This window comes from Desulfobacterales bacterium, from assembly GCA_034003325.1.
In the GTDB taxonomy this organism is placed as follows: domain Bacteria; phylum Desulfobacterota; class Desulfobacteria; order Desulfobacterales; family JAFDDL01; genus JAVEYW01.
The window spans coordinates 57,672-115,342 of record JAVEYW010000010.1 but is presented as its reverse complement, the minus strand read 5'-3'; the positions used below and the strand labels follow the sequence as shown (position 1 = coordinate 115,342).

The window sequence follows — 57,671 nt, the reverse complement described above, 5'->3', positions numbered from 1 at the left end:
CATGGCCGGCAGAACCGGCCAATTTGAAGACGGCCGCTTTCAGAATCTCATTTACCTGGAAAGCACGGCGGAAAACGGGTTTGTGCCGAAGCTGCCCGATACCCCCGTGGATCTGATCTACCTATGTTTTCCCAACAACCCCACGGGCGCCACGATCAGCCGGGCGGCATTAACGGAATGGGTGGATTATGCGCGGCAACACGAGGCGCTCATCCTTTTTGATGCGGCGTATGAGGCGTTCATCAAAGATGATACCCTGCCGCGCTCCATTTATGAAATTGAAGGGGCGGGGGAGGTGGCCGTGGAGTTTCGAAGCTTCTCCAAAACCGCCGGCTTTACGGGCACCCGGTGCGCCTACACCGTGGTTCCCAAAGCATGCATGGCCTATGATGCAACCGGCGGAAAACACGCGCTTCATGCCATGTGGAACCGCAGGCACAGCACCAAGTTCAACGGTGTCTCCTACCCGGTGCAGCGCGCGGCCGAAGCGGTTTACAGCGAGGAGGGAAAGACGCAAGTAAAGGCGTTGATTCAGTATTATATGAAAAATGCGGCCCTGATTCGCGAAGAGATCGGCGCGCTGGGCTATGATTGCGCCGGTGGCGAAAATTCCCCCTATATCTGGATTGACGGCAAAAGGGATTCCTGGGAATTTTTTGATCTTCTGTTAAACACGGCGGGTGTCGTTTGCACGCCCGGCGTCGGCTTCGGCAAATGTGGACAGGGGTATATCCGCATCAGCGCGTTTAACAGCTTTGAAAATGTTCAGCAGGCCATGGCCCGGATCAAAAGCGCGCTGAAAGGAGAATAATTTTCATGCCCATGTCCAACTCGTTTCAGGACCGTTTGTTCCCCTTGCTGCCGCGGATTGTCTCGCATTTTAAGACACCGTTTCATATCTATGATGAAGCCGGTATTCTGGAGACCGGTGAAAGGCTTCGAAAAGCGTTTTCAGGTGTTGCCGGTTTCCGGGAGTATTATGCCGTCAAAGCGCTGCCGAATCCGAAAATTCTTGACTTGATGAAGCAAATCGGATTCGGGTTTGATTGCAGTTCGATTGCTGAATTGCTGCTCAGTCGAAATACCGGCGCGGTCGGCGAAGATATCATGTTTACTTCCAATAATACCGCCCTGAATGAGTTCGAGGCGGCGGCGGCCGACGGCGGCAGTATCTTGAACTTAGATGATATCAGCCTGGTGCCCAAAGTGCCGAACATGCCGAAGCTGATTTGTTTTCGGTACAATCCCGGGGACCGCCGGACCGGCAATTCCATTATCGGAAATCCCACGGAGGCCAAATACGGGGTCAGCCATGCGCAATTGGTGGATGCCTATCGAGCGGCCCGGGAAAGAGGGGGCGAACGGTTCGGTCTTCACACCATGCTGGCCTCAAACGAACTGAACCACACCTATATGGTTCAGACCGCGCAAATGCTGCTCGAAGAAGTGGAACGCATATCCGCTGCCCTTGGTATTCGGTTCGAGTTCATCAATATCGGTGGCGGACTCGGCATTCCCTATCGGCCGGAGCAAACGCCATTGAATTTAACGGCCATGGGAGCGGAAATCACGGCTTGTTTTCAGGATTTTAAACGTCGCAACGGGTATGCGCCCGCGCTCTATATGGAAAGCGGGCGGTACATGACCGGCCCTCATGGCGCGCTGGTGGTAACAGCCATTAACCGGAAGGAAATTTATCGCACCTATATCGGCGTGGATGCCTGCATGTCCGCCCTGATGAGACCCGCCCTTTATGATGCGTATCACCACATCAGCGTGCTTGGCAAAGAACAGATGCCCAAAACACTCACGGCCGATGTGGTGGGCTCTCTTTGCGAGAATAATGACAAATTCGCCGTGCAAAGAGAGCTTCCCGCGATTGATGACGGAGACATTCTGATCCTTCATGACACCGGCGCCCATGGGCACGCGATGGGATTTAATTACAACGGCCGGCTGCGGCCCAAGGAGTTATTGCTCAGAAAAGACGGATCTGTTGAGCTCATCCGCCGGGCCGAAACGGTTGCGGATCATTTCGCAACGCTTAATTTCGAGCCGAATGTGTTTAATCCGGTTGAAAGTTAACCAACGATCCGCCGAATGGCGCTATCGCTGTTATGCACAAATAATTTGCCATTAGGTATAAACCCCCGGCCGTGCCGGGGGACTCACCAGCGTTTGACATTTACGGGAGCAAATTCAAGACTCCGGCTTTGCCGGAGGTGATTTGACTTTCGGCCCGGGTGTGTTTTATTGCCGTTTTCTTTTCACGATAACATGACAGGTTTGTTGTCCGCAACAAATCGCGCCGTCCATTATCATATTGGAAAGCGGAATCTCCGCAGCCAGCCCGGCTCTTTTGCAAAGTCCATAAAGCCAAGCCGTATGTACATCTCTCCAGTTTTGGCAGACATAATCGTTTTCGATGACATCAAATAACCCCTTATACGATTCATACGGACACGCCAAAATATGAAACTCCAATGCGTCCGCATCATCCTGAATGATGTCGAGCGGCACCAGATAAGCCCGATAAATGCCCTTGATCACTTTCTTTACTTGTACCCACGTATCTTTTTCAGGCGGTAATTTGAGCAACATCTGTACCAGGGGATAGGAATATTCCCCGATAATTTCCCAAAATTTCAATGCGAGCTCATCCATTTTCTGTTTTCCGAACTCTTCCTTCAACACCCGCTGCCAGATGGCATCCATCAAAATACCGGCGGCCATGCCGAAAATGGCTTGCTCCGTCATATTGATATCCGGGAATTGCTCATGCTGACTCATTCGCACGATGTGGTCTTTTTCAGCGGTGTAGTTCTCAAGTGTTAATCTTTCCTTCATTTCTTACTCCTTTCAATGTTAATGAATTTGATTGCCCTGACCCAACAGGTTGTTTTGTGGTTCGGATTTCATTTGTTTGATTCGATCACTTGGTTATGGTTTAATATACAAAAGACGTGCCAACATCGCTTATAAATGCTTAACCTGATAGAAATGCAGTAAATTTATATGTTGTGCGGGTTAGCAGGCCCCCGTTGAAGAAAGCCGCATGTGACCGTTATCCGCCATATGAATGTTCATTACCCAACGCAATGATTTCTAAAATTCGATTTGTATTACGAACAATTCTCGGGTAGGCTTGAATCGGTATGCGGGGGGCTTAAGGGTTTACAGGGGCCGTACCGCTTTGTTTATATGCATTAAATGTCGGCATACCAACAGACATTGTCTTCTTTTTCGAAAAAGCGAAGGTGTTATGATGAATTCCGTACTTCCCGGGTTCTCTCAGGCGCAATGGAAATTCTTGGCTACCGTGGAAGCATTGGGGGGGATAGCGCCAATCGATGCCGTGGTGGAAATGGCCCCTTTGATGCCCAGCGAGCTGCTGGATCTTATTCGCCGTGCGGAACACAACGGCCTTCTTCAAAAAACGGCGAATGATTATTTCGGGCTTGCCCCGGACATTCCCTCCGATGTGCTGTCGAAGCTGCAATCTTTCAATTCACCGGACCGGGTTTCTGAGATATTCGTCCATCTCAAAGACACCGGCTGGCTCTCCCGGTTGAGCCAGCCAGCGATAATCCCCCTGCTGATGAAGGCAAATCGATTCGAAGAGGTTGTCACTATTCGACTGAATTTGACAAAAACCGCGATAGACCATCTGAATATGGAAGACGCCATCGCCAACCTGTCCCAGGTCATCAAATTCCATCTTAAGCACCCCGGCCATTCAGAAATTGAAAAGCGACTGATCGACCATGCGCTCACCGCTTCCAACCTTAGTGCCGCCATGGGGAAAGGGTTTACAGCGGTACAGCCGCTTTTAAGAAAACTGCTTCTGGTTTCCGAATCCTCTGGAGACCGGCGGTCTCACGCAATGATCCTGCTTCACCTGGGAAGACTTTATTATTTATCCTTTATGAATACGGAGTTCTTAAAAGCGTTTTCAGCCGGAAAGCAGATCGTCGATGAGTTGGGCGATGAAGATATTTTGTTCCAATCGGCAGAATTTGTAGGTCTTTATTATTTTGTGCAGGGCGACTTCAAACAAGCCATGATCCACTACGAAAGAGCTTCGGAATGGTCCCGATATACGGAAAACAAAATCATCAACCCATTTGCGCCTGTATTCTTCTGCCTGACCACCATGGCGCTGGGTCAATTTGCTCGTGCGTTCAATCTGATGGACATTTTTCATCGCATCGCCGTGCAAAAAAATCTACCGAGTGTGGCAACCACGCTGAGAGCCGTTCTGGGATATATGCTGCTGACCTTTCATAAGAACGAGGAAGCGTTGCACCATCTCACCATTGCGGAGACCGAAGGTACGCAGCAACATAACGAACTCGGGCTTTTTGCGGTCCGGCTTTTCAAGTCCTACTATCATTATTTAAAGGGGGATCTGCCGGAAGCCAGGGATTTACTCCTGAGCGCGTTAAGGGGGGCGGCGGTTGCCAGGATTATCAGTCCTTACGCCGTATTCCCCTGGGTTCTTGAAATGCTCTTTGAATTCGATAAACACCATATCGAAATTCCGGCTGAATATGGTTTTGATGGTTCCGTTCAACGGGTGAAGCAGGACCTCAATATTTGTCTTAAAGGGGTTCTGATGCGGCTGTTGGCAAAACGCGCGGCCGCAAATGGGGAATCAACTGAACAAATTAAAGGTTATCTGGAAAAAAGTCTGCATTTCCTGGTCCGTTCCGGCCCTGTCGTGCAATTGGCAAGGACGCAACTGGCGCTGGCCCGTTTTGAACTGACCTACGGGAATCGGGAAACTGCGTCGATGTATGCCCGGCAGGCATGGGACACCCTGCCCATCAACACCAAGCGGTTGTTTCCCGATGATCTTCAACACCTGATTGAAAATATCTCCAAGGGTCCGTTTTTAAAAAGTTTTCTATCACCTGAAATTATCTCAAATCGCTTTTCCGGCGCGATCGAAAAATTGATACCCGCCTTGGATCTGAAGGTGATTCTCCATCGACTCGTTTCAACCACCAACCGTTTTTTCAGCGCTGAACGGGGCGCTTTTTTCCTCTGGCACAAAAATGGGAAAATGGTGAATCTGGAGCTTGCGGCTGCGGTTAACTTGACGGAATTGGAAGTCAGATCCAGTAATTTTAATCCGAATATCAAAAAACTAACCAGTGCCATTCGCAGCGGTGAGCCCCTTATTACCGACTTGGTGTCCTTCCCCTCCAAAAAGAAAAGCTCCGCTGTGAACACGGCCGTTCTCTGCCTGCCGATTGACCTGGGAAATGACCTTAAAGGTGTTTTATACCACGACAACTCTTTTTTAAAGGACAGTTTTGATTATCTGGATTCCCACACACTGGCGCTCCTTAAAACCCACCTTCAAACCCTATCCCGTCAACTCTGGGACTTTTACAGCTCGGCCCAAAAAAAAATCCATCAGGCATCGGAAAAAGAAATCGAAACGGAATATACCCTGAAAGAACGAATCATTGGGGAAAGCCCGGAGATTCGGGACTTGCTGGAAAAGGCCAAGCGGATTGCCGATACGGATTCCCCCATCCTGATTCAGGGGGAAACCGGTGCGGGAAAGGAAATTCTGGCACGCTGGGCTCATATGCACAGCCCGCGACAGGGTGGCCCCTATGTCATTATTGATGCGACCACTATCTCTGAAAACCTGCTGGAAAGCGAGCTTTTCGGACACGAAAAAGGAGCCTTCACCGGCGCCGTGCATCAAAAAGCCGGGCGGGTTGAACTTGCCCACGGCGGCACGTTGTTTTTGGATGAGGTGGGAGAATTGCCGCTTTCAATGCAGGCAAAACTGCTTCGGGTGTTGGAGGAAAAGACCTTTGTCCGCGTCGGCGGAAGCCGCGTTCACCGGTGCGATTTCCGGTTGATCGCCGCCACCAACCGAGATCTTGAAAAGGAGGTACACGCCGGTCGATTTCGGGAAGATCTTTTTTACCGCTTGAACGTCCTTCCCATCCAAATTCCGCCGCTTCGGGAAAGAGGAGAAGATATTATTCTGTTGGCACGGCATTTTCTGAAGATGTATTGCAAACAGTTGAAACGGCCCCCGCTGAATATCGCACCTGAAAAGGTGGTGGCCTTGCGCGCCTATTCCTGGCCCGGGAACGTTCGGGAGCTGAAAAATGTAATCGAAAGGGGCACGCTGCTTTCAACGGGCAATCAGCTTGAATTGCAATTATCATCATTGCCTGCGGACCGGCAATCCTTTTCGGTCGGCGGCAAGCCCTCAATGGATGAATTACAGCGACGTTATATCCGCTATATTTTGAAAACCACCGATGGCCGAATCGGCGGCCCGGGCGGTGCGGCCGACATTCTTGAAATGAACAGAACCACCCTCTATTACCGAATGAAGCGGTTGGGCATGCCACTCACTCTGACACCCGGCGGTTAGAAAAGCCGTGTGGTTGAGAGTTTCGTATAATCAGAGAAGATGTCGGGAGGCCAAGCAGGTCGCTTAGTTGGCCATTTCACGAATGACCTCCTCCACGATGCTCAGGCATGTGTCAATTTCCTCGCTTGAGGCGGTCAGCGGCGGGCTGAAGCGAATGCTGTTGGCGCCGCAACCGAGCAGCAGCAGGCCTTTTTGAAATGCGGCCTGAATGATGTCCGCGCGCAATTGATTTGCCGGGGTTTTGGCTTGCCGGTCCTTGACGAGTTCAATGGCCGCCATCAGGCCCTTCCCCCGAACATCGCCGATACATTCATATTGATTCTGAAGCGTCCGCAGTCCGTTTATCAGTTGTTTGCCACGGGTTGCCGCGTTCTGAATGAGTTCTCTTTTCAGCAAATCAATGGTTACCATGGCCGCCGCGCAGGAAACCGGATTACCGCCGAAGGTGGAGGCATGGGAGCCCGTCTCCCAGTTCATGATGTCCGCGTGGGCCACCATGGCGCCCAGCGGCATGCCGGAAGCGATCCCCTTGGCCAGTGCGATAATATCCGGCACGACGCCGAAATGTGCCATGGCGAACATTTTTCCGGTTCGTCCCATGCCGCTTTGCACCTCATCGGCGACATAAAGAATGTCATATTTATCCGCAATTTTTTTCAATTCCTGGTGAAATTCGGGCGGCGGAACGATGTAACCGCCCTCGCCCTGAATCGGTTCAAGAAAGATGGCCGCGACCTCTTCCGGCGGAATGGTGGTTCTGAAAAGGGTGTCTTCGATCCATTGAACGCAGTAAATTCCGCAGCCCGGATAGCTCAGCCGGTAAGGGCAACGGTAGCAATACGCATACGGAATATGCGTGATACCGGGCACCAGGGGGTTGTAATTTTTTTTCTGAATGGTTTTGCTGGCGGTCAATGACAGCGCCCCCATGGTTCGGCCGTGAAAGGCGCCGTAAAAGGCGATATTCAGATTGCGCCGGGTATGCCATCTGGCAAGCTTGAAGGCCGCCTCCACGGCCTCGGCTCCGGAGTTGCCGAAATAAACCTTTTTAGGGCCTTTTCCCGGGACGAGCTTGGACAATCGTTCGGCCAACTGAATCTGGGGCGTATAATAAAAATCCGTCCCGGACATGTGCAACAGGTTATCGGCCTGGGCCTTAATGGCACTGACAACCTCGGGGTGGCAATGCCCGGTGGCGCAGACGGCGATACCGGCGGTAAAATCCAGGAACTCGTTGCCGTCCACATCGGTAATCCAGAGGCCTTTGGCCTGTTTGGCGACCAGCGGGTACATGCGGGTGTAAGAGGGGGAGACCACCGTGCGGTCTAATCGGATCCATTTTTCAGCGTTCGGGCCGGGTAAGCGAGTATGAATGGCCGGCTTTTTCATATTTTCTCCTGCGAGTGGAGGATGGCGGTTTTCCTGCGGGCTCTTTTTGTTTACTAAACGCGAATGAGCGGCAAGGTCAACGGGATTTAAAAGGACTCTTGCGCCTATGCTTGCGGATACACCATCTTGCCGCTGAGTTTGGTGTCGTAGCCATTATATTTCAGGGAAAGGTTCGCCAAATCCTTTTCATGGAGCAACCCGATAAAAAGCTGCACTCCCTGATCAAAGAACCTGTCCTTGGCGATCAGTAAATCATAGCGTTCCCATCGCAGCGGAATAAAATCCAGATTTAAAATGGATGCGACCGGACGAATAGCGGGGCCGGCGTCGATGCGCCCGGAAAGAATTTCAAGACCCACATCCATGTGACGGTGGCTGATGTTCTGATATCCTTTGACGGTATCCGTGTCGATACCGATTTTCTTAAATTCGTTGTCGATGAGCAATCGCGTGCCGGTGCCAAGGGGACGATTGATCATGGTCACATCGGGCCGTGCCAGATCCGCGACCCCCTCTATTTTTTTTGGATTCCCCTTTTGAACGAGAATCCCTTGCTCACGAAGACAAAAATTGACCACGGCCGGCATCTGTTCAAAGGTTTTGCCGGCAAAATCAAAATTATACTCTTTTTCGTTGTCCTGCATGAGATGGCTTGTGGCGATGTGGCAGCGGTTCTGCTTAAGCGCCATTAATCCGCCCATGCTGCCGATATTGCCGAATACAGCGAGGTGTTCCGGGTTTCGGCTGTTGAAATGGGAAATAAAGGCTTCAAGCAGCGGGTCATTGCTGCCGGCGATGATCAAGAGCCCATGATAAGGCGGCAGTTGTGGGGTCGGCTCCGGGTAATTGATGGTATTGGCTTCGATCCATTGTTCAACCAGATGTTTGGGGAAAAGCCATTTTCCCGTGATTTTGGTTGCGGGCAGCTTTTTATCGGAAATCAAAGTGTAAATCATTTTCTCATTTACATCCAGAAACTGTGCCGCTTCACGGGTGGACATAAGTTCTTTCATGAGGGATACCTCCGGTTATTACGCATGGTCGTTTGGTTTTTTTTAACAGAAATGCTCGAAGACCGCATTCCCGTACACTTTTTAAGGAATTCCTGCTTTTGCCAGAAAGCCGAGAAGGTCGCGGCGGAATTGCATTTCGTCCGGCGGGCAGTTGTTGTGGTTGCAACGATAGGTAATCAGGGTGCCTTGCTTTGCCGCGCCGGCAAGCCGGGTTGCGTGAGCATAGGGAATCATTTCGTCCTGATCGCCATGGACAATCAATACCGGCCGGTTGTATCTCGAAATCGCGGCCAGATTGTCAAAGGCATCGCGAATCAGAAAGGCGGGAACCAGATAGTTTGCGGCAAACGCCCGCGCACTTGTAAAGCCCGAAAGGATAACCATCGCTGCGGAAGGACGTTTACCCGAAAGATCACACACCGGCCCGCTTCCCAGGCTTCGGCCGAACAGCACAATTTTTTCCGGGTTGATATCCGGCCGTTGAACCAGCTTATCATAAGCGGCAAGAAAGGTGTCCGTAATGCTTTGCTGTGAGGGGGCGCCTTCCGAGCGGCCGTAACCCGGATATTCTACGAGCAGAAGGCCGATACCTTTACCGCTGAGCCAACCGAACTCATAGAGCAACCCGTCGATAAGCTCCGCATTTCCGTGCGCCATAACGATCGCGGGCGCCGTAGAACTCACGGTTCCGGCATCCGGGGGAATATACCAGGCTTCCATCGACCCGTGCCGGGTGGCGATTTGTATTTTTTCGATCTTCGATTCGAGTTCGGAATTGATTGCGATGGGTTGTACCAGCCCCCTGGGGTACATCACGCGGCGCTGAAAAAGAAAGAGTAACCCGCAATAAAGGACGTAAATAACAACGGCCCAGATAACCACGCGAACAATCGTCGGCATTCGGGTCTCCTCCTGGAATACGGGCTTATCGTGCTTTCATGCGTTTCGTTGTATCAAGAGTTCGAATATATGAAAAGCCTCAGTTAATAAATCCCATTTGTCGGAGTTTTGTATTGATTTTTAATTGGGACTGCCCTTAAATAAATTCAAGCCATAAAGACAGCATATCGTGGTGAATGCTTTAAACGAAGGCAACAAGGATTGAATCGGCAATGAGCAAAAACGACCACAACGCGCTTTTCACTCCCGAAACATTGGCATCCCTTTTTCCCGATGAAAAATCAGACCGGTTTTTTGATGCGCTTTTCGGCGATGCGTCCGAGGGCGCCTATGATATTCGCCTTTCTTTTATTGAGCATAATTGCAACAGCTTGCATTTTGAATTGCAACTCATTCAACGGCCCGGAAAGTGCCTCGGATGCCATTTGACCTATGGACTGCCCCAGGTTTTTTCCCGCCATCCGGTGATTGACATTAAAGGTCTTGTGGACGATATCGGAAAACTCGTCGAAGGCCGGTGTCAAATCGAAAAATGGCAGCTTGGCGCCACCCGGGAGCTTTCCCGCGAACTGCATGTTATTCCCCTGACGATCTATTTGACGGATTAGGGTTTGCACCCTAGCCAGCTTCAACGTATTCAACAACGATTCATCGTGTTTTTTTCACCTGCGGGCATGCCTTTGTGCAAATTTCATGAAACCAGCACAAAACGGCGGCATCTGAAACGTTGGCGCTTAACAAGGGCCGGTTCGAACGGCTTCGAAACCTTATCGGCTCTTATAACCTTTTGCCGGCCCCGTTGGTTTCTATAAATTTCGCCAAAACCTCGTAAGGTTTCGCCCCCACCAGTTTTTCCCCGTTTGCCACAAAGGTCGGCACCACCTGAATCTCTTTTTCCCGCGCAAGAGCCCAGTCCCGGTCCACAGCCGCCTTGAATGTTCTGTCCTCAAGAACTTGCGTGGCGGCTTCGACAGGAAGATTCACGGAAGCAGCCAAGTCCAGCAGCACCGGTATGTTTCCAATATTTTTTCCATCGACGAAATAGGCCCTGAAGGCGGCCGAGTGGAATTCCTCCCCTTTGTTTTGGGTTCCTGCCCAAAGCCCCAGCTCCTGAGCCAGGCGGCTGTTAAAGGTTTTGACCAAATCGCCAAAGGGCAGGCCGAGTTCCTCGGCCGTTTTGTGCAATTTTTGCATCATGTTGGGAATGTTGACCGGGCGACCGGCAAAAAGCTCGGTAATCAAGCTTCCCTCTTCGGGCGTTTCCGGATGAAGTGGAAAGGCCCGCCATTGCAAGGTGATATCGTATTCTTTGTGAAGCTTTTCGGTACTCACGGTAGCGAAATAGCACCACGCTCAGGTGTAATCGGAAAATATTTCAAGTAGTAATGGTGTCGCCATGTTTTGATCCTTATGGTGGTTGATGATGCTCACAGTCTATAACGAAGACACCTTGAAATGTCAAAAGTTCGATTCACGTCACGCGGCATATGAGACCTTTTAAATAGCTTGCTTCCGGAAAGTTGAGCGCGGTCGGGTGATCGCTTGCCTGATTCAGATATCGAAGAATTTGCGCTTCGCGGCCCGCATCCAGGGCGGCCCAGGCGATTGTTTTTATAAACAGATCAGGAGTCATGAGCCCGGAGCAGGAAAAGGTTATTAGAAAGCCTTCGGGCCGAAGCAGTTTAAAGGCCAGGAGATTAATGTCCTTATACCCTCGGGCGGCCTTTTCCAGGTGTTGCCGGGAGTCTGCGAATTTGGGCGGATCCAGAATGATGAGATCAAACAATCGGTTTTCTTCCCGAAAGGCGCGCAGCACGGTAAAGACATCGCCTTCGAGATAGGTTACGCCGGTTGCATCGGGCGAATTGAGGTTGATGTTTTTACGGGCCAAAGCCAGCGCGTCGCTTGATGAATCCACATTGACGACACGGATTGCCCCGGCGTTAAGGGCCGCCACGGCAAATCCACCGGTATACGAAAAACAGTTCAGAACCTCGGCTCCTTTGGCGTAGGGCGCGACAGCGGCCCGGTTGTCCCGCTGGTCAAGATAAAACCCGGTTTTGTGACCTTGCCGAATATCCACGAGAAATCGATATGCCCCCTCCCTGATTTCAACCAAGTCCGGCGGTTTTTGACCTGAAAGCAGTCCGATTTGCTTGGGCAGCCCCTCTTTTAATCGCACATCCGTATCGGATCGCTCAAAAATGCCGCGGTTGGGCACTAACCTATTTAAAGCGGAAACTATCGTGGTTTTCCAATATTCCGCGCCGGTCGTTAAAAACTGCCCGACGAGATAGTCGCCGCACCGGTCGATCATCACGCCCGGCAGCCCGTCCGACTCCGCATTGACGAGGCGATAGCCGGTATGCCCTTCTCGCACCAGGGTGGCACGGGCCCGAAGCGCCCTTTCCAGGCGACGGCTGAAAAACAGGGGAGTAATTTCTTCATCGGCCTCAAAGGTCCAGACCCGGACCCGTATTTTCGAAGTGGGAGAAAAGGCGCCTTTTCCGAGAAAAGCGCCGTCGGCAGCCCGAATATCCACTGTTTCACCCGCGGACGGGGGGTTGCCTCGGATATGTGCGATCGCGCCCGAAAATACCCACGGATGCCGTCGCAGCAGCGATTTTTCCCGCTTGGCCGCGAGGATGATCTCAGCCATGTTCAAACCTTTCGGATGATGTTTACGGTTATTTTTTTCGACCCTTAAAGGTTTTTTTGAAGAATAGCAACCGGCAAGGTATTCTCGGACAGGGCAATTGCATGTAACCCATAGCCCGCTTCAGCCTTGAGAAAAATCGGATTCCAGCTGCGGCAAACTCACGCGGAACGCGTTCAGACAGTGCCGCAGCTTCCATCCGATCCCCCTCAAGGCTTTCGCTCCCGGCAGTCCATTTGAATCCCATGGCGGCCTCATTTGATTCTATGATTGAATTTAACATTTCCGGGTGGTAACAATTCATGCACAAAAATGGTGAGTCGCTGCACGGCTCTCGGAATATAACGACGCAGGATGCCCATTCATCATGATCGATATCAGCGGCATAGCACCGGATCAGCCGGTCCGGATTATCATCGGGGCGGGAGATCAGCGCTGGCCCGGCTGGGTGGCCACTCACCGGGAGGAACTGGATTTGCTGAACCCGTCGGACTGGGTAAAGAGTTTTTATCTTCGCCGGGCAAATGCGTTCCTGTGTGAACATGTATGGGAACACCTGACGGAAGCGCAAGGCCGATTGGCCGCAAAAACCTGCTTTCGATGGTTGGCCCCCGGCGGCTACCTGCGATGCGCGGTGCCGGACGGCAACTTTCCCGATCCGGCGTACCGGCAAATAGCAAGACCGGGCGGCCCCGGCCCAAAGGAGCATCCGGCGGCGGATCATCAACTACTGTATGACTATGTTCTGTTTTCCGATGTCTTTGCGCAGGCCGGGTTTGACGTGGACCTGCTGGAGTACTGCGATGAGCAGGGCCGTTTTCATTACAACCAATGGTCGATCAAGGACGGGCCGATTTACCGGTCCTTGTTGATGGATCATCGGAATTCGGGCGGCAGCATCAACAATGTGTCTCTGATCGTCGATGCGAGAAAACCAATGTTATCGGATTGTTGTTCACTACTTAACTTTTCTTAACCTATGAGGAGGAAACGATTATGGCAAAAATGACCGAACGCATGATGGAAGTGTTTAACAAAGTTCCCACGGCGGTTCTTGCCACCGCCGCCGCGGACGGCACCCCCAATGCCGTGCCCGTGGGCGCGAAAAAAATTCTGAATGATGAAACCATTCTGATTTCCGATCAGTTTTTCGGCAAAACCCTCGCCAACATGAAAGCCAATCCCAACGTGGCCCTGACTTACTGGGAGGGGCATGAAGGCTACCAGATCAAGGGCACCGTCACCATCGAGACATCGGGAAAACGATTTGAGGAAACCGCCGCATGGATTGCAGACCTGGGCAACCGGGCCGGGTTTCCCTTAACATCAAAGGGTGCGGTGATATTAAATATCTCTGAAATCTACGGTGTTGCGCCCGGACCTGGGGCCGGGAAAAAATTGGCTTAGCAGCCCGGAAAGATGGTTTGAATGGCTTTCAGGAGAGCGGCGATGGAGGGGTAGCCTGCCTGGGGGCGAGCCGGGCGTCGAATCACCACCACCCGGCACTTGGATGTTTGAGCGGCGATGATTTTGGTCCGAACCCCGCCGGCGTCGCCGCTATCCTTGGTTACCAAAACGCCGATATGATGCCTCATGATCAGTGAGGCATTCTCCGTTACGGAAAAAGGGCCGTTGGCGCAGACGATCTCTTCCGTGGTCAGGCCTGCGCGGCGGCATTCGGCCAGGGAGGACGGATGATTCAACACGCGGGCCACAAGCGGTATTCCCTGTTGCCGGGCGGCTGAAACGTAGGGGGAAAGGTTGCGAACCCCGATGGTCAACAGCACGGGGTGCCTGAACGAGCAGGCCAGAGCCGCCGCTTCCGCGTGATTTTCCGCCCGGAAAATGCCGTCGAATGACGCCCCGATGGTGCTTGGGCGATCAAAGGCCACATAGGGAATTCCCGTTTGTCGGCAGGCATGCCAGGCATTGACGCTTGTCGCGGCGGCATAGGGATGTGTCGCATCGACCACGGCGCAAATTCCCCGCGTGCAAATCAATTCCGCAAGTCCTTCCGCATTCAGCATCCCGGTTCGCCGCAACAAGCGGGCCGGCAGCCTGCCGCGGGGAGGCATTTCAGTCGCCGTCGAGAGCAGCACGTTAAAGCCCACTTTCAAAAGCGCGCGAGCGATGGGAACGGCCTCGGTGGTTCCTCCTATCAGCAATATCACAGCGTGTACCCCCGGGGTGTCACAAACCAGCCGTCAATGTGTTGTGAATGGGTGTTGCCGATAATCACCATACTTCGCATGGTGATTTCGAGCGACAAGAGGTTTTCCAGGGTGGTGATTTCGATACGTGCTTCCGGCAGGCCAACGGCCGTTCCAACGCCAGCGGGTGTCGTGGCCGGTCGATTGCGAAGAAAAATCGCCACGGCTTCTTCTATCTGGTGGATTCGTTTATTGGAACGCGGGTTATAAAGCGCCGTCACCAGATCGGCGGCGGCGACGGCTTCCAAACGATGCCGAATCATGTCCCAGGGCACCAATAAATCGCTGAGGCTGATCACCGCATAATCGAGCATGAGTGGTGCGCCCATGGCGGCGGCTGCGGCGTTGGCAGCAGAAACACCGGGAATAATTTCGATCGTCAGCCCGGGTGCGATGCGATGCGCCATTTCGATGGATAGCCCTGCCATGCCGTATACACCCGAATCACCCGAAGAAATCAGGGCCACGATTTCCCCATCATAAGCGCGCTCAATGGCGGCCCGGCACCGCGCTTCTTCCCGGGTCATGCCGGTAGCGATCCGTTCCTTGCCGTCAATCAGGTCTGCGATGTTGGAAAGGTAAGGGGAATACCCCACCACCACGCGGCTTTGGGCGATCGCGGTTTCGGCGCGGTGCGTGCGATCGGCCGCGTCTCCTGGACCGATGCCGACTACAAAGAGTTTTCCCGGGCAAGGGCCACGGTCACCCCGTTTCGTATCATTTTGGGTAGTATTAATGCCGTCCTCCTTCCTGCCAGCAGTGCCGAGGGTTCGGCCACTGCAGGTAAATTGACTTTTTTTTTCGCAAGGGGCGTGGGTGTAAATTCCAGCCGGCAGGCTCGAATCTGCGCTGATGGAATCAGCCGAAGCGGAATGCCGAGATCCAGGGCCGCCTGAATCAATCCGGGCTCCTGAGCCTTGATATCGGCGGTGGCGAGAAAGCGCACCTCTTTTTCCGTTGCCCCTGCTTCATGGAGCGCCCAACGAACCGCTTCGGTAATGGCTCGGGCGGCGCAATGCCTGCGGCACCCGATGCCGACAATGATGGTTCGGGCCGCTTCAGAGGTCGTGGTGATCACCGGTTCGGCGCCGAGAATATTGGCTATTCTCACGCAAAGGTCGTTGGCGCCGCCTTCATGACCGCTTAGAAGACTGACGGCGTATCTTGCGAGCACATCCACCACGACCACCGGCGGATCCGAAAACTTGCTCTGAAGATGCGGCCCCACGGCCCTTACCATCACGCCGCAGGGCCCGATAAAAACCATTCCGTCGGTCGTTGAAAAAAGTGCGCAGACAAGTTCCGCAACGCGCGTAAAGGATGCGGCAGGTCGCACCTCCGCAACCGTTTCATGAAAATGCAGTCTGCTCGCCGGCATACTTGCCGCGAGGGTGCGCGCCACCTCGGCGCCGATGGGTGAAAGGGTGATGATATCCGGCATGTTACTTTCCATCCCCGCGATAGCCGTGAGCAAAATCGGGCGCGTAGAGACGCGACCTGGCTCCCTGCGGCTCCCGCCGAACCATAAAGAGCGCTGTTTTGGTGATGCCGGCTGCGGTCACTTTCTCCGCGATGTCGGCAAGCGTGCCCCGGACAATTTGCTCATCCGGCCACGAGGCGTGATAGACCACCGCGGCCGGGCAATTTTTACCGTAATACCCGGTGAGCATTTTCGCAAACCGCTCAATATCATGGATGGACAGAAAGAGGCATAGTGTGGCGCCGGTTTCGGCGAATCGCTCGAGGGTTTCCGAGGCCGGCACGGGCGTCCGCCCTGGCGTTCGGGTGAGCACGATGCTTTGTGTCATTTCCGGAATGGTCAGCTCCCAGCAAAGGGCGGCTGCGGCCGCCTGAAAGGCGCTTATCCCCGGAACCACCTCGCAGGCGATGCCGTGACGTTGCAAGTCGCTTATCTGCTCGCCGATGGCGCTATAGAGGGTGGGGTCACCCGTGTGAAGCCGCACGACATCCATCTCTCTTTGCTGGGCTTCTCGCATCAAGTCGATCACCTGCGCGTGGGTGAGTCCCGCGGAATCATGCATTTCGGCCGACGGCGGCAAAAGGCCGATAATCGCCGGACTGACCAGGGAGCCCGCGTAGATGCAAATTCGGGACGTTCGCAAGAGCCGTTCGGCTTTCCGGGTCAACAGGTCGGGGTCTCCCGGTCCGGCGCCGACAAAATAAACTTTCATTCAGAATCCTCCATTCCCGGTTTGGTCAGAATGATGGAAAGGTAACCGGTTTGCGCGTTGCGTCCCCGCAGCTTTCGAAGGTCCGTTTCCACATGTTCTTCCGGCATGCCGACATGGGCGGCAAACACACCTGTTTCTAACGCGTTATGCGCTTCGAGCAGATCGAGCACCGCATCGAGCCGACGGCCGACCTTCATGATGACCACTGTGCCGCTTCGGTTCAGCGCATGTTTAAGGTCCGTCAAATCGTCTGCGGCCGGAATGATGGTGACGGGCTGCTTGCCTTCGCCCACCGCAAATTCGGTGGCGGCGGCTGCGGCGCTGAACGCGGCAACACCGGGAATGGTCACGATGCGCGCTTCGGGCGCGATAGTTCGCAACGATCGGACAAGATAGATGTAGGTGGAATAAAGGAAGGTGTCGCCCAGCGTCGGGAAACAGACATCTTCTCCCTGGGCCAGTAACGATGCGACACAGGCGGCGGACTCTCCCCACCGGGCTTGAAGCGTCTCCTGGTGCGTCACCATGGGAAAGACCCTTTCATGAATTATAGCAGCTGGGTGAAGATGCTTTTGAATAATGCGAAGCGCCACACTGTCGGCGGATTGTGATGCCTTGGGTACCACGACATGGCGGCATCGGGAAAGCAGCGCTGCCCCCTTAACCGTAATCAGGTCCGGATCTCCCGGGCCGATGCCAATGCCGTAAAGTGTTCCTGTTGTCATATGTCCATATCCTTTTTCAGAAGCAGCACGATGGTTCGGGTGGAGATCTCGAGCCGGCGGAACGCCGCGGCCGGAACCCGGTAAATCTTTTCACTTTGAAGGGTCAAGTCCTCGCACACGACCAGGGTGCGCGTGTTCCCAAAGGCCTCCGCCAAGTCGGCAATCCAATCCTTCGCGTGCCGGTGTCCCGCGAGAATCACAATTGCGTTGAAGGCGGCCAGGTCCGCCGCCGTCGCATCGGGAATGCTGGTGTGAGCGGAGAGAATCCGGGCGTCGCGCCAATCAAGTCCCAGACGCGCAAAGGCCAGTTGAACCGAACTGACGCCGGGAATCACGTCACAGGTGTCTCGTCCCAACCGGCGAAGCAGTGATCCCGCCAGGCTGCAGAGTCCGGGATCACCGCTTACCAGGACCGCGATGGCCGCATGGGGACGCCGAGCAGCAATGACCGCTATCAAGCCGTCAATGTCGGCCTCAAAGGTAATTTTTTCATGGGCCGGCGTGGCAAAGAGAGTCAGCAACCGGGGCGCTCCCACTAGAACCTCGGCCCCCGCGATAGCTTGCCTGCCTGCCACGGTCAAATATTCCGGAGCGCCGGGGCCGCATCCCACAATCGTTAGCTTTACCGCCATGGTTTCATGTCTCCATAGGTTCCGAGTATATCGCCCGCCATATTCACCAGCGCCACGGAGAATTGAATTTCGCCCGCAGCCTTTGCTGAGGCGGCATGGGCGATGGCAGTGCTCACGGCCTCGGCTAGCCGGTGTTGTTCGGTGGCTTTCCGTGCGGCAAAGAGCCCTTCAGTGGTTTTGTGCCCTTCGAGATTCGGCATATTCAGCAACTTGCCGATTCGCCGGACAAGGTCAAGGGGAGGCCCTGAGCGAGAGGAATGGGTGTCCCATTGACCGTCCGCCAGCTTGGCGAGCTTTCCCGGGTGCCCCCAGAGAAGGGCGTGGGTAAAGGGATGGCGGGCAAGGCGCGCCAGCACGAACCCCCATTCATTGCCCACTTCGATCAGTTGCTCGGCGGCAAGGGCAAGATGGTTGCGCGCCGAGCGCTCTCCGATATGCCCCGGCACCAGCACGGGGGCGTTTACCCCGGCTGCCCCTGCGACATTCAGCTCGCAATCGATCGAGCAGGTCAATGCCTTGCAGCTAAACGGCCTGACCCTGCCCGTGGTGCCGAGAACCGAGAGCCCATTGACAATGCCGAGCCGCGGATTGTAGGTCTTCAGGGCCATTTCACGGCCCCCCGGAATGGAAAGGGTGATTCGAACCGGCCGGTCGGTAACTTCCCGAAGGGCGGCCCGAATCATGGCCTTGGGACCGGGGGTGATGGCGGGCTCTCCGGGCGGAATGCTTAGCCCCTTTTTGGTGACGGTGCCGATGCCCTCACCCGCGATAAACGTGATGTCGCCGCTTTTGTCCCAGTCGACATGGGCGATCACCAGCGCGCCATGCGTGATATCCGGATCATCTCCCGCGTCTTTGAGCACACCCGCTTCCCCGCCGCCGTCCTTTGGCCGCACAAAGGAAATGGGCAGGGAGTGGCGTTCGCCGTTGGGAAAGGGAATGTCTATTTCTTCCGCGGGGTCCGGGTGCCCCATCAGGCCGCACAACGCGGCCTTGCCCGCGGCTGCGGCGCAGGCTCCCGTGGTGAATCCCCATCTTAATTCCTTCTTCATGATCGACACCTCACTGGTTTTCAATCGTGCCCCGAACCCTCTTCCACTGCGTTGCCTCTTCGGGAAGCATCGGAACGAATTCGCATTGCCCCCGGGGAACCGGGTAGGTGTTTTCATCCGGAAGCTGAATTTCCCTCACGTCCCCCAAGTTGACCGATTCCGCGATCCGTTTTTCCACCAGCCTTACCAGAAGGGGGTCATATCCGAGATTTTTCCCGAAGACCAACTTCACGTGGGGATACTGCTGAACCGCTGTTTGCATTTTCTCGGGAATATCCAGCTTCATGTGAAGCCCCTGATTCAGAAAATAGGGCAGCAACAAGACGCTGCGGGCGCCATGATGAACGCATTTTTCAAAGACTTCCTCAAAGTGAGGGCCGAGACGCGACATATTGCAGGTTTCCACCTGGTGGTACCGACCCGTTTTTTTAAGGGTGTCGGCCACTCGCAGCATGGACTCATCCGCTCCCGGCACTCGGCTGCCGTGGCCGAGCAGCATCACGGCATCGAAGGCATGCATCGCCCTCGCTTCAGATGTCGTTTTCGGCTGCGCCGAGGCCGCCAGGGAACAGAGCGCATGAACGATACTGACGGCAATGGGGCTGCCGCCGCGCGTCCCCGAGAGAATGATGTGCGGCACATTCAGGGCGGCCAACTCCTCCTTGCTTTCTTCCACATGAATAAATCCCACGGGTGCGGCAATGACCAACGCCGGCTTTGCGCCCTCTTCGATGATCATTCGGTTTAACTCGAAAAGCGCCGTGGGGGCGTTGCCGAAAACGGCGATGGCGCCATTGATGAATAAGTGCCTGGCTTTTCGAATGGCCACGACAGAGCGCGGTAAATTCATTCGCATCGCATCTTGAATTATATCGGTATCTGCCACATGGCAATGAATACGGCTCGGGTCATACGGCTCGCAAACCTTGCAAAGGCGATCAAGAGAAAGCCCTGCGCGGATCATGTTGGTATCGACATACAGGGGCCGGCCGGCCCGAAGCGCCGCAACTCCCGCACGGATAGCGTCCGCCGAAAACTGCACCGCCTTCATGATCGAAAAATCTCCCGTGGTGTGAATCATTCGGCGAACGATCTTCCACTGGTCCGGGGAAAAGGAATGGGGTGGGGCGTCCCGGTCAATGGCGGCAAAAGACAAGGTCTCGATATCCTGACCGTTCAGTGGATGGGCCAGTAACTGATGAATTCGTGCGCGTCGGGTCATTATGGGGTCTCCTATAGTGCCGTTTCGGGGTTGAATGTCATTTTCATGGGCACTCGCATCGGGTCAGAGCGCAGAGATTCAGAAAATAATCCAGCGCATCGGGCCGGCTTGCAAGATGCAGGTGAACATAGCTGGCAAGAATTCGACCCTGCGGTTGATAATATCCCTCTGAAGACTTGCAAGCGCCACGGTGGGGAATTAGGTCATAGGCGGTAGTCCATTTTTCCTCTATGGCGTCATTCGAGACTACCTCCGAGTAGTGAAATTCATGGCCTCGCAGATGAGTGCCCGCCTTTCCCCACAATGCGTCCGCTTTCTGGCGAACCTCGACGTAGCCGAGGTGTTTGCGGTGATTCAGCATGCGTGTTTCGCCCGGAAGAATACCGAGAAGCGGCCGGCGGTTTCCCTCCCGGGTCGTGAGGGCTTCGGAGAGATAGATGAGTCCGCCGCACTCCGCATAAACGGGCCGGCCGGACTGAGCAAATTGGCGAAGGCTGCGGGTCATGCCTGCATTGGCGGCCAGGGTTTCCGCGAACGCCTCGGGATAGCCGCCGCCCAGGTACACGGCATCCGCCTTTTTCGGAAGAGACGCATCCCGTAAGGGCGAAAAATAGTCGATTTGGCACCCCCGATGTTCCAATTCATCGAAAAGATCTTGATAATAAAAATGAAAGCACTCGTCTCGGGCCACGGCAAGGCAAAGTGAATGAGCCGGCGAGGCCCCTTTTTTTGCCGGTCCGAACGATGGCGGTTGGAAGCGAGGGGCCGAGCCTGCGATAGTAAGTATTTCGTCCAGATTCAGGTGTGTTTCGGCAGCCAGGGCGAATGCTTTCAGGACGGCCGGTGAGCAGTTCCGATCGGAATCGGCGGTTACGAGGCCCAAATGGCGGCTCGGCAATTCCGGAACCCCCCCTCTTGGAACAGCCCCCACGAGCACGGGTTGCCCGGCCGCTTGAAGCGCTTCTTTCAGAATATTCCGGTGTTTTTCGGAGCCGCAATGGTTGGCGATCACCCCGCGAATGCATACGCCTTCTTCAAAACCGGCAAACCCGGCCACCACCGGCGCCACGCTGCGGCTCATGCCGTGCACGTTGACCACCAGCACAACGGGCGCTTGAAGCCACCGGGCGATCTCGGCCGAACTGCCGGCCGAATCGGACGCATTCGCGCCGTCGTACAATCCCATCACGCCCTCAATCACCGCGATGTCCGCATCCGCCGTTGCCCGGTCGAATAAGCGCGCCACATAGTCCGGCCCGCTCATCCAGCCGTCGAGGTTGTAGCAGGGCCTTCCCGAAGCGGCGGTAAGCCATGTGGGATCGAGGAAATCGGGCCCCACCTTGAAGGGTTGAACCTTCAAGCCGCGTCGTCGCAGGGCGGACACCACCCCCAGGGTCAGAGTTGTTTTGCCGCTGCCGCTCTGGGCGGCGGCGATGAGGATTCGGGGGATTTTCCGGGTCATTTCAGAATCGCCTCCACCAGCAGTCGTGCGCCCGACATCAGCACTGTCGCCGAAATAAGGGCGGCGGACATCAGCAAGTTGGCGCTGAGAATATGGTTTTGGCCCAAGGGGATGATCGCATCGCCCAACAGCGGTGTTGCCTCGGGGTGCCCGTTTCGAAGGAGCGGCCCGCCCAGTTGGACCCCGAGCGCGCCGGCAAAGGCTGATTCTGCATACCCCGAGTTCGGGCTTGCGTGTTTTCGCGCGTCTCGCAGCCCGATGCCAAAAGTCCGGCCGCATCTTCCGCCCGTAAAAAGTGCGCCGATAGCGATAAACACCAGGCTGAGTCGCGCTGGAATATAGTTGGCGGCATCGTCTATTCGTGCCGAGGCCCAGCCGAAGTGGCGGTAGCGGTCGTTCCGGTAACCGAAGGTGGAATCCAGGGTATTGATCGCCTTATACGTCATGGCGCCCACGGGACCGAATAAAAACGCGAAAAAAAGAGGAGCCAGGACCCCGTCCACCGTGTTTTCCGCAACACTTTCCACTGCCGCGCGAATGACGCCTGGCGCCTCAAGGCCAGCCGTGTCACGACCCACCATGCGAGCCGCGGCCCGGCGGGCCTGTGCAAGATTCCCGGCTTCAAGAGCGCGCCAAACAGCGCGGCTGTGAGCCGAAAGATCCTTGGCGGCAAAGGTGGTGTAAAGGATGCCGATGGCCGCTAGGTCGCCCATGAGGGGAGAGAGGCGGTGTGCCGTCCTTAGCAAGCCCCATGTCACCCAAGCGGTTCCGCCGATAACGATTGCGGCTGTGACGGCGCCGGCAAGCCGCTCATTTAAAAACAATCGCCGGGCCGGCTTTTCCAGCAGTTGGGCCACGCGCCCGATAAGGCGCACCGGGTGGGGCAGCCACCCGGGATCCCCCATGAGAAAGTCAAAGCACAGGGCCAACCAGATCTGAAGCGTGAGCGGAATCATTTCATTCACATCCTTCCAGGCGCATGGCATTCAAGAGCTGTTTGTTTTCCGTTGCCGTACGAACGGCCACGCGGAAATAACGCCGGTCCAACCCCTCGTAGTTGTCGCAGACGCGAATCGCGATGCGATGGGCGAGCAGCTTGCAGGCCAACTGAACGGCATCGAAAGAAGGCTTTTCCACGCGGGCCAATAGATAGTTCGCTGCGGATGGAAATACGCTAAAAGCGCCTGAATGCGATAGATCGCAATGAAGGTTTTCCCGAAGTTGCGTCACCGCCCTGCGCGTTTTTTCGGCATATTCATGCTCGCAAAGGGCGGCGGCTCCGACGGCTTGAACCAGACTGCCCACGGACCAGGGAGGAAGATGGGCAAGAATGCGATCGACCATCGCGGCTGAGGCCAGTGCATACCCCAGGCGCAGCCCCGGAATCGCATAAAACTTGGTCATGGACCGCAGTACGATGATGTTGGGCCGGCCATGCACCGCCAGGGTTTGGTAATCGGCCACAAAATCCGCGAAGGCTTCGTCCACCACGAAGAAGGTGGATAAATGGCGGTCCGCCATCGCCAGCAGCGTTGCCGGGTCCACCATGGCACCCGACGGGTTGCCCGGTTGCCCGACGATTACCATATCGGCGCCGGTCAGTTTTGGCTCAACTTGGCGCCAATCAACGGAAAACCCGGCTTCCGCACGTAGCGGAATCGAAGTGATCTTCAGCCCCGCCCGTGACGCGGCGGCGGCATAATCGATGTAGGCCGGCACCGGAATCACCGCATGCGAAACGCCCAGGGCGCGGGGAAGCGCATAGAGCAGTTCGGTGGAGCCGTTTCCGCAGACAATTTCCTCCGGCAACAGGGAAAACGAAGCGGCGATGGCTTCACGCAGTGCCCAGCAGGCGGGGTCCGGATAGTGGACCACACCGCGAAGGTGACGCAGAATCACCGGCTGAAGACAGTCTGGAGGTCCCAGGGGGTTGATGTTTGCGCTGAAGTCAAGGAGCTCTTCAACCGCGCAACCGGCAAGACGCGCCAAGCTTCGAATATGCCCACCGTGTTCGAATTTCATGTCTGAATCCCCCGTCCTTTCAACGGCCATTACTCCGGCACATACACCATGGTGCCGTCCTTCAGGCGGTATGCAACGCCCAATCTCTCTCCCTGACCGCTGGTTTTGGACTTGGAGACCTTCATGGCTTTGACCCGGGTACCTTTCTTGGTGATGATTTCCATTTCCCCTGAGGCGTGTTGCTTCATGATCGTCATCTGAGATGTTGAATCAAAAAGATCGTCAAGCCGATAGGCGCTGAAAAGGGTCAAGAGCAACCCGACGATAAATACCAGACCGATGTCGAAAAGGTTGGCCACGCCGGTCATGGGATCATCGTCCCGAAAGGCCTGCTCGCCGAACCCCTTGCCGGCTTTTTTAATTCGCCGCGTTTGAAAGTGTTTCATCATTCACCTGCTCCCTGTTCGACAAAAGCATTTCGGTTGCCAGCTCCATATTCTTGATGTCCTCCTCAACCCAGCGCCGCTTGACCGTATAGAAAAAAAAGGCCGTTGTGCCGATGGCCAGGCCCGTAACCGTGGTGGTAAAGGCGATCACCAAATCCGTGGAAAGTTGCGTCATGTCCCCCTGACCCAACGCGGCCAGACCCGTACCCATGGGAATCAAGGTGCCGATCAACCCCAGCGACGGCGCCACCCGAACCAGAATTCTGAGCCGATCCATGGATTTCCAAAGGCCCAGGGTCGTTTCCTGAAGCAGGTTTTCAACGGCAAGCTCACGGTGCGGCTCATCGCCTCGCAGGGTTTGCGTCAGCGCCTTGATATAGTGGTTGACCCGGTGGGAAACCATCGCGGCGGCGGTCCCGGTTTTCAGAATCCTCGGAAGCGCCAGCGGCGGGCATTGCTTCAGTTTAAGCCGTTCCACCCACTCGGCAAAAAAAGATCCCGCGCACACAATGATGAAAAAAGTCAGTATGACCAGCAAGAAGAGAACCGGATAGAGCAGTGAGGCGGAAATTAAATAAATAAAGGATTTCAGTAAGGCGCCGATGTCCATCATGGGGTGCTCCTTATGGTAATTGACTTAACCGCAACCCCGCCGATAAAGGCCGCGGCAGTCAGAATCGAAAACGGAACAAGGTGAATCACTTTTTGGGAATGTGTTTGGTCGTGATGCATGGCCAAGCGGTAAATATTTTCCATTTCGGCAAATTGCGGCATGATTGTCACCGAAAGAATGAAATAGGCGGCCATCAGCAGCATGGCGCCGCCCAGGAAAGATTCAGGCGCCATGGGCCGCTGGTGTCGATACAGAAACATCACTTCCAGGGTGACCAGATTGACCAGCATAAAGGCGCAGTAGAGCGCCAGCACCGCCAATGCGGGGATGTCCGGAAAACAGGTGATCAGAAATCCGGCCGAAAAAAAGATAACCGTGATACACACCGGGCAGGGGACTGCCAGCATTACCCACGCCCGGCTTCGGGTTCGGGAAGCCGGGGGCTGCGTTAACAGCCGCAGGCCCCAGATCACCAGAAGACCGGCCATGACCAGATGGATGATCATTCCGGATTGAATAAAGGTCTGAATGGCGGCCAGATGACGGACCGGATCGATCCGTTTCAAAAGGACCGCGGCGCCGGCAAAAACCACTCCATAGACCAGCGCGAAAAGGAAAAAAGCAGCGACGCCGGCTCTTTTTTTCTTCTGCACGGCAAGCACATAGGAAATTCCCGCTCCGCTTTTGACTGCAAAAATACCAATACTGAATAATACGCCCAATATGAGGCTTTGGTATGCCATTTTCTTCTCCTAATCCGGCAAAGCCGGATGCTGGGCAGCTGGGCTGCCAGGCAGCCAACGGCCTTCTTCGGTGATGCGCGTTTTTTCGTGTCCGGTTCTCTTAAAGGGTCAACCCGCCATTTGTTACGGACCGCTACCGCCTGCTGCGTGATCCCCAAAAAAATAACCCGATGAGAAACAGCACAAAAAGCGAGGCGGCCCATTGAACGCCGGAAGAACATAAGGCCGTTGTTTCATCTTGGGTTTTAATGTCTTCCATTTTATAGCCTTCAACGCGCTTGGCGTCTTTTGGGCCGTTTGCCCCGTCCGGCCGCTCGGGTGTTTTTCGTGATTCCGGTCGCGCCTTGCGAGTTGTTTTCTCGACCCCGGAATTCAGTTTGGCCAATAGCGCCTTTCGCGCGCCAACCTGCTCATTCAGGGGGTTGGCCGCCGCTTTTTCCACGGCCAGTTTAAATGCTTTAGCCGTTTCCTGCGATAAAACCCCCGGCAGGGAGATAATGCCTACCACCATTTGGTTCAGCAGGGGGTTGTTACAGGTGTGGTCGCAACAGGCCACGCCTTTTTCCACGACGTTCAGGGCGTATTCGGCCGCCAATTTTTCAGTGACGGCTTTTCCCGCCTGCCAGTATCCTTTTCGCACCGCCTCCAGCATGCGCGCCGTCATGGACTGATAGGCCCAGGGGTTTTCCTTATTGAAAAATGCTTTAATATCCTGACCGTATTTATCTTCCACATACACTTCATAGCTTTGCTCCCAGAGGCTTTTGTCCACGGCTTCGGGCGTGGTGACCTGCCAGCCCCACATATTTTCCATGAACTCGGCCATCTCCCGGCCGCCGGCATACTTTTCCGCTTTCATGCCTTCAATCCATTTGGGATTCAGATAACGGCTGCGCAGCTCCCGGCCAAGCGTGGTGGAAAGGGGTTCCACCCGGCCTTTTTCCGTTGTGCGCTGCATGGAGACAAACACCGCCGGATCTTTTCCGGACGCCTTGCGCACGGCCATGCTCAGGCCGCCCAGATACTGGAACATGTCATCATTGTCCATGGCGCCGTAGAGGTTGGAAGAGATCGTATGGACCGTGGCGTCCACGGATTTAAGGTGTTCCCGGTAGGCGCTTTCCATGGCGGTTCCCCACTGGTCGGATGAATAGCCGTAAGACTGCATCGGCACAAATCCCTGTTCGGATACGGTGTCATCTTTTTCCCATAGCCCGCTGTTGCCGGCCATATCATCCACCTTGGTGCCGTAAGCGCCGGGAGGCGCGCTGTAGAGACGGACCAGGGAGCGTCTTTTCGCTTCCTCGGGCGTGTGCCCGCTGGCGAGGAGGGATTTTTCAACGGCTTTGGAATGTTTGCGGATAAAGTTCTCCAGATCGGTCAACGCCGCCGCTTTTTTGACGGCCGCATCCAGCATCAGGGCCACCTGCGGAAAGGTATCCCGGAAAAGGCCGGACATTTGAAGCAGTACATCGATGCGGGGCCGGTTCAAGCCGGCGGCGGGAAGGGGAGAAACGGTCTTGATCTTGTCCCGGGAATCCCAGATCGGGGTTATGCCCATCAGATACAGGGCGGTCGCCACATTGATGCCTTCATCCCGAATGGTTTCAACAGACCAGAGCACCACCCCCACCTGTTCGGGATAGGCGTTGTCATGCTGTTTCCGGTACGCGTCGATGAGGTCCCGGCCCGCTTGTTTACCGGCTTCCCATGCCTCCTTGGACGGCACTTTTTCGGGATCAAAGGCATAAAAATTTTTCCCGGTGGGCAGACTTTCCGGATTTCTGATGGGATCATTGCCCGATGCCGGTGCGATGAAGCCACCGGAAAGCCCCCGCACCAGGCTGTCCAATTCCGAAGGCCCGCAGGCGCGAATCTGTTGCGCGTAAAAATTTTCGGGTTTCCCGCCTTTTTCCGCCATGGCCCGAGCCGTTTCGGCGAGGGCCTCATCGGCAGGGGAAACCCCGAAGGTATGCAGGCCGTAAGGAATCATTTCGGTTTTCAGTTTCAGCAGGTAATGCTCGATTTTTTCAAGCGCAATTGCATTGACGGCGGCCAGCGCCAAATCCTTGTCCAGCCCCAGGCGAAGGGTTATTTCCCGAATTCGTTTCAGGCGGGCGGCCTGAATTTGTTCGAATGAAGCGGTGTTGTACTCGCTGATCAGGGCGGTCAGTGTGGCGTATTCCCGGTAAGTCCCGCCCTGCTTAAAGGGGGGTGTCGCATGATCGATGATGACCCCGCGGCCCCGGCGCTTGGCCTGAATGCCTTCGCCCACATCATCCACGATATAGGGATACAGGTTGGGGATATCGCCGATCAAAACTTCCGGCGCGCATTCGCGGGTCAGTCCGGCCTGCTTTCCCGGCAGCCACTCGTGCGTGCCGTGCGTGCCGAGACTGATCATGGCGTCGGGGTGAAGTTGTTCCTGAAGCCAGAAATAAAAGGCGTTATATTGGTGATGCGGATACAGTGTGGTGCTGTGATATAATTTGTCCGAATCATCGCTAAAGCCGCGCACCGGCTGAGGGGCGAGGATCAGGTTGCCGAGCCGAATGCAGGGGATGACGAATTTCCCGTTCTTTGTCATGATCTTGCTGTCTTCCGGGGAGCCCCAGTCTTTGATGACGTTTTCGCGGAAAGCTTCGGGCGTCTTGGCCAGCCATTTGCCATAATCCGCCATATCGATCAAAACGGCCCGTCCCTCCCGAAGCAGCGCATCCAGTTCATCCGGTGCCCATGATCCGATATTGCGACCGGATTTGAGGAGCAATTCGCTAACGCTTTCCTCGGTGAAGTCCCCTTCAATGGTGTACCCTCCGGCCTTCAGGCGGGCAATGATTCGGCTAATACTTCGAAAGACATTGAGATAACTCGCCCCGATGTTCTGTTTGCCGGCGCCGTGGTTGTAAGTCATCAGAAAGATCTTCTTGTCCTTGTTGGGCATCTCTTTTAGCGCATGCCACCGGGCCGCCCGGCGGGCCAACTTTTCTACCTGGGGGGCGTACGGCTCATAGCGAAAGGCATGGCCTTCCAGGGCCAAGGCTGAATCTTTGGTCTTTAGGCCGATGAGCGTCGGCTCCACCAACCCGCTGATTTCCGGGTTTGAAAACTGAAAGGCCAGTCCCACCGAAGAAATACCCTGCGGATGGCTCAACCACTCTTCTTTTGAACTGAAAAAGAGTTGCTGGCTGTTCAATACCGGCACATTCGCTTTTTCCAGAACGCGCAACGAATCCCCCGATAAAATGGAGCTGAATCTGAAGGCAAACCCGGTGATGGACCCCAGTTGGTCCGAGAGCGGCGGGCCGGAAATCAGATGGTCCAGCGTGTTTTCCCAGTTCTTTATCGCCCGCATCCAGGTCACGGTGTTGATGCCTTGCGTTTCATAGGCCCGAATCAGGGCGTCCACAGGTTCTTTTTTCCCGTCTATTGTGAAGGTCGGAAAAATAACCGTAAGATTCCAGCGTCTGCCCGCCTGAAAATGACCGGAAGCACGGTACCATTGGACGTATTCGGCAAGGGTTGAAAAGAATGTTGGCGCATCCGGGTGATACAGCGCGTTTTCCGGCGGGCTGACCGGAGGCTCATAGGAAGTGGAAAGGCTCAGATCCCGATTCGCCAGAAAACGAACCAAATTGGCGATGTTGTCAACAGTGGTGTAGTGATAATAGGCACGAACCGTTGAATCCATTTTAAACCCGGCGGTCAGAAAATCCTGCGTATGACCGGAGTGCCGCACCGCGTAAATCCGGGCGTCCGCTTTCATCTTATTCCGGTTTTCCATCAGCCAGCCGGCGGGTTGACGTTGCATGATGTCCACCACCGCCACATCCATTTGTCGAATAAAGGCTTCAACATCCGGGAGACCGATATCCTTGTCCGTAAAGATGCGAACCTCGACATTCGGCAGGCCCGGCGATTTCAGCGCACGGGCGCAGGTGTAGGCATCGGAATCTCCCACAAACAGGCCCATGCGCTTTGTGTCGGCCGAAAGCGCCGATTCGGCAAAAAGGAGCAGGACGCAGCAACCCGCGCCGATTATGAGTAGGCGTCTTAAAAGCAATTCTGCGCCTTTAAAAGTTGATTTCATAGCCCACCTTCATCAGTCGACCAACTTCGTAGTACACATACCGGTTGCTGGCCTCCTCGGATAGATCGCCGGACACATGAACGGCGTCATCAAAGACATTGTCCACGGCAACGGTCAGGTGGCCTTTCCAGAGGTTGTATTTGGAATAAAAATTAAGAATGGCGTCGCTGTCCAGATTGCGTTCTTTGGCGGTCAGAAACTGACAATTGACTTCCAGGGTCAGCGGGTCGGCAAGATAGCCCAGGCCCACGGTCGACTGAAATTTGGGACTTGTCTGGTAATCTTCCCCGCTGGTGTCTTCGGCCGTTGGATCAGCCCAGTATCCCGAGGTGTAAAGGGAAAGCCGCCGCGTCCGGCCACTTTGCTGAATATAGGGAATCACGTTGATTTCCCATTCCACCCCCTTGCTTTCATAATCCCCGGCATTGAAATAAGTGAGCGGGTACCCTTTGGAGCGGTCGAGCTCGATTTTATCCTCGTAGGCCATATAAAACAGCGAAAACCGGACCCGAAGCCTGTCGATGTCATATTTTACGCCGCCTTCATAAGTCCAGCCTTCTTCGGGCCCCAGGTCGGGATTCCCCGTCAAAAAGGAGCTGTCATAATACAGGTTGTTGAAGGTGGGGGTGCGAAAGGCCTTTCCGGTATTGGCAAAGAAATTGAGCGAATCGGTTGCTGCATAGCTCAGGCTGAGGCTGGGCAGGAATTGATCATAATCACTGGCACCGGAAGCGCCGTCAATAAGCTGCTCCCTTACCCCGATGGTGGCGGTCAGCCGATCCCGAACGACCCGTTTTACCTGAGCAAACAAAGCATAATCATTTCGATAATGCTTTCCGTATTGATTGTTGTAATCGGCCCCCCGGTAAATCCAGTCCGTGCCCAGATTGAACTCCCAGCCCGACCGTTGAAATTGATAATCTCCTTCCAGACCGCCATTATAGTTTTTGTTTTTATCCGCAGGCTCATTCAAATCGGTGTATTCTTCCCGTTGCATTTCATCAAAGGTGCCAAAGACCTTGGCTTTGAAGGCGGGGGTTTCGAACCGAAGATTGGCGAAGTTTTTGTAATAATCCTGATTCGTTCCCTCATAGGGCTTTTTATTGGCGTCGTAATGCTTTTGAAAACCGGTTTGCGAATAGGATCCGATGGTGTCCAGATAGAGATGGTCAGCCAGTCGGGCATTGACATTCCAGGCGTATTGATCGGTGCTATCCAGGTCATAGCGGTATTTTCCGGAAAAACTGCGGGAAATTTCCGTCTGACTTCCCAGGTGCCGGTAATTGAAACCGAGGTTCACACCGGGCAAGGCGGCTGAAAGACGATGATGGTGATAGTCTTTATTGCCGAATTCCACTGCACTGGTAACCGCGGTTTCGTTTCGGGGGGTTTTGGTGATGATATTGATGACACCGCTCATGGCGTCTGCGCCGTAAAGGGTGGAAGCGGCCCCTTTGAGAATTTCCACCCGCTCAATCTGGTCAAGGGGAATGGTGTCAAGATCATAGGCATGCCCGGCCGCCCCCTGAATGGGGGCGCCATTGATCAGAATAAGCTCACCGTCTTTGATCCCGCGAATGGTCAACGTGCTGTTCATGCCGCCGTGGGAAATCCCCAAGGGGGCCATGGCTTTGTAGGCAAAGCCGCCCACCCGTTTCATGGCGTCCAAAAGATTATTGGCGCCCGTTTCCTTTAATTCCGAAGATGAGATCACCGTCACAAAACGGCCGCTCTCCTTTTCCCTGACCGGAAAGCGCTCCGCGGTAACGGTTATGGGATTCAGGGTAGTGACGGATGCTTCGGCAAGCAAGGGGGCAGGGGATAGGACGATTCCGGTTGCGATTGCGGACAGGATGAGATGGCGCGTCAAGTAGTTGCTATGCATTTTGTGTATTCTCCTTTCGGCTGTTCATGCGGTTCATTGTCATTTGACAGCGTTTGCCGGGCCGGATACTTGGCGCGCTCAACCGCCCGTCCGGGCGGTTTTCCCCAAAAAAAATCCCGAATCGATAACAAAATCGATTCGGGATGTCCCTATTTATCCTGAAGATTCGAGCGAGCGCGCTTCCCTCCACGAAGCAAACGCCCAACACGCCAGGTAGGTCTTCTGACTTCCCCGCCCCAGCCGCAGCCTTCCCATCCGATTCGGACAGTGGCCTACGAGGCGTCTGAGGTTCCGGCGCATATTTTTGCACCGGCCGGGGTCACAGCAGCGGGCCTGTCCCCGATTTTCACGGGGTTCCCTATTAAGCTCAATCGAGCACCTGTGTGTAACGCATCACAACTAAGAAAAATCTTTGCCCAGGTCAAGAGAAAAATATACCGCTGTTGCCGTTGTAGGGGCAGACCTGCGTGTCTGCCCCTGTGAAACATGGTGCACGCTCCCCGCCAAACCAGGGCGGACACACAGGTCCGCCCCTACATTGACCGCAACGCCGTAGATATCGTTTTTATTAACAAACCGGTAATGCTCCCTTTCCAGCTACCGAGCTACCAAGTAGCGTGTGGCACCGATGAATAGCATCGAGTACTTTTACCGCTGCTATGGAGCGGATAATTATTTTCAGCTTCTCTATGATATTTTGCCCATGGTTTACCTCCATTTGACTTTTTATCGATGTCTTCCGAATGGGGTACGTTGTCAAGAATCGCAAGAAAGATGGAATTGCCCAACTGAGAGCTTAATCCGGCAAAGCCGGATGCCGGGATGCTATGAAGCCGGGATGCATAAATGACATCTTCCACCTTCAGTGAACATACACGCAACAACGTGTATGTTTCTGAAAAAGGGTCGAAAGGGCCTAACGGAATGCTTTGCCGCGCTGACCACGGCAAGTGGCGAAAAATGTTTCGCCCCTGGTGTACTTGCAGGCGCACGAAGTCAGAGAGGTGCGAGCCCTCTCTTTAATGTTTGCGTCCCACCGCTTTTTGTGGTTTAAAGCGTTGCTGACGGGGAGCTGTGAAGACAACAGCCGATGAGGGGGTTTGACCATATCATTTTTAAGGGAGGCGACATGATAAAAGGAATTAGATGGCGCATGACGTTGGTGGTGGCATTCTCTTTGATTTTTGTTTCATTGAATGCGGCCTTCTGCAGCGAGTTAACTCCCAGCGAGGTGGTTCTTAAATATTACCATGCCCTGCAGAAGAAAGACTTTGCAACCGCCCTGCAGTGTGTTTCCAAGGGAATGCGCCAGGATAAAAGCGATGAAGAGTGGCTCAGCTCAATGAAAGTTTTCATCGAGGGGGGGGACGTCGTGATTATGAAGGTTTCCGCTACGCCGGGGCCGATTTCGGACAAAGAGGCTCAAGTGAGTTCCGTTATCACCTCCAAGGACGCTTTTAATCCGGAGGGGGTGACAGAGCACAATATAGAGTATCTGGTCCTGGAAGAAGGGATTTGGAAGCTTGACCGGACCGAGGTGGGTGAATAGCAACCGTTTCTTCAGGCAGTTCGAAATAGGTTTTCCCCTGGCAGGAGAGACAACGGTTTCCCTGAATGGCCGGGTAGGCCTCATCGCATCGCGGGCAGACCGCCATGGTGGCATCGATACGGGTGCCGAAGGATTTTGTGATCGGTACGGCGCGCCAGGATAGAATCGAGTGTCCGGCGGTGAGCATATCCATGATGAGGCGTTCGGCGCGCTGTTCTTGCATTGGCGCCAAGTGCATCTGCCAGTTATAGATGCTTGGAATCGACCGCGCCTTGATCAGATCCAGCCAGATACGATAGCCGGCCGATGTTGTGTTATCATAAAGGGTCAATGCCATTTTCCCCCAGTTGAGAATGGCCAGCCGCCCGTTTCCGACCGTGCAGGGGGTGAACAACTGAACCGCGTCCGGAAGAAAACAATGTGTTTCCACCACAGCGGCCGGGTCTGAAAAGGTATCGAGCAACTCAAGCGCCAGATCCACCATCAACCCGCCCATCACCATGCCGGGCGCTTGCCATCCATGAAATTTCTCAATGGCCATCAGAAACTCTTTGCCGCCCTTGTCGCAAATTTTAAAATCCAAGACCGGAACTCCTTTGCCGTGCGGCTGCGCGGATATTATATGGATCACCATGCAATGCCAGGTTGTTTGGTTTCAAATGATCGATATCTTATAGCCGGTGCTTTCATGGTTTAAGAACGGGTTGCAAATCGGCGCACATCGGGTATAAATAACCAATCACCGCCATCATTGAGGAATCTAATGACCCCCTACAGCGCCTTTTCAATGGATCAGCGGCAACAGGTGTTAACCAGCCTTCGGCAGCTTTGCCGGCTCTTTTGGGGCCCGGATATCGGGCAAAGCCGGGAGATCCTTGAAGGCCGGTTTTTTGAATCCTTTTGCGCGGCAACGAATCCCGTTGCGTCAAGTTTTTCTCCGGCGCTGCAGGAGATTCAAGCCTATACCCGACGGTTCTTCGACCCGGAGGGATTATACCGGGCGTTGGAAACAACGTATGTCCGCCTCTTTGTCAGCAGTAGGGGCGGCATCGCGGTGCCGCTCTACCAATCTTGTTATGCCCTTGAAGGCGCTTCCCTCATGGGGCCTTCCGCAGTCGATATGCAGCGCAGACTTAAAGCGGTCGAGCTGAATATGGCCGGCCATGCCGCAGGAGAACCACCCGATCATCTGGCGATCGAACTGGAATATCTATATTTTCTTTTAGAAAAAGGGTGGGCCGGCGATAACAAGGCCTATCTCGACACCGCACAGCACTTTGCCGCGGAAACGTTGGGCGCCTGGATCGACGCGTTCACACAACGGCTTGGTCAGTCACCGGACCCGGCCGTCTATGCACCGGCTGCCGGGTTTACGGCAGCACTAATCCGTATCATCGCTCAGGGCTGAGTGCCGCTTGATGCTCCTTCCATCCGAAGTAGCCGTGGACAAAGCGATAAACTTGCGTGTAGCCCAGGCGCACGGCCCAGCGGGCGGCGATGCCGCTTCTAAGTCACCTGAAATCCCGGCAATGGATAATCATACACCGGTTTTTGTCCGGCCCGAGCAACGCTTCGAACTGTTGTTGTTTTTCCGGGCTGAGCGCCATGCGGTCACCGGGATCGAACATCAGGTTGACAGCACCTGGAATATGGCCGGATTCAAATTCATAATCCGGCCGCACGTCCACCAGAAGGCAATTCCGGTCGCTTGTTAGGCAGGCCTTAAATTCATCCGGTGTCAACACGGCATACCCGTTTTCCCTGGCTTCGTTGACCGCGTTTTGCCACCAGAAGGGTGCGGCTTCGTTTGCGGCCGCAGCCGCATTCGCGAGAAACCCCGCCACCATAAACATCTGAAAGACGCGTCGTATTCGCATTCCTTATCCTTGGTCTCTTTTTTTAAGATCCAGATACCAGAGCCTATGATGATGTTCGGCGTAGTCTTCGGGCACCTTGCCCGTAAACATGGATTTAAACGCCGGGCGCTCTCCCGGCGCGATGGAAGCCATGTATACATGAATCAACAACCCAGCAAAAACCAGGCCCACGCAGATAAAATGAATCAGAATGGCCCATTGCACCCACACGGTGTTCGTAAACCAGACACTGGAGAGCGCGAGAACTATGCCGCTGATGCCGATCAATATGCCGCCAAATAGCGAAGGCACGGCAAAAAGCTTTTGTCCGACATTATAAAATCCCTGGTCCGGCAACTCCGGGTCCATACCCATTTTTTGCAGTACGCCCTTGCCCAACGTCATTTGCACGCCTTTTTTCACCAGCCACACCATATCCCGGGCCGGCGAAAGCGTGAGAATCTCCTTGACGAAAGGCCACACGGCCGACCGAAGACCGATCAGGCCGTATATAAAAAATACGCCCGCCCAAACGGATCCCACGACGATATGAACCGTCAACAGGGTTTCACCGGAGCCGAACAGGGTGCGCATCCAGCGGCTCCAGGCGCCGCCGAAAAGACGCAATGCCTCGTTTTCAATCAGCCCCATGCCGGTGGCCAGCAGAAAAAGCCAGCAGGCCGCATTGAACCAGTGCATGAAGATGGCGGCAATCGTATGTCGTTTAATCATTTTTCCCCCCTTTTGCCGGCTCATGCGCAGGTGGACTCGCTTCATCTTTTGAGATGAGCTGCTTTCCGAGCATGGCCAGCACGCCCAGGGCGTTAAATCCAACCAGTGCCCACACCACCGGGTACAAGGATTTTAACCACCCGATGGGGGTGGGCTCTTTTGCTGGTTGGGGCCAGTTCATGGGTGCGGTCTGCGACAGATAATACATATTGGGTTTTGTATCGGTCGCGGCATTGATCACCCGAATACTTGCATGCTTTTTCAGCAGAATGGCCGTATCGCTTTTCGGGTCATTGATATCCCCGAAGGTCCTGGCCTTGGTGGGGCAGGTGGTCACGCAGGCGGGCAGTTCGCCGCGCGCCCTGCGGGCGGCGCAAAAATCGCACTTATCCACTACCTTTTCCACCGGATGGCGGTAGCGTGCGCCATACGGGCACGCTGGAATACATGATCCGCAGCCGATACAAAGCTTTTTGTTGACCTGAACCGTGCCGTCCTCGTGGTTCTTATAAGTGGCTCCGGTCGGGCAGGCCTGCACGCAGGTCGCATTTTCGCAATGCATGCACCCGCCCGGTTGAAAATGAAGGCGAGCTTTTTTCGGGTGGTTAAACATCTCTTCCACGTTCGGCACGTCTTGCTTGACCCAGTTGCGCCAGTGCCCCTCGGGAACCCGGTTTTCCACCTTGCAGGCAACGGTGCAGCCTTTGCAATCAATGCAGACCGACGAATCGATCACCATGGCAAGTTGTGTTTTCATGCCGCTCCTTTCCTGGAACCCCGAACACCGGATACTTGAACAAAGGTTTCGTGCATGGCCATGTTGCCGGACAGGTCATCCGCGAAATCATCGATCAGCTCGACGATACAGGCGCCTTTGCCCTGAATATGGGTCAGTCCTTTGGACAGAACGCCGAATCCGCTGGCCATATACACCGTGTCCCGGCGAATGCCGTTTTTAAAGGTGGCCTTGATTTCCGCGCTGCCGGCGTCACTGGCAACCCGCACCACCTCTCCTTCGCGAATGCCCAGCGCTTTGCCAGCCCCGGGGTGCATCCACAGCTCGTTTTCCGGCATCAATTCGTGCAGCAGCGTATTGTTCTGCGTGGTGGCATGTGTAAAATAGGCGCTTCTGCCCAGCACCAGGCGAAAGCGACCTTCGGGCGTCTTTTTAGGGGGGGTGTAGACCGGCATGGGGTTGACGCCCATTTCGGCGTAACGTTCGTTGTACAGCTCTATTTTGGTTGACTTGGTCTTAAAGATACGCCCCTCGTAAACCCCGTAGAGTTGACTGGGGTTGTAGTACACCCCGTCTTCTTTCAGCGCGCGTTCGGCGTGCGGCAGGTTTTTCAGTTGCTGTTTCTGATATTCTTCCATGGTGAAGTCGAAATACTCCGCAAGATTCAGGCGTGCGGCAAGTTCCTTTAAAATCCAGAATACCGGCTTGGATTCAAACAGGGGTGCCACCACCGGCTCCCGCATCACCACGCAGGCACAGGCGGACGAGCCCTGAAGCCCGACGGCCGGGTCCCGGCGTTCCAGATAACTGGGGGCGGGCAACACCAGGTCGGAAACCCAGGCCGTATCGCTCATGGTGATGTCCACGGTGATCATGAAATCCATCTTCTCGAGCATCTTAAGCGTCTTTTGGCGATTGGCCAGCGTTTGCAGGGGATTATACTTGTACACGAACCAGCCTTTGATCGCATAGGGCTCCTCTTCGATGATGGCATCGCGCACATGCTTGAATGCGCCTTCCTCTTCGAACATCATGTGTGCTCGCCCGTGATCGATGCGGTCCTCGGGGTTATCCTCATAAAACGGCGATTCGGGCAGATTCGGCGAACTGAGGCCGACCTGTCTTGCCGCCAGAAGTCCGCCGGGCTTGTCCCAATTGCCCAAAAGGGCGTTGACGATGGCCATGGCGCGTCGAATCTGGGTGGAATTGACATAATCGGACGTGCGTCTTCCCGGATACACCATGGCGGCCGGTGCGGCCGCGGCCATTTCCCGGGCGATGCGGCGAATATCACTCGCTGGAATCTCGCACTCTTTTTCCGCCCACTCCGGGGAGTATGACTGAACATGGCTTTTAAGTTCTTCCAGGCCATAGAGCTTTTCGGCCGCATAGGCGGCATCATAGAGACTTTCAGTGAGAATCACATGGGCCAGGGCGAGAAAAAACGCCATGTCCGTACCCGGCCGCACCGGATACCATTCATCGGCAAGACCGGCCGTCTTGGTATACCGGGGATCGAGCACCACCAGTTTGCTTCCGTTTTTCCGGGCGGTCATCAGATCGATGCTGTCCGGCGTAATGAGCGCCTCATAGCAGTTGGCGCCCGCCATGAGGATATAGCGGGAATTTAGAACATCCGCAAACGGCACTTCGCCGAAAGTGTCCAGATAGGCCCGATTGCGACTTAGCAGGCAACTGGATTCGTGGGAAGTCACATTATAAGAACCGAAGACTTCCGCAAAGTGATTGACAAATAAGGATTGCATATCCGAGCCCGGTGTGAAGAGCACACCACACCGGGTGTATTTTTCCGCGATCGTTTTGAGCTTGTCAGCCGCCAGATTCAAGGCTTCATCCCAACCGAGCCGGCGCCATTTTCCCTCACCCCGCTTTCCCGTGCGAAGAAGCGGATATTTCAGGCGATCCGGATCATAGAGCTGCTGAATGCCCGCGTTGCCGCGCGCACACAGCATGCCCCTGGATTTGAGGAATTTGGGATTGGGATCCAGCTTCGTGACCACCCCGTCCTCCACCCGCGCCACCAGGCCGCACCGGTTAAGGCACATATCGCACGCTGAATAATGATGTGAAATTTTGCTCGCCGCTTTTGCTTTGCCCGCCGGCACCAGCGCGTGTACCACCGGCGGGCGGCTCCCCACGGCTGCCGCCGCGGTGGCCGCCCCGGTCCACTTGAGAAAACTTCGTCGCGAAATGGCTGTGCCCGATTCAAACGTCATTTTATCTCTCCTCGATTATTTACACTTCGCGGGGGATGGGGAGTCAAATGCATGCTCGTATAGATAGGTATAGATATCATTCAGGTCTTCCGCGCTATGCTTTTCCCATTCCGCCTTGCAAGCCAATTGCTTGTATTTTTCGGGGGCGAACACCCGCGTCCATTGGGCCTGCGTTTTGCTGTCCGGACCTAGCGCCTTGGCGCTCGCTCCGTCCTGATGACACGTTCGGCAGGTATTGCGGAAAAGATGTTTTCCCTTTCGCGCATTGCCCTTGTCCGCCGAGAAACTTAAAGACGAAAAACCAAAGACCAAACAGAGAGAAACAGTCATCAATACGGTTTTTTTAAACATGATACCATCCTTTCAAAAGAAGTGGTGGGTCGATGGGCCCGTTATTCTCCGTCTAAACGATCAGCGGCGTGAAACGGACCCACCTCCGTTGGTTTTTAATATCTAATGGTTGCAGACATATATAAGTTCCAGACCTCATCAATGACTGGGAACAGGGTGTCCAGGGCAGTGGCGTCCGAGATGCTCACCGGTTTTCCCAGCGGGTTGCCGGACCCGGTGTACTCATAATCATAGTATTGGCCGCCGAGCTTCAGGAAGAAATTATCCCGAAAGATCGGCTGAATGTAATAGCTCTCCCAGACCTGTCCGCGAGTGGCCAGTTTGCTGCCGATCAGGGAGTCTTCCGCACCGGTAAAGTTAAACCAGTATTTAGAGCCGTAGTTGTATTCGATGCCCAGGCGCGCATTAAACGGCATGGGGAAGAGCGCCCCGGCATAAATGCTGTAGCCGTCCTGTTCTTCCAGTTGACCGTTGGAGCTTAGCAGACTGTATCCCAGCAGATTCCAAAAGGGATTCTGGGAGACTTCGGTGGGGTCCGTGTGCGACCATCCCATCGACAGGAATAAATCGATATCCCAGTCAACCCATTCCAAGAGGTTGCTTCTAAGCAGCAGCACGGCCGCATCCCAGTTGCCGATATTGGTGGAAGGCTCCATGCGGCTGATAAAGGCGCTGCTGCTGTTGGGGGTAAAATGATAAGCGCCCGTCGCACTGTCTACGGAGATGATAAAGGGCATGACGGTCAACCCCGTAAACCCGTCCGTAATATCGGAAGCGTGCGCGTAGTTCAATTCCGCGCTCCAGATATCGTTGTCAAAAAGGGTGGCGATAAAGCCCATCAGGTGGACGTCTTCCAGATCTGACTGGCTGGTAAGAGATCCGCTGTTTCCCCAGTCGCTTTCAAAACCCACACCGTAACAAAGCTTGAACGCAAACCCGGGAATGCCGGTCATCTCTTCCAGGCCGAAGCTCAACGATGCGCCGTCAAACTGCCAGTTGATCAGATGGGCCATCGGGGAGCCGCCCTCAAGACTGTAATTACCGTATTCCAGCGGCGGCCCATCGGTGGACGGCCGGCGGCCCAGGGAAAAGTTGATGGGAACCATGCCGAGCTGGTCTTTGTAATTAAAATAGGCCCGCTCCAGGCGCAAGGTGTCCCCGTGGGGAAGGCTCGTGGTGTTGCCGTCAAACGTCATATCCCCCAGGCTGCCGGAATTGAATTTTACTTCTGTGCTGTCGCCCCAGACCTTGTAGGCCGCCAATCGTCCCTCAAAGTTGAGCTGGTCGTTGACCTTGGCCATCATGTTGAGCCGGAATTTATTGGTGTAAATGATGTCGTTATCGATATCCGCTTTCTGAGCCGGCGGAACCATGCCCATGGCGGCCATGCCCGCGATCGCCTGTTGAATCTGAGCCGCCGTCGCGCCGTTAAAGCCCGCGGGCGCAGGCGTGAAAAAACTGTTAAATAGTTCGGGCGGCGCGGTCAGCATATCCTGGTAGTGAATCGAATCAGCCCGGGAGCGAAGCTCAACCCCGAAAGCGAGCTTGTCGGTTTCCGTATGCATTTCCGCTTTGTTTAGGCGCTCATCGATTTCCTTGATTTCCGATTCTTTGGATTCGGTTTTCGATTCAATCGCCGCCAGCTTTTGTTGCACCGTTTGCATCATTTCGGTAAGCGCTTTCATCTGTTCCTTCAGCGCCTCCACCTCACTTTGTGCGAGTGAAATGCCGGGTGTTAAGCCTGTAACCAGAAAAAACAGGCCGATTAGTGCCGGCATGGCCCCTTGTTTCAACCGCTTTTGCAGTGGCATCCGTACCTCCTTTTTTTCCCTAACTTTGTTAGTAATAATTTAATTTAACAGGGCTTGTTGTATATAAACGGGATGCCTTTTAACCGGGTTTCAATCCGTTTTCTCTCCATCACGCAACCGGGAACGACGAAGCCGACACCCCGTTTTCTAATTAAGATAGAGCAATCTGCGTGCCAGAAGGTGGTGCCGCTGAAGTTTCCTTATAACGATTTGTAAATATAAGGTAAAAATCGCGTGGCGGTTTTAAGTGGGAGCCGATGGTGCCTATAAATTAACACATGTTAACTTAACAGGTTTACCCTCGTTTTTTTATAAAACCATCGTAACTGCTCAGTAGCCAGGAGACAGAATCCAGAATTCAGAATAAAAACAACTGAAAGCAGCCGGATGAATATAGTTGAATGAAGATTCAGGCGGTTCGAACTTCAGGACCTTTCGCTTCAGTGGCGTAAAGGAGCGCTTTCGGGTGCCTTTTGGGTTCTGATGGTAATTTCGATTCACCGCTTGTGAAATGACAAGATTAAGAGTAAGAGACGAAGCGAGTTTCAAAGACATCCCATGCCAGCGAAGCACTGCATTGGATAAAAATTGCAAGCCGCAACAAAACGCGATGCAACGAATCAGGGTAAATTTATTGGCATTGAGGACCAGGCGGTAGCGGATTTAAGATATCGGAGGCACGGTATGCGGGCGATCATTAGTGCGGTAGGCCATTACGCACCGGAAAAGAGATTGACGAATCAGGAGTTGGAAGAAATGGTGGAGACCAGCGATGAGTGGATTACCACCCGGTCCGGTATCAAGGAAAGGCGAATACTGGCGGCGGGAAAGGGGACGTCTTTCATGGCGGTTAAGGCGGCCCGGGCCGTGCTTTCTCAGCGAGGCGTCGATGCCGACGAAATTGATATGATTCTTGTCGCCACGGTTACCGCGGATATGATGTTTCCCGCCACTGCCGCGCTGGTTCAAAAAAAACTCAAGGCTACCAGGTGCTGGGGCTTTGATGTGGGCGCGGGGTGTTCCGGCTTTCTCTGCGCGCTGTCTACGGGCGCTCAATTTATTGAAACCGGAAAATATAAAAAGGTGCTGGTGATCGGCGCCGACAAAATGAGTGCCATCCTGAATTACGAGGATCGAAATTCATGCGTGCTGTTCGGGGATGGCGCAGGCGCCGTGTTGCTGGAACCCGGCCCGTCGGATGCCCCGGGGATTGAAGATTTTTTGATGCGAATGGATGGCGAAGGGGGTAAATACCTCTATATGCCGGCAGGCGGCAGCCTTCACCCCGCAACGATGGAAACGGTCCAAGACAAAATGCACTTTTTGGTTCAGGACGGCAAACCCGTATTTAAGGCCGCGGTCAACGGCATGGTGGAGGTGGCGGTTGATATTTTAGCGCGCAGCAACCTGACCGCTGAGGACTTGGATCTGCTGATCCCCCATCAGGCCAACCTCAGAATTATTGAGGCGCTGGCCGGCCGCCTGAAGATGCCCCTTGAAAAGATTATGGTCAATATCGAAAAATACGGCAATACGACAGCCGCCACCATTCCCATGGCCATGAGCGAGGCCCATGGCGCCGGGCGGTTGAAAAAGGGGAACCGGGTATTGCTGGCCGCTTTCGGCACCGGATTTATCTGGGGCAGCATGCTGCTCACATGGGCGATGGATTGAGGTCCTTTCTTAGTCGCTTTTTCTGCCGAAGGGGACACCGAGTTTTCGCATGCGGTGTCGGAGCGTTCTCGGATTGATGGCTAGAAGTTCCGCTGCGCCGTTTTTGCCCTCGACCTTGCCCTCGGCGATGGCGAGGGCTTTTTTTATGTGTTGGGCCATAACTTGATCCAGGTTGAGGAACGCCGGTTCAGCCGGATCGATGGTTGCGGCGGGCGGCGGCTCATTTTTTGTTCCGATATCTGGAAAGGTCAGCGGCTCGGACCGGTTTAGGATCAGGGAGCGCTCCACCGCGTTTTCAAGCTCCCTGACATTGCCCGGCCAATCGTAGGCGATCAGCTTGTGAATTTCACCGGGCGCCAGGGAGGGCACCTCCCCGATTTTCATCTCGGCCGCCTTTTTATGAATAAAATGCTGAACCAACGCCGGAATATCCGTTATCCGGTCTCGAAGTGGCGGAATGATAATGGGAAAGACCTTCAGCCTGAAAAAAAGATCTTCCCTGAACCTTCCCTGCTTGATCATTCGTTCCAGATCCCGGTGCGTGGCCGCGATTACCCGAATGTCCACATGAATGGTTTCCGAGCCGCCGACGCGTTCGATCTCCTTTTCCTGAAGCACACGCAAAATGCGGACCTGGGCTTCAAGGGGCAGCTCACCGATTTCATCAAGAAAAATGGTGCCTTTATGCGCCCGTTCGAAATGCCCACGGCGTTGGGACAGCGCGCCGGTAAAGGCGCCCTTTTCATGCCCGAAAAGTTCGCTGTCGATCAGGGTTTCAGGGATCGCGCCGCAATTGACACGAATAAAAGCCCCTTCACTGCGAGAGGACATGCTGTGAATGGCGCTGGCGATTACTTCCTTGCCGGAGCCGGTTTCCCCGAGAAGCAGAACCGGGCTGTCCAGACTCGCCACTTGCCGGACCATGTACATAACCTGCTTCAATCCGAAATCTGCGCCGATGATATCCTCACCGGACAACCGGCGCAGCTCTTCTCTAAGATATTGTTTTTCTTCTGATAAAATATCTTTATAGTCTTGAAGCTTGCGGTATCGGACGCAGTTGGACAGTGCAATGGCAAAGGGCTCGTTGAGCAGGCTCAGCAGATCGATGTGGTGTTGCAGGGGGGTGTTTTCCGGATTAAAAATCACGGTGAGCATGCCGATGAACTTGCCTTCCAGCCAGAGGTCAAGCACCACGCAATGATGGTGAATCATTTCAGATGGCATCGTGTTTTCAAGCGCCGACTGGTAATTGCCCATGGGGCTGAATATTCGGACATGGGCTAGCGGCCAATGTTTAACCATCCGTTTGTGTGTTTCCGGAGATACGGGGGTTTTGATGGACACCGCCTCGCTAATGTCATGAGTTGCGATGGCGATGGTTTCAATTAGGCCGAGGTTGATGTCCAGCAGGTTCAAGCTCATTCTGCACGCCGGTATGATATCTTTCACATACTGAAGACAGTTCCACAACGCCTTTTCAATCTCCAGGCTGCCACAGATTCTCAGTGTTGCCTCTTTAAAAAAGGTTTTTTCGTCCACGTCCACGCGTTTTCTCCAGTATTGACCGTGAATGCTCCGGTCGAGCAGATGACAACTATCATATACGCTGGTTCAACGTACAGCCTGCAAATATGATAGTCAATATCTATCTTATTTGGTAGTCAGGAGGGTTGTCGGGGGGGGGTGGCATCCCCCCTATTCATTAGATTTCTGTTAATACAAGGTATTCTTGTTGATAAGCAATTTTGGCATCTCTTTTGCTTTAGTATGTCTGCAATAAAGCAGCAACGATAACGGCTTCTACTGAAATGCACGGCCGTAAATATAAAAAAGGCTTTATGTCAGGTTATACGCCTTTATTACCACTCATTATTTTCAGTTCTTAGTTTTTCTTACTTCCTATGTAACCCCCTCTGAATGGTATTTGCATTCAGAGGGGGAGTGAGTACCATATATGGCCTGGGTTGAAATGATTAGAGTCAGGGTGGCTGGCAACAAAGAACTTGAGGCCGATGAAAGCTTGCCCGAAACGATAGGCGGGTTGCCCTCATCGCCGGGCCTTATGGATATTAAATATTTTATACATGGTAACGTGCCGGGCGATCGCATGATTATACTAAAATGGGAGGCTCCGCACCCGCCGATTCTCGGCAGTGAACTATCGCATGGATTGATCCAGGAACTCAAGCGGTTCGGACCGGTTGACTACTCATTCTGGGTTGAAAAGAGTGCTTAATACGGGGAATACGTCCCTGATTGCGTTAGGCGTATCGGGAACGTGCGGCATCGGCTTACATGTAACAGGCGTGTGCTTTGGAATTTGCTATCTTGCTGAAAAAAGATCTCAAGCTTAGCTCCCCCCCCCTTGAAGGTTATGGTCGTTTGTTAACGAGTTTTACCCTCTATGCTTTGTGAAAGAATCAATAAATTCAGTTGTTCCAAACACACAACGGGGACCGCTGTAAGCCGAATGCCGATGAATTAGATAAAAATACCTGCGGTGCGGCCGCTTCTTAGTAACTAAAGGCAGGAATTGAGGCGAAGGTTATGGGCGTACGGGAAAGAAAAGAAAGAGAACGGGAGCGCCGCAGACAACAGATTATTGTTGCGGCCAAACGTGTTTTTTCCGAAAAAGGCTTCACCAGAGCCAGAATGGAAGATATCGCCAATGAAGCGGAATTGGCGCCAGCCACCCTGTACATCTACTTTAAAAATAAAGAGGAGTTGTTCGCCTCTTTTTCCCTGACCTTGCTGCAATGCCTTTCCGCCAAGCTAAAGACAATTGTTAATGATCCCGGCATGGGATCCGAAGATAGGTTGGCAAGCCTGCGCGTTGCGCTTTACGAAATCTACGCATTCGATCCCTGGGGAATGGGCAGCATGCTTCAGGTGCAGTCCGGTGAGATCTTCAGTAATTTATCGGATGAGTTCCTTCAAACCTTCAGGGGATTGTTCAAACGGTCCAACCTGTTGCTTAAGACGCTCTTTCAGGAGGGAATCGATACGGGTGTGTTTGTGAATAAGCACCCCATGGCCATGGTCAATATTTTATGGTCCACCCTGGCGGGTGTACTGCTCATGGAAAGAAATCGCAAGGTGCTTCAGAGCGAGGATGGCGGATTCAGGGACGCGTTTAACTTCGCTTTTGATATTATTGAGCGCGGTTTGAGGCGGACCTATCTTCAAAAGGAAGTGCGGGACAAGGTTTGTTGTCAGTGCGCCCTGAAGCAGGATTGCAGCGGCTTGCGAGAGCTTTTTAAAACCCCCTATCCCAATTGCGCGGAACTGGTTGCCATTTCGAGCGCCAATGCGGCTATTGGGTTGATAAAGCCTGCTGATACCTCTACGACGGCGCACGCCGGTTGTTATGTATAAGCGCCCTTTGGTGGGTGAGTCCTGAGGAATGAATTGTAGATGCTCAGCGTTTAAAATACCGGTACGGCGTTTCTCGGCGTTACCGTAAATATAGTGATTTTCGACCCTCTCGTTGGTGGTTACGCGTCGCAGGCCCATAGGCCTTCGGCGCGTAGCTTTTTATTGGGGCACGGGTTTGACCGGAAAATGGGTGTCACTGAGGGATTGAAAAAAAGGTGTCACCATGATAGGTCATCTTCAATATGCCATATGCCAAACCGAGCCCGGCCGACTGCCGGCACAATCACCATTGCTTTATTAACTAGTGGGAAAATATGTTAAAAGACGCACCCGAATCGTATGACCAATTTATCAAGGCGCTCATGAATATCAGCCGGGCGATTACTTCCGAGATGTATTTGGAAGATATTCTGAAGCTGATTGTCATGGTGACGGCAAAGGTGACGGGGGTGGATATCTGCTCGCTGTGGCTGATCGACGAGAGTGTGACGCCCAATGTGATTCGGCTGAAAGCCACTCAAGCCATCGATCCAGAGTACCTGGTCGAGCGGGTGTTGAAGATGAGCGAGGGGGTGGTCGGTTATGTGGTGTCGAACAAACGGCCGCTCATTGTGCCGGATGTTCTGGAAGAGCCGAAATTCAAGGAAAAGGAGATGGCCAGGCGTCTGGGGCTCGTTTCCATGGTTGGCGTGCCGCTGGAAGTCAAGGGCGGCCGGGTCATCGGCGCACTGAACTGTTTTACGGCACAACCGCATACCTTTTCCGAAACCGAGGTCAACCTCGTTCAAACGGTAGCCAATCAGGCGGCGGTGGCTATTTTAAACACGGAGTTGATGGTCAAGACTACCGTCATTCAAGAAGAGCTGGAAACGAGAAAACTGGTTGAACGCGCCAAGGAAGTTCTGATGAGCAAGCGCAATAAAACAGCCGAACAGGCGTTTCAATGGCTTAGGAAACGAAGCATGGACACCCGAAAACCCATTCGTCAGGTGGCGGAGGCGATTTTGTTGTCCGAGGAACTTGAATAGGCACACCGCACCTGATAAATACGGCAAAACCGCTTTGGCCCTGCTTCTTTAGCGCCGGCCTTCGGGGTTTGTTCCAATTATGGCCGACTGCCCGCTCATGGGCACTTCCATTCTCCATGAAGCATTATACCAGGAAGCGGCATAGGGTTATGTCTCTTGCGATGTTCACCCTATAAAAAACAAGAATAAAAGCAACGACGGGGATAGGTTTGATGGGCAAACGCGCTTGCCGGGTGGTCCGGTGCGTTGATACGGTTTTCGCGGTGACGTGGCGAATTTTTCTCTTCATCGCGCTTATTTTATGCGGCGCTTGTACCAAAAAGGAAATCAAACCGGTGGGTTGGGATACACCCGATGCCGCTTTGTACGCAACCGCCGAACGGCTGTTTGACGCAAAATCATATGATGAGGCGCTCGCCGCTTATCAGTCCTATTTGGTTCAGTTTCCGGGCAAGCCCATGGCGGACGCAGCACTGATGAAAATAGGCCGAATCCATTCCGTCAAGGGCGATTTCCGTGAAGAAGGTCTGGCGTTTCAACGGCTCTTCACCGATTATCCGCGCAGTTCGTTCGCCCCTGATGCCAAGGTGGCCTATCTTATCGCACTCTATAAGGAGGGCGATTATGCCGCTGCTGTAGATCAATCGCAATCGTTTTTGCGTGATGCGCTCCTGCCGAAAAATCAAAAAATTAGAATCCTGACCCTGATAGGGGATATTCATGTCGCAACCGGCGCGGTTTCGCAAGCCACAATGGCCTATGCCAACGCCTATATACTGGCCGATGTGTCCGGCCAACCCGCAATTTGGCAGCGTTTTCGAAATGCCGTCGGCTCATTGAATGCCGCAGATATCGAACGGTTCCTGGCTTCGCCGCCGAAGGGAACTTTCGGCGGGTTTTTTTTGTATCATCTTGGCCTGGGGTTTTCTGAAATAAACAGAGACGCAGAGGGTGTTGGTGTTCTTTCCGCGATGGTCACGCAATTTCCGAATCATGCGCTTATCCCGAATGCCCGGCGTTTATTGGAAATGCTGAACGAAAAGATCGGGCCTGGAAAAGTCACCATTGGGTGTCTCCTGCCCTTATCCGGTTCTTACAAAGCCTATGGTCAGCGGGCGTTGAAGGGGATCGAACTCGCCATCAGTCAACGAGATGAAACAAATGGAAGATTGACGTTTCAAGTGATAGTCGAGGATACGGCCTCTGATCCGACACGCGCGGTGGAGGCGGTCCGTCAACTGTGTGATGCCGGGGTGACGGCCATCATCGGGCCGATGCTGACCGCTTTTCCGGCCGCGGAAGCAGCGCAAGCATGCGGTGTTCCCCTCATTGCCTTGACCGGAAAGGACGGTATTACGGATTTGGGAGACCATGTTTTTAGAAACTTTCTGACGCCCCGCCTACAGATGGTTTCTCTGGTGTCTTACGCCGTCAAGGTGTTGGGGCTTAAACGATTTGCCATGTTATATCCCGAAGAAAAATACGGCACCATCCTGATGAGCCTGTTTTGGGATGCTGTGATGGATCAGGGCGCCATTGTAACGGGAGCCGAGGCGTATCGGTCTGACGCAGTTGATTTTGAGCAACCCATCAAAAAGCTTGCTGATCTGTACTACAAGATGCCGAAGGATTTAAAGGCCGATTCAGCTGCGCAACCGGGCATAATGGAAGACGAAAAAACTGCGCCTCAAGCGGTTGCCGGTTTTGATGCGATATTTATTCCGGATGCCCCCGAAAAAGTGGGAATGATCGTTTCTCAGCTTGCCTTTTATGATGTGAACAAGGTGGTGCTTCTGGGAACGAATTTATGGCATTCCGATGAACTCATCAAAGCCGCCAAGGGATATGTGCAAAACGCCATTGTCCCGGACGGATTCTTTCTTGAAAGCGAACTGCCGCAAGTCGAGTCATTTGTAGAAGCGTTCAAGAGCGTTTACGGAGAGTCGCCCGGATTTATCGAAGCCGTTGCCTTTGATACCGCCAAGCTGATATCAGATCTTGTTTCACAGCCGAAAAATATCAAGTCTCGCCGTGCATTTCGGGAGGCTATCGGCGCGGTTCGAGATTACCCCGGAGTTACCGGGCGAACCTCTTTTACGGGAAACGGCGATGTGGAAAAAGACGTATTCCTTTTAAGAATCAAAGGCGATCGCTTCTGGTCGGTTCAACCTATGAATTAAGGGAAGGGGGTCACAGGTTGAATCTTGCCTATGGTGCTTATGCCGTTCTGAGTTCCGGCCTTTTTGTGTCGGCATTCCCATTATATTGCCTCTATGCAAAATGGTCGCGTCAACCGCGGCGGCAAATGTCCCAGCGGTTGGGGATTTATGGCGCACACGCCCGAGCGATAAGCGGCACTCCCCGTATCTGGATACACGCGGTGTCGGTTGGCGAGGTCACGGTCGCGGGCGCCATCATTCAGGCATTGAAAAAGAGGATGCCCCATTGCGTTATTATTCTTTCCACGACGACGGCGCACGGGCAGGCCGTGGCCGTGGAGAAGCTTGCGGCGCAGGCCGTGTGCCTCTACGCGCCCATTGATTTTATTCTCTCCGTTCAAAACGCCCTTAGCGTGCTTAAACCCGATATTCTCGTCTGCCTTGAAACGGAGATTTGGCCCAATTGGTTAATGGCCGCGCATCGAATGGGGATTAAAACGGCCCTGATAAACGGCAGATTGTCCGTTCGCTCCATTAAGCGATACCGGAAAATTCGTCCGCTGATGAAAGAGATATTCACCACGCTGGACGCGTTTAGCATGATTCACGCAGAAGATGCCAAGCGCATTCAACAGCTCGGTGCGCCGTTGCAAAACATATCGGTGGGTGGCAATGCCAAATATGATCTCTTGCGTGCCGCTACAGAAACGGCGACCGCCGATGCCATGAAAAAACTGTATCGGGTCACGCCGGACCAGCCGGTTTTGGTGGCGGGTAGCACCCGGGGCGCTGAAGGTGATCTTGTTTTGGCGGTGTTTCAAAAAATCATTGCGCAGTTTCCACAGGCGTTGCTCATCATTGCGCCCAGACATTTGAAACGCGTTCCGGAAATCAGTGAGCGCGCGCGTCATCTCGGCTTTTCCTGCCAGCTGCGAACCCGACTTAATGAAACGAACGCACCGAGAACGGCGTCGGTGGTGATCATCGATACCATCGGAGAGTTGCAGGCCATCTATGGTATTGCCTCGGTTGTTTTTTGCGGGGGGAGTCTGGTGCCGTTGGGCGGGCAGAATATTCTGGAGGCGGCTGTTTGGGGAAAACCGGTTATCTACGGTCCGTCCATGGACGATTTTCGCGATGCGCGGGAATTGCTTGAAAGTACCGGCGGGGGCATTCAGGTGGCAAATGAAGTCGAGCTGGCTGAGAAAGTGGCTGATTATTTTTCGCGACCGGATATGGCGGCAGGAATCGGTTTTCGAGCAAAGCAAGCGGTTTTGTCCCAAAGTGGTGCCGCCGACCGGCATGCGGCCGTGATTTATCGACTGCTTTCCAACTCATAGCCATCACTCATTAACCAACAACCCCTGGCCGGTCGCGTCCAGCACGCTGTCCCATAACCTGCCGGTGGGATTGACCTGTTTGCGTTTGCCGCTTGCCGCGGTCATGGGAACATGCACGAATTGCTCATTCCATCGCCCGATCAGCAGTTTTGTTTTTCCGGCCATGCCCGCATGCACCGCATTCCTGCCCAAGAAACTGCAAAATACATGGTCATTGGCGTTGGCTGGCAGGCTGCGAATCATGTAGCTCGGGTCTATATATTTGATGTTAATTTTGATGTCCTTTTTTTGAAAATAGTTGGAGATGGTATTTTTTAAAAAGATGCCGATATCTTTCAACTTGATGTTGCCGGATTCATCCAATTGGCTTTCATCGTCCTTGAAAAATTTTTGACCGGCCCCTTCCGCCACGACGATAACGGCATGCCCGCGAAGGCTGAGCCGTTTTTCAAGCGCGTTTAATAAGCCCTTTTCGCCTTCCAAATCAAAATCTGCTTCAGGAATAAGGGTGAAATTGACATCCTGTTGCGCGAGCGTGGCAGTGGCGGCAATAAATCCCGAGTGCCGCCCCATGAGTTTGATCAATCCGATACCGTTCGGATAGCCTTCCGATTCGGCATGCGCCGCCTTAATGGCTTTCGTGGCTACATCCACGGCTGTATGAAACCCGAAGGAGCGGGAAACCAGGTAAATATCGTTGTCGATGGTTTTGGGAATACCCACGACGCTGATTTTTAATCCCCTTTTTGTAATTTCTTCCGCGATCAGCGTAGCGGCCTTGAGCGTGCCGTCCCCGCCGATCATGAACAAAATGCCGATATTCATTCGCTCCAGGCTGTCGACGATGTCTTCAATCGGTTGCGGACCCCGGGAGGAGCCGAGAATGGTTCCGCCCATTTCCAATATGTTTACGACGCGTTCCGGGCGCAGTTCGATCACATCGTGCCCGTAGGACGGAATAAACCCCTGCAGGCCATAGCGAATGCCGTAGATATTACGAACGCCGTATCCATAGAAAAGCTCCAGAACAAGGGAACGAATGATATCGTTGATGCCCGGGCATAATCCGCCGCAAGTCACCATGGCGCAGCGGAGTTTGCTGGGGTCAAAATAAATGGTTTCTCGGGGACCAGCCAGTTCAAAGGACAACGGTGTTATCCCCCGTGCAATGGTTTCGTGTAAATGGGTGATATCCGCATTAATGAGCACTCTTTCTTTTTCGGACACAAAACGGCGGGACCGTAACCCGTATCGCCCCCGTTGAATCGAGGTGGGGATTTTTGATTCCCCGAGCGTGGGAATGTTAATGTCAATATCGGTGATATCCATTTTGCGTTTTACTCCATATCAAGGGTTGCCCGGTTAAGTCGAATTACTATGAATAAAGGCCGTTATATCTACCTGTGTTATTGTAACATCACTCATCGCTGATGGTGAATCAACAGCCGTTGAACTTGAATTGCCCCTTGCCGAGAATGTCATGCAGATGCAGTATGCCTTGCACTTCTCCGGTGTCATTGATAATCGGAAGGACGGTGATTTGGTGCTTTTCCATAAGGTTAAGTGCATCAAACGCCGGTGTATCCGGCCCGAGTGACAGCGGGTTCCGGGTCATGACATCCTTGACTGGCAAGGAGAGAACATCGGGCCGGCGGATAAGCAGCCGCCGAATATCCCCGTCTGTGATGATGCCGGCAAGCGTATTAGCTTCCGAGAGGACGATGGTGACCCCCATTTCCAGGCGGTTGATTTCTTCAAGCGCGTTCGCCATGGTCGCATGCACCGGTATGGCGGGGATTGATGAACCTGTCAGCATTAAATCCTTGATGCAGCGGGCCAGCCGTTGCCCCAACAATCCGCCAGGGTGAAATTTCTTAAAATCACTTGATTTAAATGCATTTTTGTTAATCAGGACAACAGCCAGCGCATCTCCCATTGCCAGCAGCGCGGTTGTGCTGGCCGTCGGCGCAAGCCCCAGGGGACAAGCTTCTTTTTTGACGCCCACATTCACCACAATATCACTGTGGTTTGCGAGGGAGGAAGCGGGGTTTGCCGTCATCGCCACAACCTTGCACCCCAGGCTTTTAATACTTGGAATCAACAGGTTTAATTCATCGGTCTCGCCGCTGTTGGACAGCGCTAAAAATACATCGTGTTTGGACACCATGCCCAGGTCTCCATGCATGGCCTCCACGGGGTGCAAAAACAGGGCACGCGTGCCCGTACTGTTGAGGGTGGCCACGATTTTTCTGCCGACAATGCCGGATTTGCCTATGCCCGCCACAATCACCCGGCCGGCGCATCGGTAGACCAATTCCACCATGTCCGCGAAATGCCCGTCAATGCGATCAATCAGCTCAAGGATGCCTTCCGCTTCGATTCGAAGAACTTCCTTTGCTTCCTGAATGATCCGGGAATCTTGTTCCATGCTTTCCAAAGCGCCCCTTTTCGCTAAAATGGGTATATTTCAGAAAATTCATCTGCTGGTGCTTGGGCGCTACATTGCCAATTTTCAGTTCAAAATGCAAGGGCCAAGGCATTGAAAACAGCATCAGCACTTGATAAAGGCAGAGCAGATACAAAAGTTCAACTATCTTTGGCTAGTTTTTTGAAAATGAATGGCGAACGTGAAGGGTTACCAATGGGAATGGATACGATAAACAGCTGGCTTGAGGCGGCCGCAGGGAAATGGGGGCATAGACTGGCGATCAGCTTTTTACGCGCCGGGAAAATAGAAACACAATTGACGTACGCGCAATTATATCATGAGATTCGTCAATTTGCCCTTTTCCTGACATCTTTGAGTGTTCAAAAGGGCGACCGTGTCATTCTGTTGATTGAAAAATCGCTATCGGCCGTTGTGGCCCATTTTGCCATCCTGCAATTGGGGGCCATCGCCGTGCCGCTTAACCCGGGTTTTAAACAAACCGAACTGGAATATTTGCTGCATGATGCGGATGCAGCCCTTGTTATTACGGAATCCGAAAGAAAAGCGCTGATCGAAACCATCGATTCGACCCTTCCAGTGGTTACGGTTTCGACACAGCAGCCTTACCGGAAAGTCGACCGTTTCCGAGGGGCCGCAGTGCCCGGGCTTCAAATAGACGTCACCCCTGAAGATCCGGCGCTTATCATCTATACCTCCGGTACCACGGGAAACCCCAAGGGCGCGGTCCTTACCCACAAGAACCTGGTAAACGATGCCCGAAACATTATTGCAATCTGGGAAATGACGCAAAAAGATATTCTATGCCATGCCCTGCCGCTCTTTCATGTTCACGGGCTGTGTTTTGCACTTCATACCCCCTTGTTCAGCGGCGCGCACGTACGTCTGCTGGACCAGTTCATGCCCGAAATCGTTTTGAATGAATTATCCGGGAAGACAGATGGCGAAGCGTGTACGGTGTTGATGGCGGTTCCAACCATGTATACGAAATTAATGAATTTTTCCCGGGAAAGACCGGTGAATTTCAGTTCACTTCGGTTATTGACCTCCGGTTCGGCGCCGCTGCCGGCCGCGGCGTTTGAGCGGATTCACAAGATGTTCGGTATTCGGCCGGTTGAAAGAGAAGGCATGTCGGAAACCGGCATGAATTTTTCGAATCCGCTGCGCGCGGAACAAAAGCCGGGATCGATCGGCCTTGCCTTGCCGGGGGTTGCGGTTCGCATCGTCGATCCGGTTACATTTAAAGATGTCAATATCGGAGAAATCGGAGAACTGTGGCTTAAGAGCCCATCCATTACGCCGGGATATTGGCGAAAACCCGATGAGACCGCGGCGAGCTTTGTCGACGGTTGGTTCAGAACCGGAGATCTCGGGAAAATGGATAAAGAGGGCTATTATTATCTCACCGATCGCATGAAGCACATCATTATTACAGGCGGTGAAAATGTGTCAGCAAAAGAAGTCGAAACGGTGATCAACCGAATGGAAGGGGTGATTGAATCTTCGGTCGTGGGGGTGCCGGATGATCGATGGGGAGAGAAAGTGGCTGCAGCGGTGGTGGTCAAACCGGAATACCATTTAACCAAAATTCAAATTCAGGCCTTTTGCAAAGAAAGGCTTCATGACTGGAAATGCCCGAAAGAAATACTATTTATAAACGAGATACCTAAAAACACGATGGGAAAGATGCTCAAAACAGTGGTGAAGGCCTATTTTATGAATTCGTGAGCGGGTTACCCCTTTCCGTCAATTTCATCCACGCGGGCCCTTAATTTTTTCAATTCCTTCCATATTTCCGGTAGTCGCCGAATCAGGACATAGGCCCGTTTGGCTTTTTCCGCTTTATACGCGGGGTATCCAAACAGTTTTTCCCCATCGGCGGCGTCATCGCCCACACCGGACTGCGCGCCGATCATCACGCCGTTACCGATATTCAAATGCCCGGCAATGCCCGCCTGACCGCCGGCCACACAGTGATGACCCAGCGTCGTGGACCCGGCAATGCCCACCTGGGGCACCAGCAGGCAGTGAGGTCCCATTTTGGTTCCATGGCCGATGACCACGGAATCGCCTACCTTACACCCTTGCCCAATCAGGGTATCGCCCATGGATCCGCGCTCGACACCGCTACCAGCGCCTATTTCCACGTCATCTTCTATCACCACGCTTCCGATATGCGGAATTTTGTAATGAACCCCATTATGCGTGGCGAAACTGAACCCATCTTCGCCGATGGTGGCGTTTGCGTGAATAATGACACGATTGCCGATTCGGCAGCGCTCATAAATGACGACATTGGGATAGAGAATGCAGTTATCACCGATAACAGTTCCCGAACCGATAAAGACGCCCGGATAAATGACGCAGTCTTTACCGATGCTGACATATTCGGATAAGCTTGCAAAATCACCGATGCAGGTGCCGGTCCCGATAACGGCATCGGGTGCGATGGCGGCCCGGTTGCTGATTCCGGATAAGGCATGGCGACGATGACCGTGCAGCAACACGGTAATCAGCATAAACGCGTAATAGGGATCTTGGCAAAGCAGCAGGGAAGCTGAAGTTTCCGTGGTCTCCTTTACAACAATGGCGGAAGCCCGCGTGGTTTTAACTTGGGGCGCGTATTTGGGGTTTGCCAGAAAGCTGATATCGCCTTTGGCGGCCTGTTCCAAACTTGCAGCAGCACGGATTTCCAGATTCGGATCGCCGATAACCTTACCGGCCACATGTTCCGCCAGCTCGCTCAGAGTGTATGATGGCATTCAAGAACCTCATTGACTTGATATCGATTGATTGAGGTTTTTCATTAGCATTCAGGGAAAGTCTGTTCAAGGAGAATGTGCCACATGGTTTGAGTCGATATTTATATTGAGCCATTTTGTTTTTAACCCAAAAGCCGCTTTTGCCGGCCTCTCCATATATCTTCCTTGAATCGTTGTATCGAAACCTATATGGTATCAATCCGAAGAATGCGCCTGAAAGCGCTTTTTTAAGCCGATTATATTTAAGATTTTGAGGATGACCGATTCATGAACATTAAGACAAAGATCGTTGCAACCATCGGCCCGGCGTCAAACACACCGGCGGTCCTAAAAGCGCTTATCGAGGCGGGCATGAATGTGGCGCGTTTAAATTTTTCTCACGGCAACTATGAGTCTCATGCGGAGGTTATTCGAATGATCCGCTCTCTGTCGAGATCCATGAGCCGACCCGTGGGCATCCTTCTGGATCTTCAAGGCCCCAAAATCCGGGTGGGGAAGCTTGTGGACGGGCAATCGGTTCTCCTTTTGGCCAATCAGGTTTTCAGTATTACATCGAGGCCGATACTCGGCACGGCGGAAATCGTTTCCACCACTTATCAGCATCTTCCATCGGATGTGGAAACCGGGAATGCCATTTTATTGGATGATGGGCTGATTCGTCTGCGAGTGGAATCAAAAACCGGGGACACCGTTTTGTGCCGCGTGATCAATGGCGGCGTGCTGAAGGAAAACAAGGGCATCAACCTGCCGGGTGTTACAGTTTCAGCCCCCTCCCTGACGGAAAAAGATAAGAAGGACGTTAATTTTGGCATTCAAAACGGGGTCGACTATTTTGCCCTTTCCTTTGTGAGAACAGCCGATGACCTGTGTCAGATAAAGGCCCTCATGCACGCTCAAGGGGTGAATATTCCCGTGATTGCGAAAATTGAAAAACAAGAGGCGGTGGAGAATCTGGAGGCTATTCTTGATGTGGCGGACGGCATCATGGTGGCGCGCGGGGATCTGGGCGTCGAAATGCAACCCGAGCTGGTGCCGACCATTCAGAAGCAGATTATTAAAAACGCTGTGCGGAGAAACAGACCGGTGATTACCGCGACGCAGATGCTGGAAACCATGACCATCAACCCGATTCCCACGCGCGCCGAGGCATCGGATGTGGCCAATGCCATTTTGGATGGGACCGATGCTGTCATGCTTTCCGGAGAAACCGCTTCGGGCAGTTATCCTGTTCAGGCCGTTCAAATGATGGCCAAGATCGCCGCAGAGGCTGAAAAATCCCCTTTCATGAACTACAATATGTATTACGAACAGAATCTGAAAGACATTATCGCGCACGCCGTGGCACAATCCGCGGTGAATCTTCTTCATGAAACGGACGCAAAATGCCTGCTGGTTTTTTCTCAATCGGGGAAAACCGCCAAACAGGTTTCCAAACAACGGCCGTCAAGGCCCGTGTATGCCTTTACTTCCAGCAAAAAGACTTACAACCGCCTCAGCCTCATATGGGGCGTGGTTCCCATGTTTGTCGCCAAAATTATTGATGCCAAAAGGCTGATTGAAGCCAGCGAAAATCTGCTGATCAACAAGGGCGCTTTTTCAAAAGATGATCTGATCGTGCTTGTTATCGGCATGGGGTTAAAGGTTGGGTCCACCAACATGATTAAAATTCACCGGGTCGGGCAGGAGGATTAAGGCCTTACATCATTAAACCGCTTTTTTATCCGCTTATCGCCTTGCAGCCATACAGTTACCCGCTCATTTTTCTTCGTAAAGTATGAAAATCGGATAATAACATAGTGCACGGTTGCGCGAACATGCAAGATGCACTAACCGGATTGCTGTTGATAAATAGCACTATTTTTATAACAGCTTAACGCATGAAGCCCCTCTTTTTAATATTCAAAAAAAACAAAATTGTTCTACATAACTACAAATTTGTCGTTTTTTTTGGGTGCTCTCCGCCAGCTTAATTCCCGACCATAATAAAAATATTATAAAGAATATAAACAGT

Annotated in this window: 49 protein-coding genes and 1 riboswitch (1 of these 50 only partly in view); of the genes, 16 read left to right on the top strand and 33 right to left on the bottom strand. The window is 53.6% G+C overall.

The window, feature by feature from the left end:
- Both RBT11_12200 and RBT11_12195 read left to right on the top strand, forming a co-directional pair.
- Positions 1–811: the 3' portion of an LL-diaminopimelate aminotransferase gene (locus tag RBT11_12200; protein ID MDX9787536.1), read on the top strand. It extends 419 nt beyond the left edge of the window; only the last 811 of its 1,230 coding nucleotides appear in the window; the start codon falls outside the window, past its left edge; its stop codon occupies positions 809–811.
- 5 nt (positions 812–816) lie between these two features.
- Positions 817–2,085 carry a diaminopimelate decarboxylase gene (locus tag RBT11_12195; GenBank protein ID MDX9787535.1) on the top strand — a complete coding sequence of 423 codons (1,269 nt, stop codon included), beginning with the start codon at positions 817–819 and terminating at the stop codon, positions 2,083–2,085.
- A 165-nt stretch (positions 2,086–2,250) separates the two neighbouring features.
- Here the strand turns inward: RBT11_12195 and RBT11_12190 are convergent, their stop codons facing one another.
- Positions 2,251–2,847, bottom strand: coding sequence for a hypothetical protein (locus tag RBT11_12190; GenBank protein MDX9787534.1), 597 nt, complete (start codon positions 2,845–2,847; stop codon positions 2,251–2,253).
- Between the two features lie 415 nt (positions 2,848–3,262).
- Here RBT11_12190 and RBT11_12185 point away from each other — a divergent pair, with 415 nt between their 5' ends.
- Positions 3,263–6,409: a sigma-54 dependent transcriptional regulator gene (locus RBT11_12185; GenBank protein MDX9787533.1), complete on the top strand. Its 3,147-nt coding sequence runs from the start codon at positions 3,263–3,265 to the stop codon at positions 6,407–6,409.
- A gap of 63 nt (positions 6,410–6,472) precedes the next feature.
- Here RBT11_12185 and RBT11_12180 read toward each other — a convergent pair whose 3' ends face one another.
- From RBT11_12180 to RBT11_12170, 3 genes are all read right to left on the bottom strand, one after another.
- Positions 6,473–7,798: an acetyl ornithine aminotransferase family protein gene (locus RBT11_12180; GenBank protein ID MDX9787532.1), complete on the bottom strand. Its 1,326-nt coding sequence runs from the start codon at positions 7,796–7,798 to the stop codon at positions 6,473–6,475.
- Positions 7,799–7,902: 104 nt separating this feature from the next.
- Positions 7,903–8,811 (bottom strand): helix-turn-helix transcriptional regulator, encoded by a 909-nt coding sequence (locus RBT11_12175; GenBank protein MDX9787531.1) that lies wholly within the window; start codon positions 8,809–8,811, stop codon positions 7,903–7,905.
- Between the two features lie 81 nt (positions 8,812–8,892).
- The gene (locus RBT11_12170) at positions 8,893–9,711 is read right to left on the bottom strand and encodes an alpha/beta hydrolase (protein ID MDX9787530.1); all 819 of its coding nucleotides are present in this window, start codon (positions 9,709–9,711) and stop codon (positions 8,893–8,895) included.
- A 212-nt stretch (positions 9,712–9,923) separates the two neighbouring features.
- Here RBT11_12170 and RBT11_12165 point away from each other — a divergent pair, with 212 nt between their 5' ends.
- Positions 9,924–10,319 (top strand): pancreas/duodenum homeobox protein 1, encoded by a 396-nt coding sequence (locus tag RBT11_12165; GenBank protein ID MDX9787529.1) that lies wholly within the window; start codon positions 9,924–9,926, stop codon positions 10,317–10,319.
- A 169-nt stretch (positions 10,320–10,488) separates the two neighbouring features.
- Here RBT11_12165 and RBT11_12160 read toward each other — a convergent pair whose 3' ends face one another.
- Entirely contained in the window at positions 10,489–11,109 is a 621-nt protein-coding gene (locus RBT11_12160; GenBank protein ID MDX9787528.1) for a DsbA family oxidoreductase, read from the bottom strand.
- A gap of 73 nt (positions 11,110–11,182) precedes the next feature.
- Positions 11,183–12,370 (bottom strand): class I SAM-dependent methyltransferase, encoded by a 1,188-nt coding sequence (locus tag RBT11_12155; protein ID MDX9787527.1) that lies wholly within the window; start codon positions 12,368–12,370, stop codon positions 11,183–11,185.
- Positions 12,371–12,734: 364 nt separating this feature from the next.
- Between RBT11_12155 and RBT11_12150 the strand changes: the two genes are divergently transcribed.
- Positions 12,735–13,343 carry a hypothetical protein gene (locus RBT11_12150; GenBank protein ID MDX9787526.1) on the top strand — a complete coding sequence of 203 codons (609 nt, stop codon included), beginning with the start codon at positions 12,735–12,737 and terminating at the stop codon, positions 13,341–13,343.
- A gap of 20 nt (positions 13,344–13,363) precedes the next feature.
- Positions 13,364–13,774, top strand: coding sequence for a pyridoxamine 5'-phosphate oxidase family protein (locus RBT11_12145; protein ID MDX9787525.1), 411 nt, complete (start codon positions 13,364–13,366; stop codon positions 13,772–13,774).
- On the opposite strand, the gene cobK is transcribed toward RBT11_12145, so the two are convergent.
- From cobK to RBT11_12065, 16 genes are all read right to left on the bottom strand, one after another.
- Positions 13,771–14,538 (bottom strand): precorrin-6A reductase, encoded by a 768-nt coding sequence (gene cobK, locus RBT11_12140; protein ID MDX9787524.1) that lies wholly within the window; start codon positions 14,536–14,538, stop codon positions 13,771–13,773. The genes RBT11_12145 and cobK overlap by 4 nt on opposite strands.
- Positions 14,535–15,242, bottom strand: a complete 708-nt coding sequence (gene cobJ, locus RBT11_12135) for a precorrin-3B C(17)-methyltransferase (GenBank protein ID MDX9787523.1) — start codon at positions 15,240–15,242, stop codon at positions 14,535–14,537. Before cobJ ends, cobK begins: the two co-directional genes overlap by 4 nt.
- Before the next feature lie 5 nt (positions 15,243–15,247).
- Entirely contained in the window at positions 15,248–16,018 is a 771-nt protein-coding gene (locus RBT11_12130) for a cobalamin biosynthesis protein (protein ID MDX9787522.1), read from the bottom strand.
- Position 16,019: 1 nt separating this feature from the next.
- Positions 16,020–16,769, bottom strand: a complete 750-nt coding sequence (gene cobM / locus RBT11_12125) for a precorrin-4 C(11)-methyltransferase (GenBank protein ID MDX9787521.1) — start codon at positions 16,767–16,769, stop codon at positions 16,020–16,022.
- On the bottom strand, positions 16,766–17,494 hold the full coding sequence (gene cobI, locus RBT11_12120; protein ID MDX9787520.1) for a precorrin-2 C(20)-methyltransferase: 729 nt from the start codon (positions 17,492–17,494) through the stop codon (positions 16,766–16,768). The genes cobM and cobI overlap by 4 nt, the downstream gene beginning before the upstream one ends.
- Positions 17,491–18,126, bottom strand: a complete 636-nt coding sequence (gene cbiE, locus RBT11_12115; protein ID MDX9787519.1) for a precorrin-6y C5,15-methyltransferase (decarboxylating) subunit CbiE — start codon at positions 18,124–18,126, stop codon at positions 17,491–17,493. The genes cobI and cbiE overlap by 4 nt, the downstream gene beginning before the upstream one ends.
- Positions 18,117–19,178: a cobalt-precorrin-5B (C(1))-methyltransferase CbiD gene (gene cbiD, locus RBT11_12110; protein ID MDX9787518.1), complete on the bottom strand. Its 1,062-nt coding sequence runs from the start codon at positions 19,176–19,178 to the stop codon at positions 18,117–18,119. The genes cbiE and cbiD overlap by 10 nt, the downstream gene beginning before the upstream one ends.
- A gap of 10 nt (positions 19,179–19,188) precedes the next feature.
- Positions 19,189–20,400 carry a precorrin-8X methylmutase gene (locus tag RBT11_12105; GenBank protein MDX9787517.1) on the bottom strand — a complete coding sequence of 404 codons (1,212 nt, stop codon included), beginning with the start codon at positions 20,398–20,400 and terminating at the stop codon, positions 19,189–19,191.
- Between the two features lie 43 nt (positions 20,401–20,443).
- Positions 20,444–21,862 carry a cobyrinate a,c-diamide synthase gene (locus RBT11_12100; GenBank protein MDX9787516.1) on the bottom strand — a complete coding sequence of 473 codons (1,419 nt, stop codon included), beginning with the start codon at positions 21,860–21,862 and terminating at the stop codon, positions 20,444–20,446.
- A complete protein-coding gene (gene cbiB / locus RBT11_12095) occupies positions 21,859–22,818 on the bottom strand; it encodes an adenosylcobinamide-phosphate synthase CbiB (protein ID MDX9787515.1) in 960 nt (319 codons plus the stop codon). The genes RBT11_12100 and cbiB overlap by 4 nt, the downstream gene beginning before the upstream one ends.
- A 1-nt stretch (position 22,819) precedes the next feature.
- Positions 22,820–23,884 carry a threonine-phosphate decarboxylase CobD gene (gene cobD / locus RBT11_12090; GenBank protein MDX9787514.1) on the bottom strand — a complete coding sequence of 355 codons (1,065 nt, stop codon included), beginning with the start codon at positions 23,882–23,884 and terminating at the stop codon, positions 22,820–22,822.
- 29 nt (positions 23,885–23,913) lie between these two features.
- Positions 23,914–24,273 (bottom strand): DUF2149 domain-containing protein, encoded by a 360-nt coding sequence (locus RBT11_12085; GenBank protein ID MDX9787513.1) that lies wholly within the window; start codon positions 24,271–24,273, stop codon positions 23,914–23,916.
- Positions 24,242–24,883 carry a MotA/TolQ/ExbB proton channel family protein gene (locus tag RBT11_12080; GenBank protein ID MDX9787512.1) on the bottom strand — a complete coding sequence of 214 codons (642 nt, stop codon included), beginning with the start codon at positions 24,881–24,883 and terminating at the stop codon, positions 24,242–24,244. The genes RBT11_12085 and RBT11_12080 overlap by 32 nt, the downstream gene beginning before the upstream one ends.
- A complete protein-coding gene (locus tag RBT11_12075; GenBank protein MDX9787511.1) occupies positions 24,880–25,626 on the bottom strand; it encodes a DUF2162 family putative transporter in 747 nt (248 codons plus the stop codon). Before RBT11_12075 ends, RBT11_12080 begins: the two co-directional genes overlap by 4 nt.
- 133 nt (positions 25,627–25,759) lie before the next feature.
- Positions 25,760–29,716, bottom strand: coding sequence for a cobaltochelatase subunit CobN (locus RBT11_12070; GenBank protein MDX9787510.1), 3,957 nt, complete (start codon positions 29,714–29,716; stop codon positions 25,760–25,762).
- Complete coding sequence (locus RBT11_12065) at positions 29,700–31,601, bottom strand: TonB-dependent receptor (protein MDX9787509.1); 1,902 nt, start codon at positions 31,599–31,601, stop codon at positions 29,700–29,702. The genes RBT11_12070 and RBT11_12065 overlap by 17 nt, the downstream gene beginning before the upstream one ends.
- A gap of 194 nt (positions 31,602–31,795) precedes the next feature.
- A riboswitch (cobalamin riboswitch) is annotated at positions 31,796–31,999 on the bottom strand.
- Between the two features lie 731 nt (positions 32,000–32,730).
- Between RBT11_12065 and RBT11_12060 the strand changes: the two genes are divergently transcribed.
- Positions 32,731–33,150 (top strand): hypothetical protein, encoded by a 420-nt coding sequence (locus RBT11_12060; GenBank protein MDX9787508.1) that lies wholly within the window; start codon positions 32,731–32,733, stop codon positions 33,148–33,150.
- On the opposite strand, the gene RBT11_12055 is transcribed toward RBT11_12060, so the two are convergent.
- The gene (locus RBT11_12055) at positions 33,059–33,733 is read right to left on the bottom strand and encodes a formylmethanofuran dehydrogenase subunit E family protein (GenBank protein MDX9787507.1); all 675 of its coding nucleotides are present in this window, start codon (positions 33,731–33,733) and stop codon (positions 33,059–33,061) included. The genes RBT11_12060 and RBT11_12055 overlap by 92 nt on opposite strands.
- Positions 33,734–33,913: 180 nt before the next feature.
- Between RBT11_12055 and RBT11_12050 the strand changes: the two genes are divergently transcribed.
- Entirely contained in the window at positions 33,914–34,558 is a 645-nt protein-coding gene (locus RBT11_12050; GenBank protein ID MDX9787506.1) for a molecular chaperone TorD family protein, read from the top strand.
- 103 nt (positions 34,559–34,661) lie between these two features.
- On the opposite strand, the gene RBT11_12045 is transcribed toward RBT11_12050, so the two are convergent.
- The 6 genes from RBT11_12045 to RBT11_12020 all read right to left on the bottom strand — a co-directional run bounded on the left by RBT11_12045 (position 34,662) and on the right by RBT11_12020 (position 40,873).
- A complete protein-coding gene (locus tag RBT11_12045) occupies positions 34,662–35,027 on the bottom strand; it encodes a rhodanese-like domain-containing protein (GenBank protein MDX9787505.1) in 366 nt (121 codons plus the stop codon).
- A gap of 3 nt (positions 35,028–35,030) precedes the next feature.
- Positions 35,031–35,738 (bottom strand): cytochrome b/b6 domain-containing protein, encoded by a 708-nt coding sequence (locus RBT11_12040; GenBank protein ID MDX9787504.1) that lies wholly within the window; start codon positions 35,736–35,738, stop codon positions 35,031–35,033.
- A complete protein-coding gene (locus RBT11_12035; protein MDX9787503.1) occupies positions 35,731–36,495 on the bottom strand; it encodes a 4Fe-4S dicluster domain-containing protein in 765 nt (254 codons plus the stop codon). Before RBT11_12035 ends, RBT11_12040 begins: the two co-directional genes overlap by 8 nt.
- Positions 36,492–38,711: a molybdopterin-dependent oxidoreductase gene (locus tag RBT11_12030; GenBank protein MDX9787502.1), complete on the bottom strand. Its 2,220-nt coding sequence runs from the start codon at positions 38,709–38,711 to the stop codon at positions 36,492–36,494. Before RBT11_12030 ends, RBT11_12035 begins: the two co-directional genes overlap by 4 nt.
- Positions 38,712–38,726: 15 nt before the next feature.
- Positions 38,727–39,062, bottom strand: coding sequence for a cytochrome c (locus RBT11_12025; GenBank protein ID MDX9787501.1), 336 nt, complete (start codon positions 39,060–39,062; stop codon positions 38,727–38,729).
- 95 nt (positions 39,063–39,157) lie between these two features.
- Positions 39,158–40,873: a DUF3373 family protein gene (locus RBT11_12020; protein MDX9787500.1), complete on the bottom strand. Its 1,716-nt coding sequence runs from the start codon at positions 40,871–40,873 to the stop codon at positions 39,158–39,160.
- A gap of 684 nt (positions 40,874–41,557) precedes the next feature.
- Here RBT11_12020 and RBT11_12015 point away from each other — a divergent pair.
- Positions 41,558–42,547 (top strand): beta-ketoacyl-ACP synthase III, encoded by a 990-nt coding sequence (locus RBT11_12015; GenBank protein ID MDX9787499.1) that lies wholly within the window; start codon positions 41,558–41,560, stop codon positions 42,545–42,547.
- A gap of 9 nt (positions 42,548–42,556) precedes the next feature.
- Here the strand turns inward: RBT11_12015 and RBT11_12010 are convergent, their stop codons facing one another.
- Positions 42,557–44,095: a sigma 54-interacting transcriptional regulator gene (locus tag RBT11_12010; GenBank protein ID MDX9787498.1), complete on the bottom strand. Its 1,539-nt coding sequence runs from the start codon at positions 44,093–44,095 to the stop codon at positions 42,557–42,559.
- A gap of 409 nt (positions 44,096–44,504) precedes the next feature.
- Here RBT11_12010 and RBT11_12005 point away from each other — a divergent pair, with 409 nt between their 5' ends.
- The 5 genes from RBT11_12005 (at position 44,505) to RBT11_11985 (ending at position 50,452) form a co-directional block, all read left to right on the top strand.
- The gene (locus RBT11_12005) at positions 44,505–44,786 is read left to right on the top strand and encodes a hypothetical protein (GenBank protein ID MDX9787497.1); all 282 of its coding nucleotides are present in this window, start codon (positions 44,505–44,507) and stop codon (positions 44,784–44,786) included.
- A gap of 311 nt (positions 44,787–45,097) precedes the next feature.
- A complete protein-coding gene (locus tag RBT11_12000; GenBank protein ID MDX9787496.1) occupies positions 45,098–45,925 on the top strand; it encodes a TetR/AcrR family transcriptional regulator in 828 nt (275 codons plus the stop codon).
- Between the two features lie 314 nt (positions 45,926–46,239).
- Complete coding sequence (locus RBT11_11995) at positions 46,240–46,953, top strand: GAF and ANTAR domain-containing protein (protein ID MDX9787495.1); 714 nt, start codon at positions 46,240–46,242, stop codon at positions 46,951–46,953.
- Between the two features lie 212 nt (positions 46,954–47,165).
- Positions 47,166–49,133: a penicillin-binding protein activator gene (locus RBT11_11990; GenBank protein ID MDX9787494.1), complete on the top strand. Its 1,968-nt coding sequence runs from the start codon at positions 47,166–47,168 to the stop codon at positions 49,131–49,133.
- Positions 49,134–49,150: 17 nt separating this feature from the next.
- Positions 49,151–50,452, top strand: coding sequence for a glycosyltransferase N-terminal domain-containing protein (locus tag RBT11_11985; protein ID MDX9787493.1), 1,302 nt, complete (start codon positions 49,151–49,153; stop codon positions 50,450–50,452).
- Between the two features lie 3 nt (positions 50,453–50,455).
- Here RBT11_11985 and RBT11_11980 read toward each other — a convergent pair whose 3' ends face one another.
- Both RBT11_11980 and RBT11_11975 read right to left on the bottom strand, forming a co-directional pair.
- On the bottom strand, positions 50,456–51,781 hold the full coding sequence (locus RBT11_11980; GenBank protein ID MDX9787492.1) for an ATP-dependent 6-phosphofructokinase: 1,326 nt from the start codon (positions 51,779–51,781) through the stop codon (positions 50,456–50,458).
- Positions 51,782–51,890: 109 nt separating this feature from the next.
- On the bottom strand, positions 51,891–52,880 hold the full coding sequence (locus RBT11_11975; protein MDX9787491.1) for a KpsF/GutQ family sugar-phosphate isomerase: 990 nt from the start codon (positions 52,878–52,880) through the stop codon (positions 51,891–51,893).
- A gap of 219 nt (positions 52,881–53,099) precedes the next feature.
- Here RBT11_11975 and RBT11_11970 point away from each other — a divergent pair, with 219 nt between their 5' ends.
- On the top strand, positions 53,100–54,626 hold the full coding sequence (locus RBT11_11970) for an AMP-binding protein (GenBank protein ID MDX9787490.1): 1,527 nt from the start codon (positions 53,100–53,102) through the stop codon (positions 54,624–54,626).
- A 5-nt stretch (positions 54,627–54,631) separates the two neighbouring features.
- Here the strand turns inward: RBT11_11970 and lpxD are convergent, their stop codons facing one another.
- A complete protein-coding gene (gene lpxD, locus RBT11_11965; GenBank protein MDX9787489.1) occupies positions 54,632–55,660 on the bottom strand; it encodes a UDP-3-O-(3-hydroxymyristoyl)glucosamine N-acyltransferase in 1,029 nt (342 codons plus the stop codon).
- A 267-nt stretch (positions 55,661–55,927) separates the two neighbouring features.
- Here lpxD and pyk point away from each other — a divergent pair, with 267 nt between their 5' ends.
- The gene (pyk, locus tag RBT11_11960; GenBank protein ID MDX9787488.1) at positions 55,928–57,352 is read left to right on the top strand and encodes a pyruvate kinase; all 1,425 of its coding nucleotides are present in this window, start codon (positions 55,928–55,930) and stop codon (positions 57,350–57,352) included.
- Positions 57,353–57,671: the final 319 nt, after the last annotated feature.

What these genes read in the sequence shown, in the direction of transcription:
- RBT11_12195 (MDX9787535.1), top strand. Translation starts at nt 817, where the DNA reads ATGCCCATGTCCAACTCGTTTCAGGACCGTTTGTTCCCCTTGCTGCCG.
- RBT11_12190 (MDX9787534.1), bottom strand. Translation starts at nt 2,847, where the DNA reads ATGAAGGAAAGATTAACACTTGAGAACTACACCGCTGAAAAAGACCAC.
- RBT11_12185 (MDX9787533.1), top strand. Translation starts at nt 3,263, where the DNA reads ATGATGAATTCCGTACTTCCCGGGTTCTCTCAGGCGCAATGGAAATTC.
- RBT11_12180 (MDX9787532.1), bottom strand. Translation starts at nt 7,798, where the DNA reads ATGAAAAAGCCGGCCATTCATACTCGCTTACCCGGCCCGAACGCTGAA.
- RBT11_12175 (MDX9787531.1), bottom strand. Translation starts at nt 8,811, where the DNA reads ATGAAAGAACTTATGTCCACCCGTGAAGCGGCACAGTTTCTGGATGTA.
- RBT11_12170 (MDX9787530.1), bottom strand. Translation starts at nt 9,711, where the DNA reads ATGCCGACGATTGTTCGCGTGGTTATCTGGGCCGTTGTTATTTACGTC.
- RBT11_12165 (MDX9787529.1), top strand. Translation starts at nt 9,924, where the DNA reads ATGAGCAAAAACGACCACAACGCGCTTTTCACTCCCGAAACATTGGCA.
- RBT11_12155 (MDX9787527.1), bottom strand. Translation starts at nt 12,370, where the DNA reads ATGGCTGAGATCATCCTCGCGGCCAAGCGGGAAAAATCGCTGCTGCGA.
- RBT11_12150 (MDX9787526.1), top strand. Translation starts at nt 12,735, where the DNA reads ATGATCGATATCAGCGGCATAGCACCGGATCAGCCGGTCCGGATTATC.
- RBT11_12145 (MDX9787525.1), top strand. Translation starts at nt 13,364, where the DNA reads ATGGCAAAAATGACCGAACGCATGATGGAAGTGTTTAACAAAGTTCCC.
- RBT11_12130 (MDX9787522.1), bottom strand. Translation starts at nt 16,018, where the DNA reads ATGCCGGATATCATCACCCTTTCACCCATCGGCGCCGAGGTGGCGCGC.
- cobM (MDX9787521.1), bottom strand. Translation starts at nt 16,769, where the DNA reads ATGAAAGTTTATTTTGTCGGCGCCGGACCGGGAGACCCCGACCTGTTG.
- cobI (MDX9787520.1), bottom strand. Translation starts at nt 17,494, where the DNA reads ATGACAACAGGAACACTTTACGGCATTGGCATCGGCCCGGGAGATCCG.
- cbiE (MDX9787519.1), bottom strand. Translation starts at nt 18,126, where the DNA reads ATGGCGGTAAAGCTAACGATTGTGGGATGCGGCCCCGGCGCTCCGGAA.
- cbiD (MDX9787518.1), bottom strand. Translation starts at nt 19,178, where the DNA reads ATGAAGAAGGAATTAAGATGGGGATTCACCACGGGAGCCTGCGCCGCA.
- RBT11_12105 (MDX9787517.1), bottom strand. Translation starts at nt 20,400, where the DNA reads ATGACCCGACGCGCACGAATTCATCAGTTACTGGCCCATCCACTGAAC.
- RBT11_12100 (MDX9787516.1), bottom strand. Translation starts at nt 21,862, where the DNA reads ATGACCCGGAAAATCCCCCGAATCCTCATCGCCGCCGCCCAGAGCGGC.
- cbiB (MDX9787515.1), bottom strand. Translation starts at nt 22,818, where the DNA reads ATGATTCCGCTCACGCTTCAGATCTGGTTGGCCCTGTGCTTTGACTTT.
- cobD (MDX9787514.1), bottom strand. Translation starts at nt 23,884, where the DNA reads ATGAAATTCGAACACGGTGGGCATATTCGAAGCTTGGCGCGTCTTGCC.
- RBT11_12085 (MDX9787513.1), bottom strand. Translation starts at nt 24,273, where the DNA reads ATGATGAAACACTTTCAAACGCGGCGAATTAAAAAAGCCGGCAAGGGG.
- RBT11_12080 (MDX9787512.1), bottom strand. Translation starts at nt 24,883, where the DNA reads ATGATGGACATCGGCGCCTTACTGAAATCCTTTATTTATTTAATTTCC.
- RBT11_12075 (MDX9787511.1), bottom strand. Translation starts at nt 25,626, where the DNA reads ATGGCATACCAAAGCCTCATATTGGGCGTATTATTCAGTATTGGTATT.
- RBT11_12070 (MDX9787510.1), bottom strand. Translation starts at nt 29,716, where the DNA reads ATGAAATCAACTTTTAAAGGCGCAGAATTGCTTTTAAGACGCCTACTC.
- RBT11_12065 (MDX9787509.1), bottom strand. Translation starts at nt 31,601, where the DNA reads ATGCATAGCAACTACTTGACGCGCCATCTCATCCTGTCCGCAATCGCA.
- RBT11_12060 (MDX9787508.1), top strand. Translation starts at nt 32,731, where the DNA reads ATGATAAAAGGAATTAGATGGCGCATGACGTTGGTGGTGGCATTCTCT.
- RBT11_12050 (MDX9787506.1), top strand. Translation starts at nt 33,914, where the DNA reads ATGACCCCCTACAGCGCCTTTTCAATGGATCAGCGGCAACAGGTGTTA.
- RBT11_12045 (MDX9787505.1), bottom strand. Translation starts at nt 35,027, where the DNA reads ATGCGAATACGACGCGTCTTTCAGATGTTTATGGTGGCGGGGTTTCTC.
- RBT11_12040 (MDX9787504.1), bottom strand. Translation starts at nt 35,738, where the DNA reads ATGATTAAACGACATACGATTGCCGCCATCTTCATGCACTGGTTCAAT.
- RBT11_12035 (MDX9787503.1), bottom strand. Translation starts at nt 36,495, where the DNA reads ATGAAAACACAACTTGCCATGGTGATCGATTCGTCGGTCTGCATTGAT.
- RBT11_12030 (MDX9787502.1), bottom strand. Translation starts at nt 38,711, where the DNA reads ATGACGTTTGAATCGGGCACAGCCATTTCGCGACGAAGTTTTCTCAAG.
- RBT11_12025 (MDX9787501.1), bottom strand. Translation starts at nt 39,062, where the DNA reads ATGTTTAAAAAAACCGTATTGATGACTGTTTCTCTCTGTTTGGTCTTT.
- RBT11_12020 (MDX9787500.1), bottom strand. Translation starts at nt 40,873, where the DNA reads ATGCCACTGCAAAAGCGGTTGAAACAAGGGGCCATGCCGGCACTAATC.
- RBT11_12015 (MDX9787499.1), top strand. Translation starts at nt 41,558, where the DNA reads ATGCGGGCGATCATTAGTGCGGTAGGCCATTACGCACCGGAAAAGAGA.
- RBT11_12005 (MDX9787497.1), top strand. Translation starts at nt 44,505, where the DNA reads ATGGCCTGGGTTGAAATGATTAGAGTCAGGGTGGCTGGCAACAAAGAA.
- RBT11_12000 (MDX9787496.1), top strand. Translation starts at nt 45,098, where the DNA reads ATGGGCGTACGGGAAAGAAAAGAAAGAGAACGGGAGCGCCGCAGACAA.
- RBT11_11995 (MDX9787495.1), top strand. Translation starts at nt 46,240, where the DNA reads ATGTTAAAAGACGCACCCGAATCGTATGACCAATTTATCAAGGCGCTC.
- RBT11_11990 (MDX9787494.1), top strand. Translation starts at nt 47,166, where the DNA reads ATGGGCAAACGCGCTTGCCGGGTGGTCCGGTGCGTTGATACGGTTTTC.
- RBT11_11980 (MDX9787492.1), bottom strand. Translation starts at nt 51,781, where the DNA reads ATGGATATCACCGATATTGACATTAACATTCCCACGCTCGGGGAATCA.
- RBT11_11975 (MDX9787491.1), bottom strand. Translation starts at nt 52,880, where the DNA reads ATGGAACAAGATTCCCGGATCATTCAGGAAGCAAAGGAAGTTCTTCGA.
- RBT11_11970 (MDX9787490.1), top strand. Translation starts at nt 53,100, where the DNA reads ATGGATACGATAAACAGCTGGCTTGAGGCGGCCGCAGGGAAATGGGGG.
- lpxD (MDX9787489.1), bottom strand. Translation starts at nt 55,660, where the DNA reads ATGCCATCATACACTCTGAGCGAGCTGGCGGAACATGTGGCCGGTAAG.
- pyk (MDX9787488.1), top strand. Translation starts at nt 55,928, where the DNA reads ATGAACATTAAGACAAAGATCGTTGCAACCATCGGCCCGGCGTCAAAC.